Raw genomic sequence first — 57,671 nt, 5'->3', positions numbered from 1 at the left:
TATTATTTTCCCAATTAAAATAGTCTTTAGTTATTAGCTTATTTTTAATTAAACTATCTCGAAAACCGACGAGAACAATTCTTTCTCTATTTTGAGGTACACCGTATTCAATAGCATTAATTAAGCGTTCTGTTAATATATAGCCTGTTTGGATTAATTTTTGTTTTAGTGAATCAAAAAATAATCTGTGTTTTTTCGTTTGCCATAAACCTTTAACATTTTCAAATAAAAAGAAATCTGGCAAATTACAACAAATTAATTCAATATATGCAGCCGAAAGTTTGCCATTATCTCCTAAATGTCCTTTATTTTTTCCTCCAACAGAAAAGTCAGGACAGGGAGGCCCACCAATAAAACCCACAATATTGTGAGATTTACGGCAATCTTTGACTAATTCATGTAGACGTTTTGCTTCTAATCCCGCAATAAGTTTGCTAACGTCTGCTGTTTCCCCGTCATCATATCCATATTCTGGCTGAGGTAATTTCAGTACTTCCCGCGAATAACGGTATGCTGCTATGAATGGTTTAAATATTTCATTGACATAAACAATATTAAAGCCACTAGTTTCAAATCCTAAATCGAGGAAGCCTGAGCCAGCAAAAAATGAGAAAATAGCAGGGCGATCGCTCATTCACAAACTGAATAAATTAGCAGAATCATCTTAAATTATGGCAGATGCATTTAAAAATTATTCTCACACAAAGCCGCCAAGACGCTAAGAAAAAGTTTGCCCTTTGCTCGCTAGTTGCTACAAGTCAGGGAAGCCGGCTAACGCACTGGCTGGCCTTTGGGCGAGATTATCCCACAACTTCAGACTGCGCCTCTGGCAATAAACGCTTTACACCTTGGTTAACAAAACCTTGCAAAAAACCAATTTGCTGGTTTCGCTGAAAGACGTTTTGCAAGGTTTGCCGCAATTTTTCCAGATTTAAAGCATTTCCCGAATCTATCGCTACTTCCTGTTGCTCAAAATATTCAACTAAACTTAACCCTGCTACCCTGGTGAGATAAGCAGCACTTACACCTTGTACTACACCACCAGCAACGAAGGTGATGGCATTACTTTTGAGAACAGTACTAATAGCTTTTGTAGACAGTTCCACTAAACCCAACTTCAGCATTAAACTTCCCATTGTTCCTGCTATAGTTTGGGCCTGTTCTAGGGAAAACTTCTGCTGATAGATATTACCTAAATCCATAACCATCTGAGCATTAATGGCCGCAGTCGCCAGAATATCTAGTGCTGGTACTGGGTTTGCAAAGGCCGCAGCCGCAGTTATCCATTGATATTGTTCAATAATTGGGGTGCTGCGATCGCGTCTGGTTCCATTCAAGAAACTTTTTGCTTCGGCTTTCAACAGCTTGGCTTTTCTGGTGGTAGTTGTCCACACCAGTTGTTGTCCTTGCTGCGCTAAAACTGCATTCAATTGCTGTGTTAACTGCTGAATATCTGCTTCTGGTTGTTCCATCCACTCTTGTACAGCACCATCAGCTTCATGCTTGCGGACTTTGATGGGGATGGGAGAGGACGCAGTTGCAACTACATTTTCCTGCATTCGCTGTTTTAATGACAGCAAGACACTAGCACGTTCATCTGCTAAATACTGGTCTTGTTTGTTGAAAACTAAAATAGCAGGCTGACTGGCTGCTTTTAACTGCTGTAAAATTTGAAATTCTGAGTCTGTCAAATCACCGTTTGTCAGGAACAGCACAAAATCAGATTGTTGGACTTCTGCTAAAACAGTTACATCTGAGTTTTCACCCGCTTCTCTAAATAAAGGTGGTGTTTCCCATAAGCTGACTTTTCGCTGTGTTTCTTGCCAAGTGCTAGACTCTAGTACTTGAATTAAAGTGCTTTTACCTACAGATTTACCACCAGTTACAGCTACTTTAATTTCTTGCCTGTCTAACTCTAGCCGCAATTGGGCAACTTGTTCTCGCAGTATCTCTAAGGCTGTATGGTTTTCTGCTTCTTGTGCTAATTGGTTAATTACGGCTTCCGTTTTAGCGATCGCACTTTCCACCGTTTCTCGATCTACAACAATACCATCTAGCTGTTCTAAACTATTTTTCGGGCGATTTTTCTGAAATAACCACAAACCGCCGCCCACAGCCAAAGCACTAAATAAACCAAACTCACTCAGCTGCACTAAGGAATCATGCCAGCTTTGTAATATCCACAGGGAAAAGGATAGTCCCAATCCTCCCACTAAAATCGGTCGTCGCAACTTCACAACCATTTTTCTCCACGCTTTTTGTCAGGTTTCTCTTTCAGAATAGATCAAAATTCTGCTTCTCCATGTTTGATAGGCGAACAGACACACTTTTCTTCACCTATTTCTTCACCTAAAGGTGGCAATATTAACTCCCAAGCTTCACGATATTGTGCAGAACGAGGTTTGCGCTGTCGTTTGTTAGTTTCGACAAGGTGTATCTCGCTACCATAATCTATGAACACATTTACTGGGAAGATATAAAACAAGTCAAGTTTTTCTATATATACCAGAGCAAAATCAAAGTCTGATTGCTTGTATGCTGCTCGGATCATTATCCGCCGATTTGTTTTGGTGCGGCGGTTATCTACAACATAATTACCAGAAGGCTCATCCAACCAAGCGTACTTAACTTGAATTTTTACTAAATTCCCTTCTACATCAAATACTAAATCGTAAGGTAGCCGATCGCCTACAGGTTTTAAAACTCCCCAACCACGCTTTAGGGCATGAAAAACAGCAGCCTGTTCTGCTATGTCTCCTTTCAGCTTTGTGTCCATTTGCTCACAGCTAATCATCGGCATAAAACAAAACCCTGGAAACTTTTAATTTCACAGGGTTTTGTTTTGTCTTTTATTTGGTGGCGGGAAGTGGATTTGAACCACTGACCTTCGGGTTATGCTTACCAACTACAGTTTTCACTGCCCGGATATTCCGGTTTGTGGTCTGGACTGTCCCTTCACCCTCGTCTTGTTAATCACGTTAGGGTGCCTGCCTTCCAGTCTCTACACCTTCTCCATTTCTGGAGCTTGGTTCGGGATTACCGCGCTAGTGGTTTCCCCGAGTTTGACAGGTAATCATACGCAAGTTTCTTCGCGTACCGCCCACTTTAAGAACAACTAATAAGCGCTTAGTGCTTCTTAAACTTCGAGCCCGACGAGCTACCAGACTGCTCTATCCCGCGTCGTTTCTTGACCTCTATAGTATAACCACAAAGTCAGAAGTTTGGCAACTATAAAAGCGATAATTCTCCAACTACCTCTAAACGCTTGTATTTACCCAGTGTCATAAACTTTTCTGAGAGGCTTTCGGCGGCGCTGGGACTAATCCAACCCATCTGCTGAAGTAAGTGGATAGCCACGGCATATTTGGCCCGTTTGGCTCCATCAATGACTTTAATGGTCAATCCCATGCCTTCGCCCAATCTGCCAATACATTGCACTCCTTCGGCACCAGATTTACTTACCAGTTCTCCAGGAGCTAAACGCATCAGTTCTGTATCAAATTCTCCTTCTCCGGCTACCATTGCTGGATGATGAGTCATGGCACGGACAATGCGCTCCATATCCACATTGCTACTAGAAGCTAGCAGTGCATACAAAGAAGCCATTTGACTGATTTGCATGAGATAAGTGGGTGCGCCGCAGTCGTCGTGGGCGCTGAGAAATTCCTCGGCAGGCATCCGCAGTAATTCGGCTACTTTGCCCAAAATTAACTGCTGTATGGGGTGCTTGCGTTCCAGGTAGTTATTTAAAGGCCAATGGCGTTGCTGACATACGGCTAACATGCCCGCATGTTTACCAGAGCAATTGTATTCCAATGGGCTTTTTTTACCTTCAGGAATCGGACATTGGAGTGCGGAGGGGTCAAGGTCGGCGCGCCAAAGAATATTAAATGCCTGTCTTACCTGTTCTATTGTGCCTTTGTGGGAACTGGTAATGATGGCTAAGTCGCGATCGCTTAGATTGTAGCGCTCCAGTGTGCCTGTGGTGGTGACTGCGAGTGCCTGAAATGGTTTGAGTGCGGAACGGACAAATGCCGCTGTTTCCGAGTTCCCGGCCACGGATAGAACCCGCCCCCGTTCGTCGCAGACAACAGCTTGGACTATATGCCTGGATTCTATAATTCCTTCCCGCAACAACCGGACTTCCAGGGCTGTGGCTTGAGTGCGTTTTCCCATTGTCATGGGTTAATATTTATTACCTTTTTTGATTAATTAGCCCCTAGTCGTTGGCAATTAGCGATTCTAATCACCAATGACTAATGACGATTTACGACAAATGCCAAACTATAGTACCAATAAGAAACATTCCCGCCAAGCCAGCAAAGGTAAATTGTAACCGCTGGAGAATCGGCTTAATTTCGTATGTCACAATTAGGCGATCGCGTGTTATGACTTCTTGTGGCTTAGTCCAAGTTTGGCCGTCGTACCAGCCTGACTCTTCATAAAATACTGTCGGATTGTAGAGGCGATCGCGTACATAAAGCCAGCCCAAAAACAACCGCACTAGTACTAACACCACTCCTACACTCGCTCCGGCGGCACCACAGAGGATGAAATGGACAAGCTGTTTGTGTGGGTGAAAACTGGCTGCTGCTACTGGCCCTGCTATTAGCCACGATAAACTCCAAATCCAAATTATTTTTGTGATGTAATCTCGCCAATCTAAGATGCAATCACAAAATAGCCAGGACGTTTTTAACTCTTCGTATTCATTGAGCGGTTGTTGGTCTGTGGGAACTGGGCAATTGGAAACCGAAGACCTAATCATGTTGGCTTACCCTCACCGTCATCAACATTTGGTAGGGAAATACGTTCTGCATGAACCCAGAACGCTTCTAAATTATAAAACTCCCTTTCATTTGGCATCATGATATGAACGATGACTTCGCCATAATCTAGTAGTACCCAACTACCCTCGGCTTTTCCTTCTGTCCTTAAGGGACGCCGTTGCCAATCAGTCTCTAACTTATCTTCCACTGCTGTGGCGATCGCTCTAACTTGCACCCTAGAATAGCCAGTCATCATCACAAAATAGTCTGCCAGATAAGATACATCTGCTACCCTGAGCACTACGATCTCACCCGCTTTGCGGTCTAATGCAGCTTCGGCGATGCTTAGAGCTAAATTTCCACTCACGTCTTTAGCTTCAGCCTCTGGGCTTCTGAGTGTATTCGTGATCTCTGAAACAGATTGTAATGGGAAATTTCCTTGGAAATAATCAGACATTAAACCTCAGGTGCTGTATCCCTTTTGTGACAATTTTTTCCAATTCCATACACTTACAATCAAAAAATTGCCTAGCAAGTGTATGTGTTGGTTTTTTTGAATACTAACAAAAAAATAGATGTCTATGGGGTTAGTACAATCATTAGCTGATGAGACATTGATTTTATAAAACCGTGGTTTAGGCTATTGCGCTGACATCAGTCAAGTACCATAACATGAAGCAGAGAGTATGCTTGAAACTCCCTTGATATCTGGGTTTTCTGAGCAATTTATGTCCTCAGCTACCTGGCAACTGCTATAACTGTTCACCTTATATTTTAAGTATAATTACAGTTTAGTCAAACAGATTCGTCCTAAATCATAATAATATTTATTGATATACCAACCTGTTAGCCAAAATCTAACTAGCTATCAGGGCGGCCATATAAAAAATGGCTGCTAGAGCAGCCTGTAATAATTTTATCGTTAGGTTTTTGTCCTACGTTCAATCCGTGTGTTTTGTCTATGATATGGACGAAGGGTTTAGTTTGTCATGGCTTAGTAATTTCGATAATTTGCCATACATACTACGATTTTCACTGAGCAATTTTCTAGCTATACTTAGATTAAGCCTTTATTTTTTGTCACTTTAAACACTTAGTTCTTATCCTTCCTGCTTTGATATGACTGGAGATTCAACTATTTGCCTCTCTGTAGTCACTGAGTAAAATAACTCCTCATAATGATTTAAAGCTTGTTCAAAAGCGTAATGCTCAACAGCGTATTGACGACTGTGGTAACCTAAATTTTTGAGTTTTTCTGGGTGCTGATACAATTCTAAAATCGCATTTGCCAACGCTTGAGAATCTTCTGGAGGTACAATCACTCCCCCACCACTTTGTCTAACAGCTTTGGCCGCTGTGCCAGTTTCCGGTACAGATGCAACCAATGCTCGACCACTGGCAAGTAGTACCTGAATTTTAGATGGCATATTGAAGGAGATCACATTTTTCTTTTGCACTACCAAACCCACATCTGCTGCTGCCAACATTTGGGGTAAACGTTCTCGTGGTTGAAACGGTAGTAGCAAAACGTTATCTGCACCGCAGTCTAAACAATATTGCTGCAATCTTTGCAAGCCTTTTGCTTCACCCGCAATCACAATTACAATGTCTTGAATATGGCGCAACTGAGAAGCCGCTTTGACAACAGTTTCTAAGCCTTGGGTCAGAGCTATATTGCCCGAATATAGTACGATAAACTTGTCTTTAAGGTTATGCTCTGCACGAAAAAGGTTGTTTTCTTTGGGGTAAGGACGAATAAAATTTACATCAACCCAGTTAGGAATTTGCTTGATTTTTTGAGAATCGACACCTTTAGATAACAAATTTTCCACAAATCCATCAGCTATAACACTGATTTTCGTGGCTGTATGGTAAGCAAATTTTTCTAATGCAGCAAATACCTTGATGAGTAATTTATTTTTTAATAATCCAACATGAACTGCCGCTTCTGGCAATATATCTTGAAGATTTAACACCACAGGACAAGCACGCAACCACCCTAAAAGTGCAGCCGGGACACAAACAGGTAGTGATGGTGATGTTGAAAGAATAACATCGGGACGCCAACCCAGCAGGGCAGGAAAAAAGCTGGTGACAACAAAACTAGCATCTAAAACTAGCATCTAATAATACTCTATCTAATAGATTAGGTTGGGGACGAATCCAAACATAACTGCGTTGGATTTGCACCCCGTTTTTATATTCATTTAAATACCATTTACCTCGATAAGCCTCATAAATTTGACGTTCCGGATAGTTGGGCATAGCCGTGATGACGCGCACTTGATGTCCGCGCTTGACCAGTCCCTCTGCTAATTCCGTCATTAGTGGAGCTATACCAATAGGTTCTGGATAGTAGTTGTAGGAGTAAATTAGAATCCGCATAACAAATTAGTCAGAAGACCCCTGGTTAGTGTGGGTAAGGATAATATTGATCGAATATTGCTGTTTTTGACTCAGAAGCACCTGTATCTAATTGTCCCTATAAAATCTAGCTAATGGCAGGGTATTTCGTTGAAGATTCGGTAAATTTTATAATTTGCTACTTAAAAGTAGTTTGTATATTTTTTGACTATTTTTTATTTATATAGCATGTACAATATGGAATTTCATCTGGGTAGGATAACTATAGTACTTAGTTATATCTGAATTCAAAAACAGTAATTAACGAATTGGGTAAGTAGTATATAAACATAGATTATAGAAATAATCAATTTTTTTTACACTTAGGTTTTGAACCAGTAGAACTTATGTAAAGTCAATACAAGTATAAATATTTAGTTAAATTTGGCAACTATTCACGCTAGTTAAATTTGGAAGTAGTTTACACTACAGTATTTTGTCGTTGGTTATTTATATTACAGACTATCTTTGGCACAAATTAGTTTCGTCGCCTAGCAACAAAAAAAGCATGGTTAAGGGAGCATATGCTAATGGCGCTGGACTAAAAGTTTCTATTATCACGGAGTTATGAAAAATTTTATACGCCTCATCAAACGAAATTTATGAAGATATTGTAAAGAAAAAATGTGACGCCTACAAAATTGGCAGTGAACCTTAAAATATTGGGGGATTTGGTGAAATAAACAACTTAGAGAATTTGCGATAAAAACTTCTGCGTCCGTGCTTCTTTAGGGTTGGTAAAAAAGGTTTTAGGTGTAGCGGACTCGATGAGAGAACCACTATCCATGAGAATTAAGCGGTCAGCCACTTCACGGGCAAATCCAACTTCATGGGTAACTACTAAGTAGAACGACTTGAAAAAACTAAACTATGTAAACTAATGTAAATTTACCTAAAATCAGTTCGTAGTCAGGACTTTAGTCCTGATTTGAGAACTAAAGTTCTCACTACAAACCTTTAATTATTTACCCTGTTCTACTTACCATCGTCATCCCATCGTTAGCCAGTTGAAATAAAAGATAATTTTTATTTTTACTGACCATTAATCATTAACTTATTTTGTTGCCAAATTATCTGCTTAAAATATTTATGCTTTTCTGATATTTTAACGACAATAAATATTAAAAATTTGGGACTACACCACTATCCTGATTTCAGGAAATCTGGACAAATCCAGCAAATACGCTCAACTATGGCACAAAAAGTTATTGCATACTTCTAAATGAGGAGAAGTAGCTACACCAACCTAAACACCTGACGTTAGCAGGTTAGACTAGTTTTGGTAATAGCCGCTCCACCGTTCTTTATGAGGCTTTTATGGGAGCTAATCTCAAACAAATTGCCAATTACTTAGACAAACTAGGTTGGGACTACCGTTTTGATGATGAAGAAGACCGGATTATCACAGGCGTGGAAGCTGATAATCTAGAAGATTTTCTCATAGTTGTCCAACTGGATGAAGAAGGCAAATTTTTTCGGGTATTTGCGCCCCAAGTTTTAGCAGGAGTGCAAAATCATCCTTACAAGGGGATTATTCTCCAGACGATGCTGGCCATTTCTTGGGAAACCAAAATGCTGCAATGGGAGTATGACCCGGCTGATGGCGAAATTCGTGCCATTATTGAGTTCCCCTTAGAAGACTCGATTCTCACAGAAAGACAATTTCATCGTTGTCTGAGGGGATTAATTCAGATTGTTGATAACATAGCCATACCTAGGCTCAAAGAAGTCATGGTAACTGGACAAGATCCGGGTAATTTAGAACTTGGAGAAAGAATGCTACTGAGTATCCAAGAAGAAGCTCCTGGTTTACTAGAGATTCTCGAAAAAGCGATGGCAGCTAGAAAAAAGCGGGGAAGTTTTCCCAACGAGTGAGGCGAATCATCACTTAAATAGCTATACTCCAAAGTGATACCCTGACTGTATACTGAAGTTTTCTAGGGCTGGATTTTATGACATCCTACGCAACCTCCTTTGCCAAGGCGGAAATGAGTGAACTCCGGCGGTTAAAAGGCTTACTACCGCCAGAATTGCAGAGCTGGGTCACGGTTGAAAGTACCACCGAGGTCAATCCACCCCTGATCCGCTGCGAAGAAATTGGTAAAGACCAGGTAGAAGTTCAAATAGACCTGGTGAAATGGGATGCTTTGGCGATGGATCAGCGCAATCTGCTTTTTTGGCATGAAGTCGCCCGCATTCAAAATGATTCTATTCCCAAAGATGGTTGGGAAATGGCAGCATTGGCTATTGGTTTAGGCGGTGCTGTCGGCGAATTGTGGGTACAAGATGGATTGTTACTGGTGTTAGCCTTGGCCCTGTGTGGTGTCTCAGGCTGGCGATTGTATCAAAAGAATAATGGCGAAAAGCAAATCAGAGAATTGCTCGATGCTGACGAGAAAGCGATCGCTTTAGCAACTCGTTTTGGTTATAGTCTCGCTAATGCCTACAAGAGTCTTGGTAGCGCCTTAAAAACCCTAATTGATAGCACTCCTAGCAAGCGTCAACGGTCTCGATATGAAGCCAGACTTTCGGCTCTTAAACGCAGTGCTAACAAAGCAAAAGCTAAATCTAGGACTACAGATGAGACTGGACTGTAGAACACAGACAATTGCTTGGGTGGGCAATACCCACCCCAAAAAATATTTAATTAATCTTTAATCTGGGATTGCTGTTTGAGCCACAAGGCGCTTAATCCCAACAAAATTATTCCCGCACTTGTCGTTGGTTCTAAGTTTCTAACTGATAGATTTATTGCACGGTACTTTCACCTAAGAGGTAGGGGGGAGGGAGCAGGGAGAGCAAGCCCTTGCCCCCTTGCCTTTTTTGACTATCAGCTTTTGTAGGAAAAAGATTATCTGGAGTGGTAAACGTTCTGAGAAAAGCCCCAGTAGGATTGAACTCGTAGACAGGTGGCCCATATTCATCAGCAACCGAGAAATTGCCATTGGGAGCGATCGCAAATCCTTCTGGGTCAGTTATCTAAATAAATCGATACTTTCACCAGGAATGGTGAGGCTATTAACAAAGGAAACAGCATGGGCAGAGTTTAAAGTCCCCGTAAGACTAACTACGGTTGTCATGAGTGAAATACTTAATCCGGAAATCCAACGCCTGGCTAAAATCATGTACAATCCCTAAAATTACTGATTTTCCTCAGCTTCAGGCTTCTGAATTAACAAAAGGTTAATCAAAGATTAAAGTAATTAAGGTAAAAATTTGATGAAATTCAATTGTTACTTGATGACAACTTTCCTGCTTTTACAGTTGATGTAGCATTTTATGGGTTTGAGGTACTACTCGGACATTGGGGATCAACTGCTTCATTAAAGCTTGCCATATCAAAACTTGATCTGGTGTAGGTGCAAGAATAGGTGTAGCTGTAAGTTGTTCAGCAGCAGCCAGAGGTGTGACAGGTTGTAAAAATACCGGAATATCGGGACTCACATTGGCTACTACAGCCGCAGCACGTTGCAATTCCGCCGAGTCTGTATCTTGAGAAATAATAATTTTTACAAAAATATCTAAATGTGAATTGAGACATAATTGTAAAAATTGTCCATGTTCTGACCAATAACTTTCGCCACTGACACTGGGTAATTTTAAATCCATGCCTACAGAGTCCAGGTAGGGTAAAATCATGGTCAACTGTTCTGGGCGATGTCCACCAGTTTCTAAGTATATAGGTAGATTTGTCAGCGATCGCACCTGGGGCAGAAATTCCTTTAAGAAAGCTGCATGAAGAAGGGGTTCGCCACCAGTTAAGCTAATGCTATCGTGTAGACAAGGTAAATTTTGCCGTTCAACCCATTCAATCAAAATGGGTAGTGGGACAGGATTCGAGTGGATTTCAAAGTCGCGTAAACCAGGCGATCGCTCTATCCGACAAGTAGCGGGTGCATTCCAAGTGTGGGCACTATCGCAAAAGTGGCAGCGCAAATCGCAGAAGGCAAAGCGAATAAAAATTTGACGTGTCCCGACATTTAGTCCTTCCCCTTGAATAGCAGAAAAGACCTCTATCAGGCGTGCGGTAGGTTGAACCTTAGTTTTAGCAGTCATGGGATAATAGCAACGCGATCGCGCTGCGTCGGTACAAAAGCAGGGATGTTTTTTACTTCTTGTTTATATTGTGAATCGTCGCTGGCAATCTCTGCTCTTATCTTCATTAACTAACTATTTAGTCTTTATGCTTACTGATTTAAGATGAGGTTAGGTAAATTGCTAGGACAAAATCATTTTTGGCAGCTTAAATTTACATGGCAACGAAAGTGCAGAGCTTCATGACTAGCCAACCCACACAGGTAGACTTTCCAGTTACTTCCTTAACGGAAACAGTAATAGTGCAGGTGCCAGCGCGATTAAGCGTTCTTGAGGCAATAGTCTTTAAGCAGACCTGCCAAAATTTAACTCAAGAAAATACACCTCCCAAACAAATCATTATTGATTTTCACCACACTGCTTTTATGGATAGTAGTGGTTTAGGCGCCCTGGTTAGTAATTACAAAAATGCCCAGGAAAAAGGAATTGCCTTGACTTTGCGGAATGTCACACCTCCGGTCATGGCAGTGCTAAACCTCACAGGATTAGATCAAGTTTTTACCATTGAGTCTAGCAGTGAAACCCTGCCAATAGAATCTCAAGACCTCACAGAAACCCCAAAAACTAATGCTCGTAAAGCCGAGCAACTACCCACCACTCATCCTTCTGTGGCATCCTGGATGAAACGGTTGATAGACATTGTGGGCGCACTCGTCGGTTTGGTAATTACAGGATTTTTATTTATTCCCATTGTAGTTACTATTCAAATAGATGATCCCGGCCCCATTTTCTTTGGTCAAATCCGCTGTGGTTGGATGGGAAAACGTTTTAAGATTTGGAAATTCCGCTCCATGTGTGTGGATGCTGAAGCAAAGAAAGCTTCAGTCAAAAACCAAGTCCAAGGAGCATTTTTCAAGAACGAGAATGATCCTAGAGTAACGAGTGTAGGTCGATTTTTACGGCGCACTAGCTTGGATGAATTGCCGCAATTTTGGAATGTACTCAAAGGAGATATGAGCTTAGTGGGTACTAGACCACCCACGCCTGATGAAGTAGAACGCTATGAAGTACCAGAATGGCAGCGCTTGGATGTTAAACCGGGTATGACTGGTGAATGGCAAGTCAATGGGCGGTCTAAGGTACGCAGTTTTGAAGATGTCATTCGTCTAGATTTGGAGTATCAAAAAAATTGGAGTTTACTATACGATTTGAAATTAATTTTCAAAACTGTAACTATTTTGTTTCATAAAAATAGTGGTGCTGTTTAGCTAATTACCTTAGTTTCTAATTTGTTGGTAACTTACAATCTTATTTCATCTTTGGCGATACCCAGGCTTTTTGTGAGCTTGGATATCGCTTTTTAACAGGCTTTCTCTGATTAAATATTAGACTTTTTACATAAATATTGTCGCGTTGTTGAGGATGTTATGAAAAGCTCGCGCAAAGACGCAAAGAAGAACGCAAAAATTAGGAATTTTGCAAGAGGTGTATTAGTCATAATGATATTTACAAGACAAAATAATTAATAAATCTTCCTCTACTCTGTAAACTAATCTATGTTCATCTGAAATACGTCTTGACCAGTAACCTTGAAGTTCATATTTCAATGCTTCTGGTTTACCTATACCTGAAAAAGCATCTCTCTGTATATCTTTAATTAATGCCAATATTTTTTTGAAAATTTTTTTGTCTTCTGTCGCCCATTGAATAAATTCTTCAAAAGCTTCTGGTTCAAATGCAATCTTTTTCATATTCATCTAAATCAACATATATTAAATTTCCTTTTTCTACGTTTTCTAAAGCTTTGAGTAAATGTTGTTTGTTAGCTTCTGATTTTAGAAGATAGGTAGTTTCATCTTCTTCAGTAGGTGCTTCTACTAGCACAATCACTTCTACTACTGCACCTTCTGGTAATTCTGTTGTAGACAGTTCAATTTTGCCATCTTTACCTACAATCGTTTTTTGTTTAATTCCACTAAGCATAATTACTATTAGCTCTCATATTTTCTTTAATTTCACTATATCTGATTCGTTTGGTGTTTGAGCGATCGCTCTTTTTAACTAACCACAGAGTCACAGAGAACACAGAGAAAAAATACCAGTTGATGAGACATACTCAAATCGCCGATTTGAATCTTACCAGACAGAAATCCAAGCGATCGCACAACTAGGAATCAGTTTCCACGACTGGCTAAAACTTACTCCATCCACAGAAATGAAACCAGACGGCGCTGAATTAATGTATATAATGCCTTCTCAACCCCTAGATCTGACAACTTGAAACTTCTCTTGCTTGGCGTTCTACAGCCCTTACGGGCATCGCTGCGCGCGCGTGTCTTGGCGGTATGCACTGCGCGCACGCTACGCGAACGTAAAAAAAAGGCGAACACTTGTTCGCCCAATATTGCCGAAAAAAACCTAAAACTTAAATCTTCGCTTCTTCCCTGACCAACTTATCCCAACCCAAATCCTTCAAATTATTATTCCGACGTAGCGGACGAGTCACCAACTCTAGAATGTCACGCGCATTAGTAAAACCGTGAATTTGAGCAAAAGTGAACTCCACCGACCACTTAGTATTTATTCCTCGTGCTTCCAATGGATTAGCATGAGCCATACCAGTAATTACTAAATCTGGCTTCGATTCATAAATCCGTTGCAGTTGATTGTAATTATCCGGCTTCTCCACAATCTTCGGTAGGGGTACACCCATTTCGTGACAAGTCTTTTCTAACAGCGCCAACTCAGCAGCTTGATAGCGCTTATCCATGTAAGGAATGCCGATTTCTTGAACTATCATTCCACAGCGTACTAAGAACCGCGCTTGGGAGATTTCCAACAAGTTATCACCCATGAAAAACACAGACTTACCGCGAATCAGTTTCACATACTCTTCTAAACCTTCCCAAATTTGCGCCTCACGCTCATCCAATCCTTTGGGAGTAATACCAAACACAGAGCAGATTTTCTCAATCCAAGCGCGAGTACCATCAGGGCCAATGGGGAACGGTGCGCCAATGAGTTTACACTTGCGGCGACGCATTAAAGTAGTTGCAGTGCGGCTGAGGAAGGGATTCACACCAGCAACATAATATCCTTCTTCAATCACAGGCAGTTCGGTGAAGCGCTTCGCCGGTAACCAACCAGAAACTTTAACGCCGTGTTTTTTCAGTTCTAAGGTTAACTGCGTAACCACAGGATCAGGTAAAGAACCGAAGAGAACCAGGGGTGGATGATCTATATACTCAGATTCATCTTGCACAACTTCTTCTTTCTTTTTACCGAAGTTGAGCAGCTTTTGAATAGCATTGCGATCGCTCTTTTCTGTTTCTGTTTCCGCCGCAGGGGCATGAGTAGGACAGCGATTAGCCATTGCAGCCAAAACGGTATCTTCACCCTGGGTAAAGGCGTAATCTAGACCATTTGCGCGGGCAACAACGATGGGTATACCAATATCTGATTCCAGCTTTGGTGCTAAACCTTCCAAGTCAGTTTTAATAATTTCGGTGGTGCAGGTACCAATCCAGACGATAACGCTAGGGTTGCGATCGCGCTTAATTTGTAGACACAACCGCTTTAATTCATCATAATCATTCAGCTGTGCCGAAATATCTCCCTCTTCCAACTCTGCCATTGCATAGCGAGGTTCAGCAAAAATCATTACCCCCATCGCATTTTGCAGGAAGTACCCGCAAGTCTTGGTGCCAATCACCAAAAAGAAGCTATCTTCGATTTTTTGGTACAACCACGCCACGCAGCTAATGGGGCAAAAGGTGTGGTAATTACCAGTTTCACACTCAAAGTTTAAAGCTTCTGGTTGTTGAGCGATAGTCATTTTAATTTTTCTCCCCTTGTTATTTAACGGCAGGTGAATATAGGGCAGGCATCAGGGGGAGATCATTTACCCCCTGATTACCGTAGTTTGTGGCACATGTCACCGGTCAGCAATCCCTACATTCAACAGGAACGGCAATCATTAAGCATTGGGGAAGAGACGGGCAATCTCTGATTCATCAAAAACTCCAGACGGCAGTTCTTCCCCTAAAAAATCGTTATTTTCTTCACTCTTTTGCAATGCGGTTTCATCGCCCCAGACATCTGACAATACGTCACGAAACGCATTCTCGTCAGGTGTATTCAGATCATCAAGCATTTGCTCATTCAGCTTTTCCTCGGTTGCAATTGGTGCTTCAAAGGAAATATCACCAAAATCGTCTACTTCGGAACTAGGCTGTTGGTGCGACTCATCGTTGGCGTGACCATGAGATGAGGAAATGTCACCCAGGCCATTTTGGCTTTCCTGGGATGCGCCCAATACTAGGGTTTGCAGATCAGAATCCATCCCAAAGCCATTGGTGTGAGAAATCGCCAAAGTTTCATCTTCGGAGTTTTCATCCATGCCCACTTGTGACTCGTATTCATTAATCTCTTCTGTTACCACTGGAGGAATGAAACGGTTACCAAGAGCAATGTCTGGGTCAAAATGCAAATCCAGCACTTCAATCAAGGTATCGGCGTCAGGATTTAATCTGGAAAAAGGCATCATTAACTGCGCTAACTTAGGTTCCAGCGCGTTGACAACGCCCAGGATGAGGTATGAAGGTGGTCGCTTCCCGCCGTCCGGGGTGTACACTGATTCCGATTTCATATGCAGCGTAATCCATTCATGGTTGGCCTGGAAAAACTGCAACCACTTCTGTCTTATTGAATCTGTAAAGCTATTAAAGAAAGCCATATTGCTCCTCATCCCGAAAACTAGATGATGTTATACAATCATCAAGTCTAGTTCCTCTTCCGAATTAGGAACCTGGGGTTTACCCGGATTTAGATAAAAATCGGACAACAAAGAGAACAATTCACGATCTGGTGAGTCGTTTGGCACTACTCCTTCAGGACGTGCCAGAATTTGGTCAGCAATGTTGAGATAATAATCACAAACGTAGCTCAGAGATGGGTCAGACTCAGCCATCTCAAACAAAGTTTTACCCTTGACGCGGGAAACACGGATGTCTTCAATTAAAGGTAATACTTCCAAAACTGGCATGGGGACGGCTTCTATGTATTTGTCGATCAAGTCGCGCTTAGAAGTACGGTTGCCAATTAAACCAGCGAGACGCAGTGGGTGAGTCCGAGCTTTTTCCCGCACTGATGCAGCAATTCGATTGGCAGCAAACAAAGCATCAAAGCCATTGTCAGTAACAATCATGCAGTAATCTGCATAGTTGAGTGGTGCTGCAAAACCACCACAAACAACGTCACCAAGTACGTCAAACAAAATAACGTCGTACTCATCAAAGGCGTTAAGCTCTTTCAGTAATTTTACTGTTTCGCCAACTACGTAGCCGCCACATCCAGCACCCGCAGGTGGACCACCAGCTTCTACGCAATCTACACCACCAAAGCCTTTGTAAATTACGTCTTCTGGCCAAACGTCTTCGTAGTGGTAGTCCTTTTCTTGAAGAGTATCAATAATTGTCGGAATTAAAAACCCAGTGAGTGTGAAGGTGCTGTCATGTTTGGGGTCACAACCAATTTGCAAGACTTTTTTGCCGCGTTTGGCTAGGGCGACGGAGATATTACAGCTAGTTGTGGATTTACCAATACCACCTTTTCCGTAAACTGCTAGTTTCACTGTTGTTTGCCTCTTATAGTTCTTTGTCAAACTCGTGGATCAAGCTTTTGCCTTCACCTAACCTGCGATGGCGATGTGCGAAGTCTGTGATTGTCATTATTGTCGAAATTACATAGAAAAGAAAGGGGGTTTAAATATGAAAAATGTATAAATTAAGAAATTTAAAGATTATTTTTACAATTGAATATAAAAATATAGTCAAAAAGCATAAATATGAATAAATAAACCTTAAATAGTTTATTTATATACTTTTTATATAAAAAAAGTTACAAAAGACAAAAATGCCGTATGTACTTTTGTATATAGTTTTGATCAATGTAAATTACTTTGAGCCAGGCTAATCCCAAGGTAAATGGGCTACCTTGCAGATGCGAGACACAGAATAGTACTGCAATATGTCAATATAATGACCCTGATAAATAACTGAAAAGCATGTTATGTAAGCCTTTCGGCTTTTTAATTCCGCTGTGCAGTGATAGCCACCCAATACTGAATCTACTAATGTAAATTTCTACAACAGATGTATTGAAAGATGTAATTTAATGCAAAAACTATTTCAGGGTTTGAATTTCAGACTTTAGTAATTCGTTTGTAATAAATTATTAAATTTACACATCAGATGTTTGTGCTTCGATTTCTTGTAGTGATTGCCAGCCAGCTTGCCACTGGGAGTTATCTTGTAATAACTTGGCATTGAGCCAAAAGCGAACATTAGGGTCACAAGCAGCAACCATTTCGGCATAGACCCATTTACTCTGATTTTTGCGATTCACAACTTGGAAATGTCTCCAGCCGTCTACTTTTATTTGGGCTGTCCACTTAGAACCAACTAAATAAGGGAATTTCTGTTTTTTAGGCATAGGACATGAGGCATGGGGCATGATTGAACGCCCACATGATTAAATCTGACTTTCTCATTACAAATTAGTTCAGCCTGGGTTATAGCTGTGCTTACAGCCTTCATGCAGTCTTGGCCGAAGACGTATAGCTCATCTTGACGCGTAGCTTTACCAGAAAAGGCGTAATTAAGAATTAGTATAACTTAAGACTAAATCACCATTACGTGTATACTTATGGCAATACAATTTACCATCTTGCTCAATACATAAAGAAAACCATCGGATATGGCTCCAACAGGTGTTGATATTGTTGGTAATTTTACGTTTTTTTCTGTATAAACGTTGTTGTACAGATTCGTTGGGGCAAAGAATTTCTAATGTGCCTGTACCATCTTCATAATTTTCAATGCGAAATAGACAGTCTTGCAACATAGCACGACTGCTGCTATCAAAAAATCGCTTAAAGCGCTGCAACTTCTCTCCTTCGGTCATTTCGCTGATGCGCTTTACTTTTAAGACTTCTTCATCTTCAAAGTCCAAGTCATCATCAAAGTCATCGGGGTCAATCATTTTTAGTATTCGCTATCAGACTAGGGAGTAGGTAAATTAAATCTTGTCTGCATGTAGCGGTGGTTTTGACAACCAATCGTGATTCATTTCAATTCCTCGGCTGTGCATAGCTTGGATAAATAAATCTGTGGGTAGTACTTCCTCTACAGGTGCAACGCCTGGTTTTTTGAGTTTGCCTTCTAATAAAAGTTGGGCAATGCTACCTGTACCACAACCAGAAGCTACTGCTGTATTTTCATGTATTAAAGTTGAACAATAAACGGCTGTTGCACCATTTTTTTTCCCTGTAACTTCTGAACGGACTGCTACGCCAATCCCACTGAAATTGTTAGTAACATCTGTCATCGAATGACTAACACGAGACAAAAATTCAATCATGTAACGACGTTGCATTAACCATTTGGGAAAAACATGTGCGGCAATCCAAGTTAGGTGATTATAAAAATCGGGGATGGAACCAAACTTAGTAATTACACTTTGAACTGAAGGGAAGGTATGGGGCATGGTAAAAGTTTCTGGCATATCAAACCAGTAAACTCCACTTTGTTTATAGGGAGAAGGAAAATCAACGATTTCTCTTTCACTATAAGGCTTGACCATCTGCCATTTGCCATCTATCCAAGCTTCAAAAGGACGTTGCAATCCTAAAAAAGTTGTCCGCATGACTGTAACGCCAGCACCACCAGAACCTGATACTAAATAACTGAGATGGATTTTTTCTGGTTGATCGAATTGCTCGACGCACTGACGTACCATGCTGTTAGAAATTCCCGGAAAAATGCCAGTATTAATAATTGCTGTGACCCCAGCCGCCACTGCTTGTTCGTGATAATTTAGGGCTTTGCTGGTATAAGAACGGTGGTCACTGACATCTAGATAGTTAACACCTTGTTCTATGCAGATTTGGAGAACATTGGTATCTCGGTAGTGAAATGGTCCGGCACAGTGGATGACTAAATTAGAGTTAGCGATCGCCTCTCTTAATTTATCAATTTCTGCCAAGTCCAACATTAAAAACTCTACTTGCTCACCCAAAGAAGCGCTGACACTCCTACCTATCTCTGGGGAACGTCCAGTGATGGTAATTTGTGCCTGGGTATGGGTAGCTAGATCTTGGGCCACACTGCTACCAATGCGCCCTCTTCCACCAAGTATTAAAACGCGGTCTGTCATTACTCCAGTATAGGCAACACCATTTTTATTTCATCAGGTTTTTGTCCTAGTTGCCATCGGTTACAAGTATGACTTGCCTATCAATTCAAGTACGGCGGGAAAATTTGGGTAAGTTTTGGTTTGTTAATTCAGTCCATAGGAGGATGCCAAATGAATTTATCAAATAATTCTTTTGAATTTCCAAAAATTTTTGATTTTTCGACACCATGTTTTGATAAAAAATCCAGGTTTTGATCGGTATACCCGACTGGAGGTTGACGATGCTGAAGTTCTAATAGTTCTCCCGCCATGTTCTAACTCTTCAGCTTTTCTTAAATCAGAACTAGCTCGATATTCGTATCCTAATTGAGAACAGACAAAACCCCGATATTTGTAGGCTTCAATGTAGCGAGGATGGAGACGAATAGCTCTGGTAAAATCTGCGATCGCTTCTTCATATCTGCCACTAGAAGCATTCTCAACTCCCAAATTATAAAAAGTTTCTGCATCCCAACGATTAACGGATATATTGACTTGAGGTGGGGAAGCATGGCTTGGGGAAGTAGAACTAGGAGCAGATGAGTGTGTACTTTCAACAGTTGGCTGTTCAGACTTTAATTTGTTGTAAGCTACATTAATCTCTTTGATTTTTTCCTCGGCTTGCTGTTTTTGTTGCGGATCAGCAAAGCGATCAGGATGCCAAATTTTTACCAGCTTACGGTAAGCTTGCTTTACCTGTCCCTGGGATGCACCAGGTTTTAGTCCTAAAATTTCATAAGCATGATTGATATCGAGGTAATCGCGCATACTGTAAGCAATAGGCAACTATATACATCTATGTTAACTATTCCCGTAAATTTTCTTCAGTTTCAACAAACTCCACATAGTGGATACCATTGGGATGGCAGTAGTCGCCGCTTCTTTGAAGGTTGGTATTATCGTGTAACTTTGCCTGAATGTGGACAAACCTTCGCCTTTATGTACTCTATCGAAGACCCCATTGGTGGTCAATATTATAGCGGTGGTGCAGCCCAAGTTTTAGGGCCAAATGATGAATATATCTGCCGTACCTTTGGTGATGTCAACAAATTTTGGGGTAGTAGCGATCGCTTAGGGTTGGGTCATTGGGGTAAAACGGACCTCAACACCCAACCTTTGTATCTCCTTCCCGCAGAATTTGAACGCTATGTTCAAGAAGGTTATCAAGCTACAGCCACCTTAAATCAAGGCGAGATTCGTGACCCAGCCACGGGTAATTATTGCCGTTGGTTGTATGAAATTCAGCCAGTATACTACTGGGGTAATCAAAACAGCATTCAGCAATCAACCGCCGGTTGGTTATCTTTTTTGCAGATTTTTGAACCTGGATGGCAAATTTTGATGGCTCACGGCTGGGCCAGTGGCTGGATTGATTGGAATGGGAAAATTTATGAATTTACCAACGTTCCAGCTTACGGAGAGAAAAACTGGGGTGGTGCTTTTCCCCAAAAATGGTTTTGGATAAATTGTAATAGCTTTGATAACGAACCCGATTTGGCATTAACGGCTGGCGGTGGTAAGCGTGGTGTGTTGTGGTGGATGGAATCTGTGGCCATGATTGGCTTGCATTATCAAGGCAAGTTTTATGAGTTTGTTCCCTGGAACTCCAAAGTAGAGTGGGATATTCAGCCTTGGGGTAGATGGCAAATGCGCGCCAGAAACTTAAACTATGAGATTGAATTGACAGGAACTACACCTTTACCTGGGACGCCTCTACGGGCGCCTACAGCAAATGGTTTAGTCTTCTGTTGTCGGGATACGATGCAAGGCAGATTAGATTTAGAGTTACGAAAATTAAATGGCATAAGATCTCAAACAATCCTCAAAGCACACAGCGATCTTTGTGGCTTAGAAGTAGGCGGTGGTTCTTGGGATAATTCTTGGCACCATAGTTAAAACTGTTGCTATGATAGAATGTGCTTTATTGTTGGGGCTGTAGCTCAGTTGGATAGAGCGGTCGCCTCCTAAGCGACAGGCCGTGCGTTCGAGCCGCACCAGTCCCGTCTTCAGAAAAAAATTTAATTAAGAGCATTTCTATAAAAAATTTGTTCAAATTAAGGTAGATTTTGAATAAATCTGCTAACCTACATAGTTGTTTATCTTTTTTCATAGAAAATCTCGGACTCAGCAGACCTAACTATAGAGCCTTGAAGAATATATTGTTTACAGGTCACTCATTTCGGTTTATGGTTTTTGCCCTACCACTGCTGATGTGGTTGGGATATCAAGAATCGCAAAACGAGCATGTGCAACCCCAAGCAGTATTAGTCTTGGGTGGTTCTACGTCACATTTAGAAAGAGAGAAATTTACAGCCGATTTTGCGCGTGAGCATCCAAATTTACCAATTTGGATTTCTGGTGGTAGCCCACCTCAATCTACTCAAAATGTGTTTGCTAAGGCTGGAGTGGATACCAAACGCTTACATTTGGATTATGAAGCAGTTGATACTGTGACCAACTTCACTAGTTTGGTAGATGATTTGCAAGCTCGCGGTATTAAGAGTATTTATTTGGTGACGTCAGAGTTCCATATGCGCCGCGCTCGCGTGGTTGGTGAGATAGTTTTGGGTAGTCGGGGTATTTATTTTCAACCTGTACCAGTACCTTCAAACAACGCACATGAACCGGTGGAAAAGTCTATCCGTGATGGAGCGAGAGCTTTACTTTGGGTAGCTACTGGTTACACGGGTGCAGATCAGAGTAAAAACAGATAAGAGACTGGTACTGCGGCGGGGAAAGTAAAATTCACAAGTCAAAATTGCCTAACAGAGACGACCCCTTGGCCGTCTCTCATATATCTTAAGCTGCCATTTCTTGCACTAAGACATAGGGTTGGAGGATGAGTGTGTGAAATTTTTTAGTGCGATCGCTATTCCAGTTTCCCACTTGTGTGTTTGAAGGTTTAGCCATTAATTGCTGATCTATCCATTGTTGCACAGATGAAATATTATCACTAGCGATCGCTACTCCTACATCAAGCAAGTCTAGGTCTGATGCTACTACAATCACTGCGTCCCTTTGCACATGAGGAATTAGCCACTCCCACGCAGCTTCATCTAGATTGGTGCTTAGTTCTGTTCTTAAATCCGACATGATTACTCATCTTGATTCGTCTAGGGCCGATTTTACCACTTAGATAAATTTCTTTGGACTATTTTTTACCGCGGTTGTGTATTGAGATTTGCATAGCGAATAAGGGCATACAGAAAGAAATAGATATGCTAAACTTCGGCTTTCATTTCATCAATCTCAAACAAAGAAACAATTACTCCAGTAATGGGAATAGAGATAAAAATTCCTAGTAAGCCTGCTACTCTCGCACCAATTAATAAAGCAAAAAATACTACCACAGGATTAAGATTGAGCGCACCTTGCATAATTCGCGGTGCTAACAAGTTATCTTGAATTTGTTGGAGTATGATACATGCTGCTAATACTTTTAAGGCTAACCAGACATTTTGCGATAACACAATCAATGTAACTGCACCGACGCCTAATGTAGCTCCTATACCTGGAATGATATCTAGGATTCCTACTATTAAAGACAATAGTAATGTAAAAGGGACTCTTAATATTGAGAAAACGAGGAAAGTAGAACTTGTGAGAAATAATGTTAATAATAGCTGTCCTCTAAAAAATCCTAAAAAGTTGCGTCTAATTATATTAGTAAATTTATTACGTCGTTGTTGGGGAACTATTTTAATAAGCAGATGCCAAAGTTTTTCGCCATCCAAAAGCATAAAAAATGCTACGACTGCAATTAATATAAAAGTCACAAAATTAGTTAATATTTGTTGTAATATAGCTAAAATAGTCACTAAAGTTGAAATAGCTTGATTTCGCAATTGTTCTTCAATTATAGTTAAATCTATCTGCAAATTTCGATTACGTAGCAAGTGTTCAATTCTTTCTAATATAGGAATTAAAGAGCTTAAAAATACGGAAATACTATCGATTAATTGTTGTCCTTGAGATATCACCGCTAAACTTATGGTGATGATTAAACTACCAATAATAACTATACTAATTAAGAAAACTACAATCACTGCTATGCTGTGAGGGACAAAATGCCGCAGCCATTCTACAGGATAGCTGAGTAAAAAAGCTAAAATAGCAGCGAATGTGAAAATAACTATCACTGCTTCAAAGTAAGCTAAAAGCTGTGTAATTGCCCAACCAGAAGCTACCAATAGTAGAAAGCGGACTAATGCGGAATTATTCAATCTATCCCAAACATTTTTAGCTTTAAAGCCGCTCATATTAATTTTTAATTATTAATTAGAAGAATCAAAAAAAACCTGACGACATCAGGTTTTTGTACTTTACTCTGAGTAATAAAACAAAGTATTATTTACTAATTTGCGATCTTATACTTTTGAGGGACAGGGACAGTAGGCTTGAACTATACCTAGCAGTTGATGTAAACATCAAGTCTAACTCTCAGCATATAAAAACCAAGTGGCGATCGCTACCCTCCTAAAGTATATTTTTTAGCGGCCTAAATCATGCAGTTGATTAATTGCTGTCGCACATTGTTGTGTCACAGCCTGCAATTTTTCCTTATTTGTAGAACTAGGAGGGTCAATTAATTGACCGATTCTCACAGTTAAGGGAACTGCATGAGGTATAGCCGAGCCTTTTTGTAATATTTTCTCAGAACCCCATACACTCACTGGCAATAATGGCACTTTTGCCTTGGCTGCTAACAGTGCTGCGCCCCTTTTAGGATCTCTTATCCTACCATCTGGGGTGCGCGTACCTTCTAAGAACACACCTACAGCCCAACCATTTTCCATATACTCCAGGGCTGAACGAATAGTATTGCGATCGGCACTACCCCGACTTACTGGGTAAGCACCATATAATTTAATTGCTTGTGCCAAAACTGGGACTTCAAATAACTCTTCTTTCGCCATGTATGCCACAGGACGACGTACACAACTAGAGACTATCGGCGGATCAAAGTAACTTGCATGATTACTCACTACCACCAAAGGCTGTGATTGCGGGACATTTTCGACCCCATAAATTCGCCCCCGAAAGTATGTATGAAACATAGGGCTGACAATCGACCACTTAAAAGCGCGGTAGAGTGTCAGACTAATTATAGGTTCGCGGCTTTTATTCATAGGGGGATAGGAGATGGGGAACTGGGGTTCCTCTGGGGATCAGGGCAAATGGAGAAATCGGGGACACCTCTGGGGATCAGGGGCAATGGGCATTGGGAGTCCCTATTCTCTATTCTGGCAATTCAGCAGCATTACGGATGTTTTTTAAGGTTAAGTCTGGACTGGTACGTTTAATTAAATTAGTTAGCACATTACCAGGGCCAATTTCTACTACTTGTTCAATGCCATGTGTGGGTAATTGCAGAGAAATTTCTCGCCAGCGGACGGAACCTGTCATTTGTTGGCTGAGGCGCTGTTTGATAATTTTGGCATCAGTAGATGGCAACGGATCTACATTGGATAATACTGGTATCACAGCTGGCTGAAATTCTATTGATTCGAGAATGTCTTGGAATTCCGCAGAAGCCGCCGCCATCAAGGGGGAATGAAATGCACCAGAGGTTTTTAAGGGTATAGCACGTTTGGCCTTAACTTGAGACATAACAGATCTTACAGCTTCAGGAGTACCAGAGATAACCACCTGAGCCGGACTGTTATCATTTGCCAACACTGCATCTGGTGTCTGGGTAAGAACTGTTTCTAACTGTTCACGATCAAAGTTCATCAAAGCCGCCATCATTCCGCCTGCTGCACTATCCATCAGTTCAGCACGACGCTTGACTAGATGTAACCCAGCCGACCATTCAAAGACACCTGCAATGTAAAGGGCAATATATTCACCCAAGCTGTGACCAGCAACTATATCTGGTTTGTGTCCCCGTTCCCGGCACAAGTCTGCTAAAATGCTTTCTACCACATACAGACTGGGCTGTGTATACAGCGTCTGTGATAATTTTTCTTCTGCGCTTTGACATAATTCTGTTACCGACCAGCCTAAAATTGCTTCGGCTTGGGCAAATTTGTCTTTAGCGGTAGGTATATCTAATAAATCTATTCCCATTCCTATGGCTTGAGAACCTTGTCCGGGAAACACCCATGCAGTTTTAGTCATTGATCATTTGTCATTGTGAAAGACGGGATTGGGGAACTCGGGGCCCCCTCTGGGGATAAGGGGTAATGGGGAGTGGGGAGTAAAGTCACAATGAATTGTTTTTGACTTTTGATTTTTGATTTCCCCAAAAGGGGTTTCCCAGTCCCTAACGGCCCCATTGAAAGATGGCTGCGCCCCAAGTCAAACCAGCACCAAAGCCAGATGCGGCGATAATTTCGTGAGGTTTGATTTTGCCTTGTCTCACGGCTTCATCTAACGCTAGGGGAATGGAGGCGGCGGAGGTATTACCGTAATTGGCAAGATTACTGATAACTTTGTGGTCTGGAATATTTAAGCGTTGGGCAACGGCATCGAGAATCCGTTGATTGGCTTGATGCAATAGTAACCAATCTACTTGATCAACGCTGAGATTAGCTTGAAATAAGGCTTTATCAATAATTTCTGGGACTTTTTGCACGGCGAAGCGGTATACTTCTTGACCGTTCATGGTGATGGGCTGGTATGTACCTTTGGTAATTTCTACGCCGGGGATGATTTCTTGGGCTGCACCCGTATAAGACAAATTCAGGGAATTATTTTGTGTGCCGTCACTTTTGATGGCAAATCCTAACAAGCGATCGCTTTTATTTGCTTGTAAAACTACCGCCCCAGCGCCATCACCAAACAATATGCAAGTACGTCGGTCTTGCCAATCTACCCAGCGAGAGAGGATATCCGCTCCTATCAGCAGTACATTTTGAAAAACTCCTGTTCTAATGTATTGGGCTGCGGTTACTAACCCAAACACAAAACCAGAGCAGGCTGCTGTTAAATCAAACGCTACAGCTTTCGTTGCTCCTAGCTCGGCTTGAACTTGACAAGCACTACCAAATAAATCATCAGGGGTGGATGTCGCTAATAAAATTAAATCCAGGTCAGTTGCTTTAATGCCAGCAGCTGCGATCGCCTGACTACCAGCATCAGATGCCAATGTTTTTAAAGACTCTGATGGCAGTGCTAAACACCGTTGACGAATACCCGTTCTTGTGGTAATCCACTCATCTGAAGTTTCCACTAATTCAGTGAGTGCCTGGTTATCGAGATAAGTTTTTGGTACTGCCGAGCCGCTGCCGGTAAATGCTATGCCTAAATTCTCCACTCCTAGTCTCCCAAGCTATCAGCTTTTAGTCATTGGTCATTAGTCATCAGCCATTAGTCATTTTCCCATTGACCAATGACTTTTCTCCAGCTATTGATCGCTAGTTTTGTGGCTAATTGCTAACCGCTTTCTTGCTGTAGGACTTCATATTGGGACTGGAGTCTTTGCAGTACCTGATTATCTACAGCTTCTTTAGCCATGCGAATTGCATTAAAAATAGAGGGAGCTTGAGAGCTACCGTGACCAATAAAACAAACTCCGGCAACGCCTAAAAGCAATGCACCACCATGTTCTGCGTGATCCATGCGTTGCTTAACGCGTTTGAGGTTAGGTTTTAAAATTGCCGTACCAATTTGACCGTGCAATCCTTGGGGTAATTCTTCCCGTAAGATTTGCAGAATCACTTCGCCGACTGCTTCGGCAAATTTTAATAACACATTGCCCACAAAACCATCGCAGACAATCACATCAAATTCACCAGAAAGGACATCACGCCCTTCAGCATTACCAATAAAATTAATATGGGAATTTTCCCGTAGCAGTTGATGGGCGCGCAGAGCTATTTCATTACCTTTCGTGTCTTCTTCGCCAATATTCAACAAACCTACTTTGGGTTTGCTTGTACCCAAAACATACTGGCTATAAGTTGACCCCATCACAGCAAACTGCTCTAAAAACTTAGGACGGCAGTCTACATTTGCGCCGACATCAAGTATTAATACTGGTTTGCCAGCCTTGATGGTGGGAAAAACCGTGCCAATGGCTGGGCGGTCAATTCCTGATAATCTTCCTAAGCGGAGCAACGCTGATGCCATAGCTGCCCCTGAGTGCCCCGCAGAAAACACAGCGTCTGCTTGCTGCTGCTTCACCAAATCCATCGCCACATTGATCGAAGCCTTGCGTTTGCGTCTAACTGCATTCAAAGGCTCCTCATCCATTGCGATCGCTTCCTCAGCAGGAACGATCTCCACCTGCGCCAAGTTAGTTTTTGGCGGCAAGGCAGCTGCAATTTGTTGGGGATCACCAACCAATAAGACTTTTACACCCAATTCTTCACTTGCGCGCAGTGCGCCAGCAACTATTTCACCGGGTGCATGATCCCCTCCCATTGCGTCAATTGCTATCCGTACGCAAGTCGATCCCATTGCTTAGAGCTACTAGAAACCTTACAAATTTTACCAGATGGCTTTGCTTAAAAACCGGAAGTTTTTCACTACCGTATTACTCTTGTCACTATTGCAACAAGTTTTAGTAGCAAGCTCAAGATAGCACGAATTATCAAGGAATGGGGGGAAGAAGCAGGGGAGCAGGGGGAAAGAATTGAGGCTAGTAACTAAACTTTCTCTTTCCCCTAGCCTTTAGCCTTTAGCCTCTAGCCTCTACTCTCCTAACACCCAATGAACGAGTGTTCGCACACCGTAACCTGTGGCGCCTGGGCTGTTGTAACCGTTTTCTTTATCTGTCCACACTGGGCCAGCTATGTCTAGGTGCGCCCAAGGAGTTTCTTTGACGAACTGTTTGAGAAATAAAGCCGCAGTAATGGAACCACCAGCACGTGGCCCGGTGTTTTTCATGTCGGCAATGCCAGATTTTAAGCCTTCAAAATATTTTTCTTCCATTGGCATCCGCCAGACTTTTTCCCCAGCATTTTCGGCGGCTTTCTCTAATTGGGTAGCTACGGTGTCGTCTTGTGTAAACAAACCGCCAATATCATCTCCCAAGGCAATGATGCACGCACCTGTGAGGGTGGCTAAATCAACGATCGCATCTACTTGTAATTTTTCGGCAAAGACTAAGGCATCAGCTAAGGTTAAACGCCCTTCAGCATCGGTGTTGTTGACTTCGATAGTTTTGCCATTTGATGCTTTTAAGATGTCACCTGGGTGCATAGCGTGACCGCTAATCATGTTTTCGGTAGCGGCTGAGATAAAGTGAACTTCTACATCTGGCTTGATTTGGGCAATGGCTTTGGCTGCACCTAAGGTGGTAGCTGCGCCTCCCATATCCATTTTCATGGTTTCGATGCCACTGCCAGCACCTTTAATGTTCAAGCCACCGGAATCGAAGGTTAATCCTTTCCCAATTATTGCTAATTTGCGTTTGGGTGTTCCTTCTGGTTTATAGGTGAGATGAATGAATTTTGGCGGTAAATCGGAAGCTTGGGCAACTCCTAAAAATGCACCCATGCCTAGTTTTTCACAGTCTTCGCGTTCTAAAATTGCTACTTGAATATTGTGTTCAGAGGCGATCGCCTGGGCTGTTTCTGCCAAGGTAATGGGTGTGACTTCGTTGGCTGGTGCGGCTACCAATTGCCTAGCTAAAATTACTCCAGAAACAATTTGATTGGCGCGGGTAATGGCTGCTTCTTGGCCACTAAATCCCAGTAAATCTATAGTTTCCAGTTTTGCCCCTTTATCTTCTGGTTCCGATTTAAAGCGTGTGTCTTGATAAAGGGCTAGTTGTGTACCTTCGGCGATGGCTTGGGCTGTGGCGGCGGGATCATTATTCCACAGTGGGAAACTAAAGCCTAAACTTTTACTTTTTTGCTTTTTGGCCGCTCTTGCTACAGCAGCAGCAGCACGTCGTAGAGTTTCTAATTTTAAAGCATCGGGTTTCCCCAAACCTACCAAAATTATTTTCCGAATTGGGCCGCCTGCACTAACACGGGTGAAGATTGTGCTGTAGGCTTTTCCTGTAAATTCTTCTTCGGCAATCAGATCTTTTAAGAGTCCAGACAACTTCTCATTTAAAGTTGTTAATTCACCTGTTAACTCTACGGCATCTTCAAATAATCCAATAGCCAAACTATCGCCTGCCCACTCTAGCAAAGGCGTATCACTAGGTTGAATTTTCATTTTGGGAACTTTAATTTAAATTTTCCTACTTGTACCAGTATTGCTTAAAATTTTTTCTTTGCTTATACATCCTTAATTAGCAAGACCCTAACCTCTGTAGGTGAAAGGGTCAAAATTTTAACTACGGTCGTCAAGTTGGGCAATTTTTTCGCACTGCGCTAATAACGGCTTGACAACATCGGGATTGAGTTGTTTGAGTTGGACAATTTTTTCACACCGCGCTCGTAAAGGAACTTTAAAATCAGGATTGAGTTGATTTATCAGCTTTTCTAAAGGCTGGGGTGATTTGATATTTTGGGCGATCGCTTCTAATGATGTCTCGCTCATGTTGGCTGCTTGCAACTCTGGTAAAAGGTCTTCCCAGGTTTTCTCTGGATGGCTATCAAGGATTAACTGCACTAAAATTTGATCCATGATGGCTTCTTGGGCAATGGCAGTTTCTAGATACTTGTCACTTTGTGCTTGTAACTTGGCTAATGTCTCTGGAGAATCCAGGGAAATCGAGTCATCTAGTTTGGCTTCATAAAAGCGACAAGCTGCATATCCCAAGGAATAAATCATAGTGGCATTGGAACTAGTGGCGATAGCCGCACCGGCAAAAGGCACATTTCGCAACAAGCCTAATCCTGCCACACGTAATAACCGTCCACCACCTAAACCCAAACCAAAAATTGCCAACACTTCACCTTTACGGCTAGAGTCTTTTAAATCTAGTCCATAAGCGGCGGCAATTTGGTAGAGCATTTCTGACTGAATTTTCGTCGTCGCTGCTAAATCAATAGCCAACAACGCCGCTGCTACTCCCGGTAAGATACTACTTGCCAGTCCAATCCCACCTGCTTTAGTAGCTTTGTCTACCATAATCCGGTGGGCAATTTGACTAGGCGATTCATGAGGATATTTTTGTTTGAGCTTGTTTACTGAAGCTGCTGCTTTTTCTAAATCAACACTTTCGCTGGGGCCAATCAGCCAATTGAGATTTAACACCCCGGTTAGTTTTCTAATAAACCAATTTTCGCTAATGTGGTTGATGACATCGCCTGTGGTTTGGGTTGCTTGCTCAATTAATTTATGTGTTTGTTTAGCAGCGACAACTCCCGCATCAATAGATGTAGCTAAAACTATCTTGCCCGTTGCGGCTGCGGTATGAGTAATTGCTCCGCCCACATCACCTACAGTTTTAGCTAAAGACTCGATAACAGATTGATTGTCTTTTTCTGTGGGTGAATTATCTGCTTGTTTCACCTCTATTTTTTTGGGAATTTTATCTGCCATTTGTGGCACCATCTTAAAAACCTATGCTTTAGGTTTTAGCGAAAATGAGGGTAGCTACACATCTTCCAAAAAGGGCAAATTATGAAAATGGTGGGTAGATTTAGCAATGGTTTTCCTGTATTTCCCACTTCCTCATCCCCTGGTTTCCAACTCCTTAACTGCTGGCAATTGGCTTTCTAAGAACTGATGCTCCCGTAAGATTTTATAGAGATTAATATCTTTTTCTAATAAGCAGGCATGTCCACAGTCGGGTAGCACTACTACCTTGGCATTGGGTAAAATATTTACTAAACGTCTAGCTTCATTTACAGAAGGTAAGAGGCGATCGCTTGCACCAGCAATCAGCAAAACTGATTGAGCCAATCGATGTAACTGTTCTTCAGCTACATAAAATTCCTTTAACAGTGATAACCTCCAGGTAACAGTGGCTGGGGGTACAGAACGCATGGTTTTTAGCAGTTCATAGCGAATGTTACGGGGAATGCGTGCTAAGGATGCAAGAAAGGGCAATAACCCCAAAGCACCAATATCATATAGGCATTCCGGCACAAAGTAAGTCAGTTGTGATGTCCAAACTAACCCAGGACGGAGATGAAAGGCAGAAGCTGGATTAATAAGAATAATCCTCTTAAATAACTGTGGTGCTTTGGTAGCGACTTTCATCGCCAAACAACCTCCAAATGACTCACCACACAAGTAGATTGGTCTTTGGGAGCTTTTTTCTAATTCGGCATGAATCAAGTTCAAAACATTGTTAGTCAATACATCCCAGGTAGTGAGGTCTTGCCTGGGGATCGCTAAACAGCGAACATCAAAACCAAGTTCTAAGCCGGCAGTTTGCGATCGCAACAGTTGACCAGTTCCATCCAAGCCTGGTAGATACACAAACAGTGGATAATCTGGTTGTACTCGGTTGGGAGTAAGAAAACACGGATTTAGCTCAACGTCTGACATTGTTAAATTTAAATTTAGTTTCCTGGTTTTATCAAGTGGCTTGTAGGAAAATCGCATATTGGGCAACAGCGATCGCATAATGGCTTAATCGCTACATTGCTGTCAAAATTCTGATAAAATCATAACGTGAGTGCTAAAAACCGCGTCATATATCGCTGAAAGAGTTAAATATAGCTCTAGTTAAGATCAACCAAGACACTAATTTAGGTTGTCCGGGGGTTAAGACGAATACATTTAATAACACTCACTGGTAAAAAAATTTTATCTTCATCAATATTACTTGATTGTCAACACAACAATCAGCTTACATCTACCTTTATAGCTAGTGTAGTTGGCATTTAAACAATATCCAATTATCTAATAACAACCTTCAAGCAGTAAACTAGCAATTTCGTCGTAACAATGTTGAGTTAGTTCAGCCGCAACATTTTTCGCTAATTTACCGTGATATTTCTGATGATGTTGTGGTGTTATCCAATAAGGGCGACCAACTAACACAGCTACCCGACGATATATCACCAAGGGATGCCAACCAGATTGGTTGAATAAAGGTTCTGAGGGGTCAAATAAACTTAACAATCGCAGTGGAAAACCATTAGTATTCACCTCTTCTAGAGAGGCTATGGCAACTGGTAAAACTGCCAAGTTTGGCACAGAGGCTCGCAACGCTAAATGGGCAAATCCTCGTTGAAATGCACCTACTTCATCTGGCTGGGTAAATTTCACCATTGGTGCAGTTCCTTCCGGAAACACTCCTACCATCTGCTGGGACTGCAATAGTAATTGTGACTGCTCAAAAAAGCTTTGTTGGCGGTTTTGAGTTTTCTCTAAAGGAAAACATCCCAATTGTCCTGTGACAATTTCTCGCATGACTGGCACTTGTCCCATGTAGTGATGGCAAGCAAAGCGAATCGGACTCGATAACGCCGCCATTAAAACCAGTGCATCCATAAAGCTGCGGTGATTGCTCACAACCAAAATACTAGTATCTCGGGGAATCCGATCCTCGTAATAGCGGAACATTTGGGTGGAACAAGCTGCCAAAAAATAGCGGGAAATATCTAGAGGACTAGTAAGAATCATACCTAATGAATATATTTTTCCACAAAAATCGCTGTGTATCTTGACTTAATTTTTACATTTCTTTATTAATACCATGACCGTCTTAAGGTAGAAATACTTTAGCCACAAATACACCTTAGTTTGAGGCTTTTTGAGTTATGTATTCTCTATCACAATTAATGTCATAACAATCATTAGAAAAAATGACTAGGGGCTATTTTTGTCTTATGAGGAAAAATGACTGCAATTTATACACATCACAAAAGAATTATTATCCAGAGAAATTTGCTAATATTAAACTGTAATTTGAAAAAACCACGAGTATTATTATATAATTGCTTGGTTTTGCTAATAAAAGTAAGATAGAAAACGTTTTTATAATTTGATTTTTTATTCTATATGAATCTTGTGGATAAAACGGAAAAGACATTTTCTCTGACAACACCGTTATATTACGTAAACGATGTTCCTCACCTTGGTAGTGCTTATACAACAATAGCTGCGGACGTGGTGGCGAGGTTTCAGCGATTGTTAGGACATCAGGTACTGCTAATTACAGGCACAGATGAACACGGACAAAAAATTCAACGTTCAGCAGAGAGTTTAGGAAAAGCACCCCAAGAGTTTTGCGATGAAATTGTACCCAGCTTTATCAGCTTATGGAAGCTATTAAATATTCAGTACGATCGCTTTAGTCGGACTACAGCTTCCCGACATGCAGTCATCGTCCAAGAATTTTTTCAGAGATTATGGGACGCTGGTGACATCTACATGGGACAACAGCAAGGCTGGTACTGCGTCTCTTGTGAAGAATTTAAGGAAGAACGAGAACTATTAGAGGGAAATCGCTGTCCTATTCATACTAACAAGGAAGTGGAGTGGCGAGACGAAAAAAACTACTTCTTTCGGTTGTCGAAATATCAAGCTCAACTAGAAGAGTTATACCAATCTCAACCAAATTTTATTCAGCCAGAAAGTAGGCGTAATGAAGTTCTCAGCTTTATTGGGCAAGGGTTACAAGATTTTTCAATTTCGCGGGTGAATTTAGAGTGGGGTTTTCCCGTACCAGTTGATCCCCAACATACTCTTTATGTGTGGTTTGATGCACTACTTGGGTACGTAACAGCATTACTAGAACCGGATGCTGAGGCGACTTTAGCCAATGCGCTAGAAACTTGGTGGCCCATCAACTTACATCTGATTGGTAAAGATATTCTTCGCTTCCATGCAATTTCCTGGCCAGCAATGTTATTTTCAGCTGGTTTACCGTTACCAGAAAGGTTATTTGTGCATGGCTTTTTGACCAAAGATGGTCAAAAAATGGGTAAATCACTGGGTAACACCCTCGATCCCATAACCCTAGTAGAGCGCTATGGTAGTGATGCCGTTCGTTATTACTTCCTTAAGGAAATCGAATTTGGCAAAGATGGCGATTTTAATGAAGTTAGGTTCATTAATGTTTTGAATGCAGATTTGGCTAATGACTTAGGTAATTTGCTAAACCGCACCTTAAACATGGTGAAGAAATACTGTGCTGACGGATTGCCAATTGCCAATGAAGCCATTAATGATGAAAATCCCTTAAAAGCCATTGGTTCAAGTCTTGGGGAACAGGTAAAACAAGCATATGAGAAGCTAGCTTTCAATGAAGCCTGCGAAGCGGTTCTGTTGGTGGTACGGGCCAGCAATAAGTTTATTGATGACCAAGCACCTTGGACACTATATAAACAAGGACAGCAGCAGGAAGTAGAAAAAGTACTGTACGCAGTTCTAGAATCTGTTAGACTAGCAGCTTATCTTCTGTCCCCAGTGATTCCCAATATCAGTAGTGCCATTTATCAGCAGATAGGCTGGGAAATCGACTTTAATGATCAAATAAAAACTGCAATGGTTACCCCTTTTGCTGCTCATGCAAAATGGGGAGTACTAACCAATCAACAATCGTTGGGTACACCCCAACCTGTTTTTAAGCGCATAGAAACCCCAAAAAACAATTAGTTCTTTTAATTTTCCATCAATTTCTATTTCTTCAAAAAATTTATCGGGGTCTAGTACCTATTAGCCCCGAAACACTATCATAAGCCGTTCTAAATTGCATGTAAATTCGGAAATTTGTATCAAAAATAACAAGAATAAAAATGAGGTATGACAACAATGTTGAATAATTTGGAAAGCGATTCGATATTTACGCCGGAACAAGTTTTAGAGAATCGGGGTCGTGTAGCTATATTCATTGATGGTTCAAATCTATTTTATGCGGCGTTGCAACTAGGAATAGAGATTGACTACACCAAGCTACTTTGTAGGCTGACTGGTGGTTCTAGACTACTGCGGGCTTTCTTTTACACTGGAGTAGACAGAACCAACGAAAAGCAACAAGGTTTTCTGTTGTGGATGCGGCGTAATGGCTATCGAGTCATTGCTAAGGATTTAGTGCAGTTACCTGATGGTTCCAAAAAAGCCAACCTCGATGTCGAAATAGCCGTAGATATGATGGCTTTAGTAGATTCTTATGATACCGCAGTTTTGGTCAGTGGTGATGGAGATTTGGCATATGCTGTCAATTCCGTCAGCTATCGCGGTGTGCGCGTAGAGGTAGTGAGTTTGCGTTCCATGACTAGTGACAGCTTAATTAATGTTAGCGATCGCTATATTGATTTAGAAGCCATCAAAGAAGATATTCAAAAAACCCCCCGCCAAAGTTATCCATACAGACCGCTATCCAGTATGGGTTTTTTGGATGATCCCAGAGAAACTGATGAACAATTAGAAATCCAAGATTAATGAATTATCAAAAAGGCAGGAAGAAGTTAAGAGGAAATGAGACAAAACCAAGTGGGATCAAACAAAGTCTTCCTCAGTTCTGTTCATTGTTATCTTTTAATTCCTTAAAACTGAAAGCAAATTGGTATTACCTGCCTTTAATTTTTCTGTTAATAATTGGGTTAGTTGCTTGTGGGAGTAGATCTCCCACAGCTTCTCAATCAAATGATGCTGATTCATCTCCCCAAGAAAGTAATTTAACTTTTTTTGATGTCACCTTAGAACAAGCAGACGAAGTAGGGCGACCACTTTGGAGAGTGCAATCTAAAAAGGCTACATACACTCAAGAAAAACAAATTGGTCAGGCGGAGAATCCTTATGGTGAACTATATCAAGATGGCAAAGCTATTTACCAAATAAAAGCAGCACAAGCAGAAATTAAACAAGATGCTAAACAGTTATTTCTCCAAGGTAATATAGTCGCTACAGATCCGAGTAATGGTATTGTATTGCGGGGTAACGAATTAGAATGGCGCCCCGAAGAAGATTTATTGATTGTCCGTAACCAATTAAACGGGACTCATAAACAACTACAAGCCGTGGCGCAAGAAGCACGAGTCAAAACTCGTGAACAGCGCATGGAATTTTCTGGTGGGGTAGTAGCAACTTCTGCTGATCCCCAAATGCAACTACGAACTGAGCATTTAATTTGGCAGATTCAAGAAGAAAAATTAATTGGCGATCGCCCCATCCAAATAGACCGCTACAAGAACAATCAAATTACCGACCGGGGACGAGGAGACGCAGCCGAAGTCAACTTAAAAACTAAAATTGCCACAATTAAAAAAAATGGCCAATTAGATATAGCTGACCCCCCAACACAAATCACCAGTGACGTGATGACTTGGGACATGAACGCAGAAACTGTCGCTACAAATTCGCCTGTGCGTATTGTTCAGAGTGCCGAAAATGTTACTGTCACCGCCAACCAAGGCGAAATGAAAATACCCCAAAAAATTGTTAATGTCACAGGTAATGTTAACGCTATAGGGCAGCGTCAGCAAACCCTGAAATCTAATAGACTAACTTGGTATTTAGACAAGAAATTATTAGAAGCCCAAGGCAATATTGTTTATCGTCAAATTGACCCGCCATTAAATTTTACAGGTGACACAGCAGTTGGTAATCTGGAAACAGAAAATATTGTTGTTAGAGGCGGCAAATCTGGCGATAGGGTGGTGACGGAAATTATTCCTCAAAATACGTTGATTAGGAATTAGGAACAAAATTCTAAATTAAACTAATTTTCAAGTTTGAGGCCGTCTGTTCTACGCAACTCCAGTTTCTCAGTCGCAACGAGAAAAGGTTAAACGGTAAATGAGTTCATCGGCAAGTTTATCCTTGACCAACTCTGCATTTTTATTAATATTGTATAACTTAAAACCAAGCTTCTCCAGTACCTGACGGGAGGCATAGTTTTGCTCATTCACTGAAGCGTGCAGCGCAGTCAAGTTAAAGCGTTCTTGTGCTTGGGCGATGGCGTTTGAACAGTAAATCGGCGCATATCCTTGTTTCTGGAAGTTGGCAAAAGTCATGAAGCCTATTTCTGCGTATGCGTCAGCAAAAATACCTATTTCGACTATTCCCACATACTGGTGTGGTGGTAGTATTGCCACCCACTTTAGCCAAATCATACTATCGTTATCTGGCGATTTTTCCAGTGCAGCAAATTTAAACTGGTGCTTTATTTCCTCAAGAGTCGGGATTTCATCTTCTAGATATTCATATAAGATTGGGTCACTCAGATGAGTATACAGTAGTTCAACGTGGTCTGGTGTGACTTTCTCTAGATGTAAACTCACCGGAGCTTTGCCCATATTCCCTATTAGACAAATTATAATTTCTAAGAACCTAATAAAATTTCATTACGACTAGTAGCACCCAATTCAGGTGAGAAATATTTAGGAGAGTGGGGAGTAATGGATGGGGGAAGATTGGGAGCTACTTCTAACTGTTGTACAAGATTTTGTAACAGCTTATCTTGACTAGTACGGAAAGCGGGGATTTGGGGGCCACGGTTAATGATAGCAAACCAAACCAAACCGCGATCGCGTGTGGGGATCACTCCGGCTAAAGCACTAACATCACGCAGAGTACCAGTTTTCATCACAGTAGCATAAGGCATTTTTCTCGCTTGCATTGTTCCCCGACGATCAAATCCAGCAGTAGGAAACAAGTCAGCAACGTTGATTTTATAAGCAGCAGCTTCTCGTTGAATTGCCATCAACATGGCGCAAGCAGCTCTTGGAGAAATGCGATTGTCTACCCCCAGTCCGGAACCATTAATTAACTGAATTTCTGCCTCCGGTACTCCAGCAAGTTGAGCGGCTTTTAATCGCATGACCGCTGCGCCTCCCACTGATTCTGCCAGCATCTCTGCCATTGAGTTATTACTGAAGACGTTCATTTCTTTAATCAATTGTTGCATGGGTAAAGAACGACGACGCAACAATAAAGTTTCTTGGGGATTGGGTTGGGTTACTAATTTCACGTTACCCGCAATCACAACTTGAGGCTTGGCCGTACCCTTGGGCATAATGGAGTAGATATAATTCGCCGGACGCGTCCAAGTGGTGTGGTTCATTGCTTGCTTGAGCATTTGACCAGAGACCATTGGATAAAGTTCAAAATTCATGGCAAAATTATTGGTCACTAACAAATTGCCAGTGACCTGCTTGATACCCATTTTATTGAGAGTATTACCCAGAGCGATCGCATCTTCCCAAACAAACATGGGATCACCGCCACCTGTAATCACCAAATCACCTTGCAATACTCCGTTAACTATTGGCCCTGTAGCGCTGACCAAAGTTTCAAATTGGTGGTCTGGACCCCAAGTTTGCAAAGCAACAAGTGAAGTGGCAATCTTAGTTAAAGAAGCAGCAGGTAGAGGAGTAGTACCCTGATGATTAGCCATCAGCATCGGCCCCGACTGCATCCAAATACCCTGACTCTCGGTTAAATTTTCCGGTACCAATTTTGCGGCAATTAGTTCCTTTAAATATTGTTGTACTGTAGTAGACCCAGCTGGATTGGGATCAGGGGCTAGAACTAAACCAGGGTTATTGTACAAAGCCAGGGTCTCTAAGGCATCTGCTGGCTTGATTTGGACTCCAGCCATTTCCAACCAAAGAGAAACTAATCCTGAACCTAATAATTCCAGCATATTTTATTCCCCTATATTGTTTCCTGTGCTAATATACAAGCTTTTTGACCATGATCAGCATTGAGTTATCATAACTGCTGTTTTTTTGTTCATGGTTGTGAAATTGCTTGCTTACAGTCTACGATATGGGAAAAATGCTGAAAAATAGCCCTGGCGAATAACGATAAGGAATATGATCAAATTCTCCATGCTTGTCGTCAACAAGATACCAAAGCAGCAGTCCGGCTACTAAAACGACACATTGACACAGCAGGAGAACAGCTAGTTACATACTTGCAGCAAAAAGCCCTAACCCACAAATGAACTACCAGAACAGATTAGATCAGAAATATCCGCCATGCTGTCAGATATAGCTCAACACAGCTGTCAATGAAAAAACTGATCAAATGTATCAAGGCGCTGATTCGCAACATTTCCCAACAGTTATCATCTGAACCACCTTCCCCCGTAAATTCTCGTCCTTCAGTTGTTGATATTCCTAGTGTTTCGCCCCAAGCTAGTTTAGTTTTTGTCTGTTCCCAGTGCGCCCCAGAGTTACCCCATAGAGGCTTAACAGCTTCAGAAGAATTACAAAATTGGCTAAAATCTCGCCTCAAATTTGACGGCTTATGGGGAGAATTTCGGGTTGTTAGTACCAGTTGTTTGGGAGTTTGTCCCCAGAGACGGGTTGCTGTGGTGCTGGGAAGTAATGCAGGTGGTGACAAGATACGCTGTTTAATCATAGATCCGCAGAGCGATCGCCAACTTCTCTACTCACGCATCAAGCAGAAAAATGGATAAACAAAAACCCCACCTGTGAAGTGGGGTTAATTTTTAGGGTTTCTCTTGTTAGTTCAAATGTACTATAAATGATTGAGAATGGCAAGTGTCATCACTGATTAACTTTGTGCCAGTTGTTTTATCAGTTGCAGGACATTGTTTTCAATTTGTGCCAGGGCGTCAATAGCCAAGGTTTTATCGATATCGTGAATCAGCCAATATTCAATCGCATCTACCCATTTTGGAAAGCGCTCATTCATCAATGGACGGTGTTCTAATTCATCGAGGGCAATAACTCTAGATGCTGCTTGAAAATCTTGCTCAGTGGCTGGTTGAGGAAACCGTTCATCATCAGGTAAGTTCACCAAGCGCGCTGCTAAAGCCTCAGATGCATGTCGGGAAATTGCCCCTACATTATTGATACCCCGTTCTAGTGCTAACCCTCTAGAATCAGCCTGCCAATCTAATCCTTGCTTAATCGCCAACCAGTTAAACAGGTGTTCAGCAAAGCGGCTGCGGTAGTAATTACCTGTACACAAAAATAAAATCTTATTCATTTAATCAAATCAGAGTAAGCCTACGGGCTTTGTACTGGTAAATGGGATGATTTGCAAGATATACAGGCTACTTACAGGAATTTGTTTTAAGTAATTAATTGCAAGCATGGACACTTAGACATAAACCCCAATGCTTTATTCTGGGCATCAGGGTTATTGATATGTGTTGGCGTAGGCCGAATAATGCCATTAAATAAATCATCTAAGCCGTAGGGAGTGAAAAACTGCCATTGTCCTTGTGCATTTACTCGCACTCCTACAGCCGTAGCCGTGTGCAGCCAATCTTTAATTCCATCTTCTGCACTAGTGTAGGGTCTAAGTCCAGAACGCCAACGAGCAAAACTAGCTTGATTTTTTACATCAAATTGCTCATTGGGAAATTGTGCCGTTAATTGTGCCTTTGCAGCTAATTCTTGAGAACGGTTTCCCGATTCATCAAAAAAGGCAATATCAAAGTCTTTAATAATTAACCCGCATTGTTCACCAAATATGGCACGCCAAACGGTATTTCGCACTGCACCCCCTGCTAACCACCAGTTAGGCAGATTGAGTTGAGCTATTAGAGGTAATATATTACCCACAGGTGTAGCAGCTAAAATCATCTGTAACCGAGCTTGAGTATTCATAGCCAGTTCCCATAATTATTGACCAATGACTAATGAGGATTTCCCCCCTCAGGAAAAGTTCAGACCAGGATAAAATAGTACCCTAAACTAAAAATTATGCTCCCATAGCGATACATAGTATGACTGCTGCTACGACTGTCAAAACTGAGTACGAAGCGATTATTGGTCTAGAAACCCATTGTCAACTGAGTACCAACACCAAAATTTTCTCTAATAGCTCTACAGCGTTCGGTGCTGACCCCAACACTAATATTGACCCTGTGTGTATGGGGCTACCTGGTGTCTTGCCAGTACTGAATGAAAAAGTCCTGGAATATGCTGTTAAAGCAGGGTTAGCATTAAATTGCCAAATCGCTAAGTATAGCAAATTTGACCGTAAACAATATTTTTATCCTGATCTACCCAAAAATTACCAAATTTCTCAATATGACCTACCTATTGCCGAGCATGGTTGGTTAGAAATCGAATTGGTAGATGCGGAAGGAAACCCCGTGCGTAAACGCATTGGTGTGACTCGTTTGCACATGGAGGAAGATGCCGGAAAACTGGTACACGCGGGAAGCGATCGCCTGTCTGGTTCTAGCTATTCTTTGGTAGACTACAATCGCGCAGGTGTGCCATTGGTGGAAATTGTCTCCGAACCAGATTTGCGTTCTGGTGAAGAAGCTGCCGAATATGCCCAAGAATTACGCCGCATCATGCGTTACCTCGGTGTCAGTGATGGCAATATGCAAGAAGGTTCTCTGCGTTGTGATGTCAACATCTCTGTGCGTCCTGTGGGGCGAGAAGAGTTTGGCGTCAAGGTAGAAATTAAAAATATGAACTCGTTCAACGCCATCCAACGGGCCATTGATTACGAAATTGAACGCCAAATTGCTGCCATTGAAGCAGGCGATCGCATTATCCAAGAAACGCGTCTATGGGAAGAAGGCGCTCAAAGAACAATTAGTATGCGGGTGAAGGAAGGTTCTAGTGATTACCGCTACTTCCCCGAACCAGATTTAGCTCCTATTGAAGTTTCCGAGGCTCAACTAGAACAATGGCGCAGTGAACTCCCAGAACTACCCGCCCACAAACGCCATCATTACGAAAACGAGTTGGGGCTTTCGGCTTACGATGCGCGAGTGTTGACAGAAGACAGCACCGTCGCCGATTATTTTGAAGCTGCGATTGCATCGGGTGCAAATGCCAAAGCTGCTGCTAACTGGATTACTCAAGATATCGCCGCCTACCTCAACAAGCAAAAGCTGAGTATTACAGAAATTGCCCTGACTCCGCAAAATCTCGCGGAAGTCATCACCTTGATTGATTCTGGTAAAATTAGTAACGCTCAAGCTAAACAAAAACTACCAGATTTACTTACAGGTGTTGCTCCGGAAAAAGCTTTCGCCGGACAAGAGTTAATTACCGATCCCGCCGTATTAGAACCCATCGTTGATGAAGCGATCGCCTCTAATCCTAAGGAACTAGAAAAGTATCGCAACGGTAACACCAAGCTGAAAGGCTTCTTTGTGGGGCAAGTGTTGAAAATGACTGATAAACGCGCTGATCCGAAGCTGACTAATGAATTGGTAGAGAAAAAACTCAATTCTTAGGTGTTTTTCCGGTGTATTTATCAATTTTCACCATATCTTTACAAAATACACAGAAAATTAGGTGACACCCCTCATACCTTAAAGGCTATTGTGTGTTTAGTAGAAAAACCCTAATGATCTGGAGAGTTGCCCATGTAGCTCTCCTTATTTTTTTGCTAAGAAATATGTACTTGTTGGTGTTTCCCATCAGGAGAAGCATCTAACGCCATCTGCTTGAGTCGCACCTTCAACCCATGTTCTGGGCGTAAAGTAATGGAAGGCTGTGGCACAATTGGGTATTCTGGTACTAAATCGACTTGGAAACTTTGAGCGATCGTTGCCAATAGCAAAGCCGCTTCCATCTGAGCAAAACCTTTACCAATACAAATCCTGGGCCCAGACCCAAAGGGGAAATATACTCCTTTAGGCAGTTGCTTTTCTAACTCCTGTGTCCAACGTTCTGGTTGAAAGGTTTCGGGATCGGCAAAATACTTGGGATGACGATGCATTACCCACTGACTGATCATGATTGACATACCTTGGGGAATTTCGTAACCGCCAATGTGGGTATCTACTGCTGCTTCCCGTCCCATAATCGATACTGGAGGATATAGCCGCATTGATTCTTTGATCACTTGCTGTGTATAAACTAATTGCCCCAAATCTTCGAGTGTTGGTAGCCTTCCTTGAAGAACTTGACTTAACTCTGATGCTAATTTTTTCCGCACGTCGGGATTTTGTGCCAACAGCATCCACGTCCAAGATAAGGTATTTGCAGTGGTTTCATGCCCAGCTAACATCAGAGTTGCCACTTCATCCCGCAGTAGTTTATCATCCATCTGCTGACCTGTTTCTTCGTCTTTTGCTTCCATGAGCATTGTCAACAAATCATTGGGTTTTTCCTCACTATTGCGGCGTTCTTGAATCAGTTTATAGATAGCCTCATCCATTTGGGCGATCGCACGCCGATAACGAAGATTTTCCGGTCTAGGAAACCACTCCCACACCAAAAAATTTTGCCGTCGCTTACTTTCAAACCACTGCATGGCCACATCTAGCGCATTGGCAACAACTTTTGCCTCTCCTACATCCACTTCAGCGCTAAATATACACTTCATGACGATTTGCAGTGTCAGGTGCATCATATCTGCATGAATATCATGAGTTTCACCATCATGCCAAGTTTGCAGCATTCGGTTGGTGTACTCCACCATGATTTCGCCATATTTATTAATCCGTTTTTGGTGAAATACTGGTTGGATCAGGCGACGTTGCCAAAACCAGGATTCTCCTTCTGCGGTTAATAACCCTTCTCCTAGTAATGTTTTTAAGGCGCGGGAACCCCGGCTTTTAATAAAATCGTGGCGATTTTTGAGGACTTCTTCTATGTATTCAGGATTAGTTACTAAACAAGCAGGTGTTAAACCCAACTGTAAGGGAACAAGATCACCATAATCACGACAACGAGTGAGAAATCCCAACGGGTCTTGTCCAAGTTCTAGTAAATGTCCAACAATAGAGTTAACTGGTGGTGCTGATAACTCGAATACATTAGGAGCCATACCAAAAGGCCTCTAGGTTTGTGTATATTCGAGAATATTAAGCACCACTAATATGAAATTCTTCATCAGATAGAGAGATTTTTTGGTTAAAATCTGCTTTGTTGCTCTTGCTAGCCGTGGGTTGACACAGGTATATTTGCCAGACAGAGGTACGGTGATTTTCAGAATTACAGCTATAAGTAAGTTGTTATTTATCTATGTATTTAAACAATTGCATTGCAACAATCAATGGTTAACTCTACCTTATATGTCAACCCTGTCCAGGGAAATGATGCCAATGCTGGTTCTCGGTCGAGTCCGTTTAAAAGTCTCACCCGTGCGTTAAAAGCTGCGAAAACACCCGCAGTGATTCAGTTGGCACCGGGAAACTACAACACCGCCAATAATGAAGTGTTTCCCCTAGTCATCCCTGGGGGGGTAAAAGTAGTAGGTAATGAAGCCAACAAAGGTGCAGGAATCGTTATTTCTGGCAATGGTGTGTATCAAAGTCCCAGCTTTGCTGCCCAAAATGTGACATTACTGTTGCAAGGTGATGCCAGTCTCTTGGGTGTAACGGTAACTAACCCCATAGCTAAAGGAACTGGTGTTTGGATTGAATCGGCAACGGCAAATGTTGGTAATAATACTTTAATTAACTGTGGTCGAGAAGGCATATTTATTAGTGGTAATGCCAAACCCGCCATTGTCGATAACGTTTTTCGGCAAAATGCTGCCAGCGGTTTAATGATGGTGCGTCATAGTAAAGCAGAAGTACTGCGGAATGTCTTTCAAAAAAATCCTTTAGGCATAGCCATCAGTGATTTTTCTGCCCCTTTAGTAGCTAACAACACCATATCAGACAACCGTTCGGCGATCGCTCTTTCTCGCAATGCTCGACCTGTGCTGCGTCATAATCTGATTACTAACAATACCCAAGGTGGGATGTTGGTAAATGGTGACGCCATACCGGATATGGGTAACAACCAAGATGCGGCTGGTAATATTTTTCGTGATAATGGCGAATTTGATGTCCAAAATACCACATCACAGCAGCTAGTTTCTGTAGGCAATCAATTGAACCCCACCCAAGTTAAGGGAAAAGTAGACTTTATCGCTGTCTTAGAAGATCACCACCGGATAATTTCTGGTAGCGGCAGTATTTTTTCTGACTTAGCTGGACATTGGGCAGCCGATTTTGTGGAAGCGTTGGTGAGTCGAGGAGCCATTAGTGGCTTTCCTGATGGCACGTTTGCCCCAGATGCCCCCATCAATCGCGCTCAGTATGCAGCTATTATTGCCCAGACCTTTCAATTACCGACAATAAATTCTGGTGTGAAATTCACAGATGTGAACCCCAAATTTTGGGCAGCAGCGGCTATTAATAAAGCTGCGGCCATGGGTTTTATTAGTGGCTTTCCTGATGGCACATTTCGACCAGGGCAAAACTTGACCAAGGTACAAGCCATAGTATCTATAGTCAATGGGTTAAAACTAACTGGCGGTAATTCTCATGTGTTAAACCTATACCGCGATCGCGCGCAAATTCCCAGTTACGCCACCAATGCTGTGGCCATTGCTACCCAAAAACTATTAATAGTTAACTATCCCCAAAACGAACAACTAGAACCGATGCGGGACATTACTCGCGCCGAAGTAGCAGCATTAATTTATCAGGCATTGGTAGCCAGCAGTCAAGAACAAGCGATCGCCTCCCCTTACCTAGTAAGTCCCGATGTCGAAATGCCCTCATTTACCGACATCACAGGACATTGGGCAGAATTATTTATTCGGGGGTTGGCCAGCATGAATTTAACTCATGGTTTTGCTGATGGCACCTACCAGCCAGATAAACCCATGACTCGCGCCCAATATGCGGCTTTAGTGGCGGTGGCGTTTAATCCTACTCCCAAACGTCCAGCATCTGAATTTACGGATGTCGCCCGGAATTTTTGGGCTTATCCAGCCTTACAAGTTGCTGCTAGCGGCGGCTTTGTCAGTGGATTTGGCGATGGTACCTTCCGTCCCGATCAAAATGTCCAAAGGTTACAGGTGATTGTCTCCCTAGTAAATGGACTGGCTTTATCAACATCTGATAACAATGCTTTACTTACTTATACTGATAGTCAGACAATTCCTGAGTATGCCCGCAAAGCCGTGGCCACGGCCACAAAACAAAGAATAATTGTTAGTTATCCTGATCCCAAACAACTTGTGCCGACGCGAGAAGCCACACGAGCCGAAGTAGCCGCAATGGTTTATCAGGCATTAGTAGCTATTCAGCGGACTTCAAGTATTAATTCACCCTATATTGTTTCGACAGTCAGCAATTGACCAAGTAAAATGAATAACACTGTTTATCAGCCTGGAAACTCTTGGTAATCAATCCTATAGCTAAAAACACGATAGGCTATAAGCGATGGGCAGAAACTTTCCCTTCGTCTGAAGCCAATAGTCCCATGTCAACAACAGACTCACAAACCTCTGCCGAACTGGCGATCGCCCTATTAACTCATTATAGTTTTGACCTCAGTGGGTATACTGCCAGTGAGCTAGTTTACCGTTGGCAAAGCCAATACCCAGGTAATTGGATGCACCTAGCAGTAGTGGAAGCCCTCTATCAAGGACGCTATAAAGGCATTTCTGTACAGCAAATATTAGCATTTTGGCAGCGTCGGGGTCAGGTGATTTATCATTTCAACATGGAATTTGAACGCCTGATTTGTAGCAAATTTCCCGAAAGCTTAACTGCTCTGGCTGCACCAGTTTTGCCGCCCATCAAGCAAGAAGTAAGAACTGATTCAGTAACTCAGCCTCAATTATCACCAGTTACAGCTAATCCCTTACCTGCTCAAGTAGGCAATGGTTATGAGCCAAGTCAAGCAGCGACGCTACAACTAATTAATGCCGAAGCCGATTTGCTCAATCACGAAGTAGAAGCCAAACTATTAGAAAGACAAAGCATTCTGGCCGCGTCTACGCTTCATGCAACCTCCTCTGGAACTAAAACTAAGCAAAACTCACAAGGACATTTGCCGAGAAATTCCCCATTACCAAAACCTCAGCAGCAGACAAATCTGCTACCCTCATCTGTTAATCACCCACCAATTGGGCAATTTACCCCAGACACAAGCGATCGCTCTGAGTCTTTTACATCAAAACTCAAAGCCATGTCTGACGACCAACCATAATATGTCTTTTGATATTTACTAATAATAAATGTATGGTAATTATCAATAAGTTGTGGATTTACTCACGCCTACAAAAATTAAATAAGAATCCTATTTATTAAACAAAAAAACCACCCAAGCTGATGCCTGGATGGATAAAAATATTAAATCTGGAACTATTTAAAATTACTTGCTTTCAGTGAAATCAGCGTCAATTACATCATCACCGCCACTGGGAGGAGTAGGGCCACCGTCTTGAGGTGCAGCACCAGCAGCAGCATCACCACCAGCTTGCTGATAGATGTTGCTACCAACGGCAAAGAGTGCTTGTTGTAATTCTGGTGTCAGTTTCTTGATTTGCTCATCATCTTCTTGAGCAACGGCTTCTCTCAAGTCTTTCACTAAACCTTCAACCTTGGTTTTATCAGCTTCAGGAACTTTATCACCTAATTCTTGCAACTGCTTCTCAGCTTGGTATGCCAAAGAATCGGCTTGGTTCTTGCGCTCGATTTTCTCACGACGGTCTTTGTCAGCAGAAGCGTTTTGTTCAGCTTCTTTCACCATGCGGTCAACGTCGGATTTATCCAAAGTAGACGCGCCAGTAATGCTGATGGACTGTTCTTTACCAGTGCCTTTGTCTTTCGCTGTGACGTTGAGGATACCGTTAGCGTCAATGTCAAAGGTCACTTCAATTTGTGGTACACCTCGTGGTGCAGGAGGAATACCATCAAGGCGGAAGGTTCCTAAACTCTTATTATCGTTAGAGAATTCCCGTTCACCTTGAAGGACGTGAATTTCCACGTTGGTTTGACCATCCACGGCGGTGGAGAAGACTTCAGATTTTTTGGTAGGAATTGTGGTGTTACGGGGGATGATTTTAGTCATGACACCACCCAAGGTTTCTACACCCAAGGACAATGGTGATACGTCTAAGAGTAAGATACCTGTGACATCACCAGCCAGCACACCTGCTTGAATAGCAGCACCAACTGCCACAACTTCATCCGGGTTAACGCTTTGGTTGGGGTCTTTACCTAAAACCTGCTTCACCACCTGTTGGACTGCGGGAATCCGGGTAGAACCACCAACTAGTACAACTTCATCAATATCACCCTTATTCAATTTCGCATCCCGAAGTGCATTCTCTACGGGGATACGGCAACGGTCAATCAAGTCAGAACAGAGTTCTTCAAACTTGGCGCGAGTAAGGGTTGTATCCAGGTGCTTGGGCCCGTCCTGGGTAGCGGTGATAAATGGCAGGTTAATTTCCGCTTGAGTAACGCTAGAAAGCTCAATTTTGGCTTTTTCTGCGGCTTCAGTTAAACGTTGTAAGGCTTGTTTGTCTTTGCGGAGATCAATGCCTTCTACTGTTCTGAATTGTTCGGCTAAGAAGTCAACTATTTTTTTATCAAAGTCGTCACCACCAAGGTGGGTATCACCAGATGTCGCTAGTACTTCAAATACGCCATCACCCACTTCGAGGATGGATACGTCGAAGGTACCACCACCCAAGTCAAATACCAGAATGGTTTCGTTGCTCTTTTTATCAAAGCCATAAGCCAGAGATGCGGCTGTAGGTTCGTTGATAATCCGTAGTACTTCAATTCCCGCAATTTTGCCGGCGTCTTTTGTCGCTTGTCGCTGAGAATCGTTAAAATATGCTGGAACCGTGATTACAGCTTGGGTAACAGTTTCACCAAGATATTTGCTGGCATCTTCAACCAGTTTGCGGAGAACTTTTGCAGAAATTTCTTCTGGAGCAAACGGTTTACCCGCGATGGGGCAATCTAGTTTAACGTTGCCGTTGCTGCTGAGGACTTTGTAAGAAACTTCTGTGGCTTCATTACCAACTTCGTCGTAGCGCCGTCCGATAAAACGTTTGACTGAGTAGAACGTATTTTCGGGGTTCATCACCGCTTGGCGTTTGGCGATTTGACCAACTAAGTTATCGCCATTTTTCGCAAATGCCACCACTGATGGTGTTGTCCGAAAACCTTCTGCGTTAGCAATAACAGTGGGTTTACCACCTTCCATCACTGCTACACAGGAGTTAGTTGTACCTAAATCAATTCCTACTACTTTTGCCATTTTAAGTGCTGGCTCCGTATAACTACAAATGAATGAATGGGAATATAAGAGACTAAATCACGAACCAACCGGTTGAAAACAGCAGTCAGTTCAGCATCAACAACCTTGGTTCGGCTTCCTTGGGGTTAAAACCTCAAGTCATGCTGATATATATACTGAAACTCAGTGATAGCCAGTCCATGAAGGGGGGTTTCCCGAACCTTGGACAGGACGGTTAATTTTAAAGGATGTATTTAGCTGGTTCATTGAGCAATTTGCTTTCACTTTGTCTAATGTATGAGAATTAATACTTTCAGTAATTAGGGTGAACCGTAATCTCAAAGTGGTGTTTGCCGTCTTTGAAGCAATTACGGAGAACTTATAGTTAAGTAGAGACAGGGAAAAGGCAATTATTATAGTTAATTCTCTCCTGATTCCACTACAAGTACCAAAAATATCTGTTTACTAGCAGTGTGTATATGGAAAAAGCCAATAAAAATAAAAAGCCTAACATCATACCATGAACAATACCATTATTTTGAAATATTAATTTTTTAAATTTAAATTTTTTATTTAGTATCTATTAAGTAAATTAAAAATATATTTGAAATGCTAAAAAAAGGCACTATTAGCGGCAGACCCTTCGATCCATCAAAAGCGGGGGGCAAAATTCTTGGTCTCTCCTATACAAAAGTTAAGATTACAGGCAAAGGCACTGATATTGTTGAAGCTCATATTTGTAGATTTAATCCGGTTGGTCATGAAGAGATGAAAATGGTAGAGAGATTAAGAAAAATTGCAGCAGATGAACTTGTAGCTGAAGCCGTAGACCTCCGTTTCTATACTCATGAACTACGGGAATACTTGAGGTATAAAAAACTTAAATATCCAAGTGGACAACCAGATGATCCAGATGCAGCTTACGAACTCTGGAATAATGGAATAATGCTCACACAGCAACACTAGAGGATTATGGGCTAAAAGAAGGGCCAGGTGTTTTATTTAGAAAAATTTTGTAAATGATTCTTTTCTAGGGTGTAAGCATTTAGCCCAAGATTTTAACAGTTGTCTAAAACCTTGATCTAAATGCTAAAAGCCCACTATTTTTAAACTTAATCAAATCCTCTTACAATTGTATATGGGAGGAATATTTATGAAAAACTCAATCCAATTAACTCAACTGGAGTTAGTACTTCTAAAATTAGTTGCCAAAGGACAGGGTAATTTTAGTTGGTATGAACTAGCCAATTCTCTTTCTCGCTTAGACGTACCAAGAGAACCTGACATGATGGTTGTACTGAAAAATTTGGTGGCTAAGGGTTTACTAACAAGACACATACAGCCTGGTTCACCACGAGATAGCTGGGATTTGACACCAATAGGTACTAATATTCTGATGGAATATGAATAATTTTAACCTGATTACACATCAAAATATTTATCTATTAGGTGATAAAATAGCTACAACATAAATCTCGGCACTGCATCGAGAGTGAAAACCGACACCATCTTTTATCGCCTTTTTCAAGAGATGCCCAGCATCTTTTTTGAATTAATTGGCAACGCTCCCCAGGTTGCTGAGACTTACACCTTTTCTTCTATAGAAATTAAGCAAACAGCATTCCGTATAGATGGTGTTTTTCTGCCAATACAAGGAAAACAAAACCCCATCTACTTTGTGGAAGTGCAGTTTCAAAATGACACGGAGATTTATTCTCGTTTGTTTTCTGAGATTTTTTTATACTTACGACAAAATCAACCTAAAAACTCTTGGAAAGGAGTAGTTATTTATCCTACCCGTAGTCTTGATACTTCAGATATTGACAATTACAGTGAACTATTTACTAGCCAGCGTGTTAGTCGTGTTTATCTTGATGAATTAGGTGCATCAGTGTCGTTACCAATTGGTATTGCTACCATTAAATTAGTAGTAGAAAATGAAGATACGGCAATTGTAACTGCCAAAGAATTAATAGACCGAACCCAGGAAGAAATTAATCTCGAACCACAACGGCGGCAGTTACTACAATTAATAGAGACAATATTGGTTTATAAATTTCCCACGATGAGTCGCAAGGAGATTGAGGAGATGTTTGGGTTAAGTGATTTGAAACAGACACGAGTTTATCAAGAAGCTAAACAAGAAGGAAAGCAAGAAGGGAAACAAGAAGGGAAACAAGAAGGTAAGCAAGAAGGGCGCTTGGAAGCAAAATTAGAAGCTGTATCTCGATTAGTTTCTTTGGGGTTAACTGTTGAACAAATTGCCCAGGCGTTAGATTTAGATATTGCCCAAGTTAGGCAAGTTGCACAAGACAATGGAAAGAACAAAGAAACGTAAAAACTTTCTCAAACACTCTTGACTTGGTGTCCTACCCTGCGGGAAGCTGCTAGCGCGTCTATACGTCCTTTGCGTCAGACCTATCATTTTTGATTTCTGCAATTTTAAATTCTATGGTTACACTATCTCCTACTTTAAAAGCTAGACTTTCCCAACCCCTCAAAATCGGTTCTTTTGAGGTGAAAAGCCGGGTTCTTCAATCGCCTTTATCTGGGGTCACAGATATGGTTTTTCGCCGCTTAGTACGTCGCTATGCACCAGATTCAATGTTGTATACCGAAATGGTGAATGCTACCGGGTTGCACTATGTCAAAGAGTTACCAAAAATCATGGAGGTAGACCCCGGGGAACGACCAATTAGCATTCAATTATTTGACTGTCGGCCAGATTTTTTGGCGGAAGCGGCAATTAAGGCCGTTGCAGAAGGTGCTGATACTGTAGATATTAATATGGGTTGCCCGGTAAATAAAATTACTAAAAATGGGGGTGGTTCCTCTTTATTACGACAGCCAGAAGTTGCTGAAGCTATTGTGCGGGAAGTTGTGAAAGCCGTTAATGTACCAGTTACAGTCAAAACCCGTATTGGCTGGAATGATAAAGAAATCACGATTCTTGACTTTGCCAAGCGGATGGAAGATGCTGGGGCGCAAATGATTACAGTACATGGACGTACCCGCGCCCAAGGTTATAATGGCAATGCCCGTTGGGAATGGATAGCCCGTGTTAAGGAAGTTTTGGCGATTCCGGTAATTGGTAATGGTGATATCTTTTCAGTGGAAGCGGCGGTGAAATGTTTGGAACAAACTAACGCCGATGGCGTGATGTGTTCTCGCGGAACTTTAGGTTATCCCTTTTTGGTAGGAGAAATTGATCACTTCTTGAAAACAGGGGAAATATTATTACCACCAACTCCAATTCAGCGCTTGGAATGTGCCAGAGATCATTTACAAGCGTTGTGGGAATATAAAGGCGATCGCGGTGTGCGTCAAGCCCGTAAACATATGACTTGGTACGCTAAAGGTTTCGTTGGTGCTGCTGAGTTGCGGGGACAGTTAAGTTTGATTGAAACAGTGCAGCAAGGGTTAGATTTAATTGATCAGGGAATTGAGAAATTAAATCATAGTTATGAACCACTGGAGGAAGCAACAAATTTTCAAGTTGCTTAATAAAAAAAATTTGGAAGTTTTTTAACTTTATTTTCCTGCTATTTGATAGGACGAATTTTATTCTGTAAGTGCAGCTAAATTTTGATGACAAAATCAGCAGATATCAGTACCAAAAAATTAATTAGCCTGGCACCTAATAATTGGGTAAGATGGGTAACAAAAATATCTGATGTGGTTGCAGGCGAAATTCTCAATTCAGAATTTCAATGGATAGGTAGAGAAAGTGACGTTTTAATTCGTGTCGCTAGTGTAGAATATGGAGAATTTTTAGTTCTCAATGAATTACAACTACGGTATAGCGCTAATATGCCACGTCGAATGCGCGCTTATGCTGCACTTGCAGAAGAAAAGTATAATTTACCAACTTATCCGGTACTGATAAATATTCTGCCTACAAGTAATACAATCATCTCGTCAAATTTTACATCAAATATCGCAGGATTACGTGCGCTGCAAGATTACCGGGTAATTAACTTATGGGAAGTCGACGTAAATATTGTTTTTCAACAGCCATTACCTGCATTACTTCCCTTTGTACCTATTCTCAAAGGTGGTGAAAATGAATCTACAATTAGAGAAGCATTAAAAATTTTACGTGCTGACGAAAAGTTAAGTCAATTAGAGACTGTTTTAGCCTTTTTTGCTACGTTTGTAGTAGAGAGTGCCTTAGTTCAAGAAATTATGAGGTGGGATATGGCTGTATTGCGTGAGTCACCTTGGTATCAAGAAATATTAAGAGAAGGAGAAGCACGTGGAGAAGCACGTGGAGAAGCACGCGGAGAAACACGCGGAATAATTACTAGTATTGAAACTAGCTTACAGGCTAAATTTGGTAATGAGGGTTTAGAATTAATGCCCCAAATCACTCAAGTTTCTGATTTAGAAAGGTTGAAGCAGATTTTGCGTAATATTGTTGTGGCTAATTCAATCACAGAATTGCAGAATATTTTGTAATTGAAGTTTGGCTATAGTTATACCCATCTGATTTCAGGAACAGAGGACTAAAACGGGTTTGTTAGTCGCTCATGGAAACCACGCCAGTTCCTACAAGTTGGCATAGCTAACCCACGGACTAGCTCCTCAAGACTGAGCTAACTCACTACATACAAAATTTTAATCATTGACGCTAGCATAGTGAGTCTGCTTAGTTTCAAACTGCCATTCTGATAAATAATCAGCTGTTTTACCTTTAAAATTATCCACACTAGCCAACATTAATTCATCTCGTTGGTGCCAAACTGCAAATATTTTTTCCCTACCATCATCAAAGGTTTCTGGGTCTATTTGATAAACTTCATTTACTCGGTGCAATTTCAAACCCAATAAATTTAGCAATCGTCCCAGTATTTTCATGGACGAAATGTTTTCTTTGCCTTTAATTAAATCAATACCAAGTAATCTTTTAATATGTTTACTATGTTGCAATACGACATCTTTTAGCCAAATTAAGTCAGGATGGTGTTCTGTAAATTTTCTTTCTGGCTCTAGGAATTGTAGCATTCCCAATGCTCTCATGGCTTCAACTTTACAAGTGTAAGTTTTTAAATCTGGTAAAAAAACTTGACCATCACCCCAAAATAATTGTTGATGCCATTCTTGCTGGTCTCGGATGTGAAAATATTCGCTTTCATTGATGAGATAATAATGAATTAGCAATTGAAAATAATATCCTTTATCATCTTGCAACTTGAGTAAGGGTGTAACTGAAATACCATACCTTTGTCTCAGGTGATATTTATCAATTTGGTTACGTTCTACTTCCGATAGAGAATGTTTATTTGATAGGTGTTCATATTCTACATAATCAATATCTTTGGCATTAGCTACAGCCGTCGCTGCCGATAGTTGATGTTGCTGCTTAATATCTCTAATTTGGTATTTAATTTCTTTGGCTTTTTGGCGCTTTTCTGTCCAATCTTTTTGCACTTTAACAATTTCTAAAACCAATCTTTTGCGGTTGGCTAAATCATTAGAGTCTGTTGCTAAAAATGCTAGGCGTAAATCTCGAATAATATTATTATGAACAGCATTACTTCGTAGCCAAATTTGATGTCCATCCGCTATTAAACCATCTTGCATCGATTGTCGATAAAGACGAATAGAGGCATTAACTCTAGACGATAGTTTTGCCCAAGTACGTAAATGAATTGGGTCATAAACTAGGGGTAAGTCTACATCTATTTTATGTAAGGGACTGAGTAAGGCTAAGTTTTCTTTTTGATTTTCTTGATACCAATCAGATAGTAATCGATAATTTGTACTGCCACTACCAATTAAGCCAATTCCTCGTTTAGCACACCAGACGATACGTGGTACATCATCTCGTACTCTGGCTAGTGCTTGTCGCGCTTCTGAGTCTGGTATTACTCCTTGGAAAATACCATAAACTCGGTCGAAATGTTGGACATCAATACTAATTCCTGTACCCAAACTGGGTGTAACGAAAATAGTATTATATTCGGTAATTTTTTGATTAATCGTTCCTACAAAATCAACCGCTGGATGACCAGGTGTATTGGTAGTGCGACTACTAATTACTAGGGATGTAGGAAATTGTTGGCGTAATTTTTCTAAGCGTTCTTTAAGATAGCCTTCAATTGTTTCACAACTATAACGCCCTGAGCGACTATCGGTAGTAACGTAACATTTACGTCCGGCGATTAAATCTAATTCTAGTTGATGAATTAAGGGTGTAGGGTTAGGAGAATCATAAAAAGTTATATCCCAACCTCGTTTTGGTTTCCACTGATTGATAACTACCCAAGGTGTTACTTTAATTCCTGCTAGTCCTTGTAAATATTCTAAAGATACATCTGACAAATCAGCATCCTGAGCAATTATTAATCCTCCGGTGGTTAAAACTGTGGAAATTAGTTGCTGAAATAGCTTGAGGATTTTAACCCGTTTATGTTTACAAGTATTACTGTTGAGTAGATGCCATAAAGACTGTTCTACTTCATCTAAAATTATGATGCCACCTTGCCAGTTTTGAGGGTTGAGTTTCCAAATGGAATCAACACATAAACCGAAAGATTGATGATTCTTTAAAGGATTGTTGATAATAGGTAAATTTTTATCTGCTATGATTGTGCGATCGCCTGTATTTAAACCCCAACGGATGCCAATTTTTTCGCAGAGGAATCGCCCTAGTTGAATGCGGTGCGTAATTAATAGTACAGGTCGATTTAATTCTTTTGCTTGGTTAACAATAGATTGCAATGCTGTGGTTTTTCCTGTACCTTTAGCTGATTTAATTCCCACTAATCCTGACGTGGGATAAGCTAGGTTTTCTAAGTAAGGACAGTTGAGAGTCAGTGCAGCCGGAATAGTTAACTCGGTATGGGGTTTACTTTGAGCCAGATAAATTTCTAAATCAGCACTTTGACGATAAATTTTGTCAAAATTACTTGCACCTTTAGCCACGATTAACTCATCAACACCTTTTTCTATTCCTGGGAGTTCAATAACTTTCACAGGACATTTTTGCTTTTGAAATAAACAACCAAGTTGGGCTATGGCGTTATTGACAGCCGCAATTTTTTTAGGTTGAGTTTCAAAATCAAAACAAATATAAAAGGTGCGTTTTGTCAGAGTAAAGACCGTTAAGTCGGGTATTAGTTGACGACTTGTAACTTTACCAAATTTATCTTTAACAACTCGATAACCACTAGTAATTCCCGGAATGGCGATCGCAGCGTATCCTTGTGTTAATAATGCGGCTGCTTTCTTGACTCCTTCGCAGATAATTATGGGTAGATTTTGTACCATTACCCATTGCCAAAAGCCCTCAGCTTCTCCATGACTATTAACTGTAATATTGCTGGGCATGGCTAGATTATACCGTTGGGAGACTTGCAGCCAAATTTGCAATGTTACCCGCAGGCAAAATACCCTTGTGGGGGTACTGGGAGGATGTTCGTACTTGATAGACTTACCTTTATTATTGATGCGGGGTTGATTTGGTTTAAAACACCCCCATTCCATTGATTGCCAATTATTCAGAGGATCTAAACCAGAACACCACCAACCGCCTGCGGTTACATGAGTGTAGCGTTGTAACCACCCAGTTTTCACCATTCCGGTGTTTGTGCGCGGCAGATGCTCAGAAATTAATAAATATTCATAAGCTGATGCATCTTGGAGAGATTGAAAATTTAGTTGTGCTAGGTGTAAATCGATACTACTATTCTTGACTAATTCCTCAAGGTGTTGGGTTTGTAAAGATGGCAGATGCATGGGGCGACCCTTGAACGGAATACGATGGATTTAAAACTTATCATGCATTCGCCGGTTTTTTGTAGATGAAATCATGAGGGTTTTGTGATATTTTTTTTACTTCGTTCTCGGAAATACATCGGTGAGTCAGCAAGTGGATGATTCTGTGAGAGTGTGTTGTTGAACTAATAAGCCTGTATTGTAGTATTTATTACTTTTTTATTTTCATATTTCAGTAATTTTTCTTGAGGATAAAGTTGATTGTGATATAAGTGATTCTTATGTAATAGTTTTGAAACGTAGAGGGGAGACAGCGCATTGATAACAAGTGAAGCTTCTTGTGAGCCAACTTTCGGCATTCTTGATGGATGTAGCGATAAATCCCGTAACTAGGAATGGAGTAATCGCTAGAAAAATACTGTAAATAAAATTTGTCTAATAAATTTTATACATTTGTAATTTTGTTTAAGCGTAACTAACTATAAAATCATTAAAAAGATACAAAAACCTCCCTAGCTATGCATATTAGTCCACCTCAAGAAACGATTCAATGCAACTTGCGCCTTACGGGGGCTAAAGATGAGCCAAGTTGTGGCAGAGCTAATCCAGCAACGGTTAAAAGTTAACGAAGTTTTGTCATCTCAAAGTTCAAAGGGGAAGGAGAAGTGAAAGTAATCGGAAACGGTGCAAAAGCTCGTGGGAAAGGGGCTATAAAACTGAAATTCAATGTGTAGTATCTAATGAAACAAACGAAATTTCCGGTCAAAACTAATCCAAAATATAAAATGGCATAAGATGGCGAAAAACTGGGCACTGGTAATTGGTATTA

At 41.4% G+C, this 57,671-nt stretch carries 52 protein-coding genes, 1 tRNA gene and 2 pseudogenes (2 of these 55 running past the window's edge); 19 read left to right on the top strand and 36 right to left on the bottom strand.

Annotation, left to right across the window (positions count from 1 at the left end):
• The 8 genes and pseudogenes from ACM0OT_RS07940 to ACM0OT_RS07905 form a co-directional block, all read right to left on the bottom strand.
• Positions 1 to 634, bottom strand: the 5' portion of a protein-coding gene (locus ACM0OT_RS07940; RefSeq protein ID WP_414563849.1) for a DNA cytosine methyltransferase. It extends 485 nt beyond the left edge of the window; only the first 634 of its 1,119 coding nucleotides appear in the window; its start codon is at positions 632 to 634; its stop codon lies off the left edge, out of view.
• Between the two features lie 166 nt (positions 635 to 800).
• Positions 801 to 2,243, bottom strand: coding sequence for a YcjF family protein (locus ACM0OT_RS07935; protein WP_414563848.1), 1,443 nt, complete (start codon positions 2,241 to 2,243; stop codon positions 801 to 803).
• A 41-nt stretch (positions 2,244 to 2,284) separates the two neighbouring features.
• Positions 2,285 to 2,776 (bottom strand): group I intron-associated PD-(D/E)XK endonuclease, encoded by a 492-nt coding sequence (locus ACM0OT_RS07930; protein ID WP_414563847.1) that lies wholly within the window; start codon positions 2,774 to 2,776, stop codon positions 2,285 to 2,287.
• 452 nt (positions 2,777 to 3,228) lie between these two features.
• A complete protein-coding gene (locus tag ACM0OT_RS07925; RefSeq protein WP_414563846.1) occupies positions 3,229 to 4,182 on the bottom strand; it encodes an asparaginase in 954 nt (317 codons plus the stop codon).
• 85 nt (positions 4,183 to 4,267) lie between these two features.
• Positions 4,268 to 4,768, bottom strand: coding sequence for a CGLD27 family protein (locus ACM0OT_RS07920; protein WP_414563845.1), 501 nt, complete (start codon positions 4,766 to 4,768; stop codon positions 4,268 to 4,270).
• Positions 4,765 to 5,226 (bottom strand): ribosome silencing factor, encoded by a 462-nt coding sequence (gene rsfS / locus ACM0OT_RS07915; RefSeq protein ID WP_414563844.1) that lies wholly within the window; start codon positions 5,224 to 5,226, stop codon positions 4,765 to 4,767. The genes ACM0OT_RS07920 and rsfS overlap by 4 nt, the downstream gene beginning before the upstream one ends.
• A 643-nt stretch (positions 5,227 to 5,869) precedes the next feature.
• Positions 5,870 to 7,154: pseudogene (locus ACM0OT_RS07910) on the bottom strand (WcaI family glycosyltransferase).
• Between the two features lie 706 nt (positions 7,155 to 7,860).
• A pseudogene (locus tag ACM0OT_RS07905) lies at positions 7,861 to 8,016 on the bottom strand (amino acid ABC transporter ATP-binding protein); the annotation flags it as partial.
• 473 nt (positions 8,017 to 8,489) lie between these two features.
• Here ACM0OT_RS07905 and ACM0OT_RS07900 point away from each other — a divergent pair.
• Together ACM0OT_RS07900 and ACM0OT_RS07895 are read left to right on the top strand one after the other, a co-directional pair.
• Positions 8,490 to 9,047, top strand: coding sequence for a hypothetical protein (locus ACM0OT_RS07900; RefSeq protein WP_414563843.1), 558 nt, complete (start codon positions 8,490 to 8,492; stop codon positions 9,045 to 9,047).
• Between the two features lie 77 nt (positions 9,048 to 9,124).
• A complete protein-coding gene (locus tag ACM0OT_RS07895; RefSeq protein ID WP_414563842.1) occupies positions 9,125 to 9,769 on the top strand; it encodes a DUF3318 domain-containing protein in 645 nt (214 codons plus the stop codon).
• Positions 9,770 to 9,920: 151 nt separating this feature from the next.
• Here the strand turns inward: ACM0OT_RS07895 and ACM0OT_RS07890 are convergent, their stop codons facing one another.
• On the bottom strand, positions 9,921 to 10,127 hold the full coding sequence (locus ACM0OT_RS07890) for an esterase-like activity of phytase family protein (RefSeq protein ID WP_414563960.1): 207 nt from the start codon (positions 10,125 to 10,127) through the stop codon (positions 9,921 to 9,923).
• A 303-nt stretch (positions 10,128 to 10,430) separates the two neighbouring features.
• A complete protein-coding gene (locus tag ACM0OT_RS07885) occupies positions 10,431 to 11,228 on the bottom strand; it encodes a 7-carboxy-7-deazaguanine synthase QueE (protein ID WP_414563841.1) in 798 nt (265 codons plus the stop codon).
• Between the two features lie 197 nt (positions 11,229 to 11,425).
• Between ACM0OT_RS07885 and ACM0OT_RS07880 the strand changes: the two genes are divergently transcribed.
• Positions 11,426 to 12,475: an anti-sigma factor antagonist gene (locus ACM0OT_RS07880; RefSeq protein ID WP_414563840.1), complete on the top strand. Its 1,050-nt coding sequence runs from the start codon at positions 11,426 to 11,428 to the stop codon at positions 12,473 to 12,475.
• 222 nt (positions 12,476 to 12,697) lie between these two features.
• Here the strand turns inward: ACM0OT_RS07880 and ACM0OT_RS07875 are convergent, their stop codons facing one another.
• The 9 genes from ACM0OT_RS07875 to ACM0OT_RS07835 form a co-directional block, all read right to left on the bottom strand.
• Entirely contained in the window at positions 12,698 to 12,958 is a 261-nt protein-coding gene (locus tag ACM0OT_RS07875; RefSeq protein WP_414563839.1) for a Txe/YoeB family addiction module toxin, read from the bottom strand.
• Positions 12,939 to 13,190, bottom strand: coding sequence for a hypothetical protein (locus ACM0OT_RS07870; RefSeq protein ID WP_414563838.1), 252 nt, complete (start codon positions 13,188 to 13,190; stop codon positions 12,939 to 12,941). The genes ACM0OT_RS07875 and ACM0OT_RS07870 overlap by 20 nt, the downstream gene beginning before the upstream one ends.
• A 442-nt stretch (positions 13,191 to 13,632) precedes the next feature.
• On the bottom strand, positions 13,633 to 15,042 hold the full coding sequence (locus ACM0OT_RS07865; RefSeq protein ID WP_414542523.1) for a ferredoxin:protochlorophyllide reductase (ATP-dependent) subunit N: 1,410 nt from the start codon (positions 15,040 to 15,042) through the stop codon (positions 13,633 to 13,635).
• 141 nt (positions 15,043 to 15,183) lie between these two features.
• Entirely contained in the window at positions 15,184 to 15,942 is a 759-nt protein-coding gene (locus tag ACM0OT_RS07860; RefSeq protein WP_414563837.1) for a DUF5331 domain-containing protein, read from the bottom strand.
• A 30-nt stretch (positions 15,943 to 15,972) separates the two neighbouring features.
• On the bottom strand, positions 15,973 to 16,839 hold the full coding sequence (gene bchL, locus ACM0OT_RS07855; protein ID WP_414542525.1) for a ferredoxin:protochlorophyllide reductase (ATP-dependent) iron-sulfur ATP-binding protein: 867 nt from the start codon (positions 16,837 to 16,839) through the stop codon (positions 15,973 to 15,975).
• A gap of 608 nt (positions 16,840 to 17,447) precedes the next feature.
• Positions 17,448 to 17,699 (bottom strand): TIGR02450 family Trp-rich protein, encoded by a 252-nt coding sequence (locus ACM0OT_RS07850; RefSeq protein WP_414563836.1) that lies wholly within the window; start codon positions 17,697 to 17,699, stop codon positions 17,448 to 17,450.
• 165 nt (positions 17,700 to 17,864) lie between these two features.
• On the bottom strand, positions 17,865 to 18,248 hold the full coding sequence (locus tag ACM0OT_RS07845) for a hypothetical protein (RefSeq protein WP_414563835.1): 384 nt from the start codon (positions 18,246 to 18,248) through the stop codon (positions 17,865 to 17,867).
• Positions 18,249 to 18,284: 36 nt separating this feature from the next.
• Positions 18,285 to 19,421 (bottom strand): saccharopine dehydrogenase family protein, encoded by a 1,137-nt coding sequence (locus ACM0OT_RS07840; RefSeq protein WP_414563834.1) that lies wholly within the window; start codon positions 19,419 to 19,421, stop codon positions 18,285 to 18,287.
• A 159-nt stretch (positions 19,422 to 19,580) separates the two neighbouring features.
• Positions 19,581 to 20,207, bottom strand: a complete 627-nt coding sequence (locus ACM0OT_RS07835; protein ID WP_414563959.1) for a J domain-containing protein — start codon at positions 20,205 to 20,207, stop codon at positions 19,581 to 19,583.
• 30 nt (positions 20,208 to 20,237) lie between these two features.
• On the opposite strand from ACM0OT_RS07835, the gene ACM0OT_RS07830 reads away from it, so the two are divergent.
• From ACM0OT_RS07830 to ACM0OT_RS07820, 3 genes are all read left to right on the top strand, one after another.
• Positions 20,238 to 21,335: a tocopherol cyclase family protein gene (locus ACM0OT_RS07830; protein WP_414563833.1), complete on the top strand. Its 1,098-nt coding sequence runs from the start codon at positions 20,238 to 20,240 to the stop codon at positions 21,333 to 21,335.
• A 33-nt stretch (positions 21,336 to 21,368) separates the two neighbouring features.
• A tRNA-Arg gene (locus ACM0OT_RS07825) sits at positions 21,369 to 21,442 on the top strand.
• Between the two features lie 183 nt (positions 21,443 to 21,625).
• Entirely contained in the window at positions 21,626 to 22,153 is a 528-nt protein-coding gene (locus ACM0OT_RS07820) for a YdcF family protein (RefSeq protein ID WP_414563832.1), read from the top strand.
• A gap of 85 nt (positions 22,154 to 22,238) precedes the next feature.
• On the opposite strand, the gene ACM0OT_RS07815 is transcribed toward ACM0OT_RS07820, so the two are convergent.
• From ACM0OT_RS07815 to ACM0OT_RS07770, 10 genes are all read right to left on the bottom strand, one after another.
• Positions 22,239 to 22,532, bottom strand: coding sequence for a DUF2288 domain-containing protein (locus tag ACM0OT_RS07815; RefSeq protein WP_414563831.1), 294 nt, complete (start codon positions 22,530 to 22,532; stop codon positions 22,239 to 22,241).
• A gap of 128 nt (positions 22,533 to 22,660) precedes the next feature.
• The gene (locus ACM0OT_RS07810; protein WP_414563830.1) at positions 22,661 to 23,698 is read right to left on the bottom strand and encodes an AI-2E family transporter; all 1,038 of its coding nucleotides are present in this window, start codon (positions 23,696 to 23,698) and stop codon (positions 22,661 to 22,663) included.
• Between the two features lie 231 nt (positions 23,699 to 23,929).
• Positions 23,930 to 24,568: a lysophospholipid acyltransferase family protein gene (locus ACM0OT_RS07805; RefSeq protein WP_414563829.1), complete on the bottom strand. Its 639-nt coding sequence runs from the start codon at positions 24,566 to 24,568 to the stop codon at positions 23,930 to 23,932.
• 109 nt (positions 24,569 to 24,677) lie between these two features.
• The gene (fabD, locus tag ACM0OT_RS07800; RefSeq protein ID WP_414563828.1) at positions 24,678 to 25,559 is read right to left on the bottom strand and encodes an ACP S-malonyltransferase; all 882 of its coding nucleotides are present in this window, start codon (positions 25,557 to 25,559) and stop codon (positions 24,678 to 24,680) included.
• 145 nt (positions 25,560 to 25,704) lie between these two features.
• Positions 25,705 to 26,697 carry a beta-ketoacyl-ACP synthase 3 gene (locus ACM0OT_RS07795; protein ID WP_414542535.1) on the bottom strand — a complete coding sequence of 331 codons (993 nt, stop codon included), beginning with the start codon at positions 26,695 to 26,697 and terminating at the stop codon, positions 25,705 to 25,707.
• A 119-nt stretch (positions 26,698 to 26,816) separates the two neighbouring features.
• Positions 26,817 to 27,842 (bottom strand): phosphate acyltransferase PlsX, encoded by a 1,026-nt coding sequence (gene plsX, locus ACM0OT_RS07790; RefSeq protein WP_414563827.1) that lies wholly within the window; start codon positions 27,840 to 27,842, stop codon positions 26,817 to 26,819.
• Positions 27,843 to 28,076: 234 nt separating this feature from the next.
• Positions 28,077 to 29,552 carry a leucyl aminopeptidase gene (locus tag ACM0OT_RS07785; RefSeq protein WP_414563826.1) on the bottom strand — a complete coding sequence of 492 codons (1,476 nt, stop codon included), beginning with the start codon at positions 29,550 to 29,552 and terminating at the stop codon, positions 28,077 to 28,079.
• A 117-nt stretch (positions 29,553 to 29,669) separates the two neighbouring features.
• A complete protein-coding gene (locus ACM0OT_RS07780; protein WP_414563825.1) occupies positions 29,670 to 30,827 on the bottom strand; it encodes a hypothetical protein in 1,158 nt (385 codons plus the stop codon).
• Positions 30,828 to 30,959: 132 nt separating this feature from the next.
• A complete protein-coding gene (locus tag ACM0OT_RS07775) occupies positions 30,960 to 31,781 on the bottom strand; it encodes an alpha/beta fold hydrolase (RefSeq protein ID WP_414563824.1) in 822 nt (273 codons plus the stop codon).
• 357 nt (positions 31,782 to 32,138) lie between these two features.
• Entirely contained in the window at positions 32,139 to 32,864 is a 726-nt protein-coding gene (locus tag ACM0OT_RS07770) for a lysophospholipid acyltransferase family protein (protein WP_414563823.1), read from the bottom strand.
• 378 nt (positions 32,865 to 33,242) lie between these two features.
• Between ACM0OT_RS07770 and metG the strand changes: the two genes are divergently transcribed.
• The 3 genes from metG to lptC all read left to right on the top strand — a co-directional run bounded on the left by metG (position 33,243) and on the right by lptC (position 36,886).
• On the top strand, positions 33,243 to 34,841 hold the full coding sequence (metG, locus tag ACM0OT_RS07765) for a methionine--tRNA ligase (RefSeq protein WP_414563822.1): 1,599 nt from the start codon (positions 33,243 to 33,245) through the stop codon (positions 34,839 to 34,841).
• A 156-nt stretch (positions 34,842 to 34,997) separates the two neighbouring features.
• A complete protein-coding gene (locus tag ACM0OT_RS07760) occupies positions 34,998 to 35,627 on the top strand; it encodes an NYN domain-containing protein (RefSeq protein WP_414546322.1) in 630 nt (209 codons plus the stop codon).
• The gene (gene lptC / locus ACM0OT_RS07755; RefSeq protein WP_414563821.1) at positions 35,627 to 36,886 is read left to right on the top strand and encodes an LPS export ABC transporter periplasmic protein LptC; all 1,260 of its coding nucleotides are present in this window, start codon (positions 35,627 to 35,629) and stop codon (positions 36,884 to 36,886) included. Before ACM0OT_RS07760 ends, lptC begins: the two co-directional genes overlap by 1 nt.
• Positions 36,887 to 36,952: 66 nt before the next feature.
• Here the strand turns inward: lptC and ACM0OT_RS07750 are convergent, their stop codons facing one another.
• A complete protein-coding gene (locus ACM0OT_RS07750) occupies positions 36,953 to 37,483 on the bottom strand; it encodes a GNAT family N-acetyltransferase (protein ID WP_414563820.1) in 531 nt (176 codons plus the stop codon).
• Positions 37,484 to 37,509: 26 nt separating this feature from the next.
• Positions 37,510 to 38,832: a D-alanyl-D-alanine carboxypeptidase gene (locus ACM0OT_RS07745; RefSeq protein ID WP_414563819.1), complete on the bottom strand. Its 1,323-nt coding sequence runs from the start codon at positions 38,830 to 38,832 to the stop codon at positions 37,510 to 37,512.
• Positions 38,833 to 39,201: 369 nt separating this feature from the next.
• Between ACM0OT_RS07745 and ACM0OT_RS07740 the strand changes: the two genes are divergently transcribed.
• On the top strand, positions 39,202 to 39,612 hold the full coding sequence (locus ACM0OT_RS07740; protein ID WP_414563818.1) for a hypothetical protein: 411 nt from the start codon (positions 39,202 to 39,204) through the stop codon (positions 39,610 to 39,612).
• Between the two features lie 98 nt (positions 39,613 to 39,710).
• On the opposite strand, the gene ACM0OT_RS07735 is transcribed toward ACM0OT_RS07740, so the two are convergent.
• Together ACM0OT_RS07735 and ACM0OT_RS07730 are read right to left on the bottom strand one after the other, a co-directional pair.
• Positions 39,711 to 40,148 (bottom strand): low molecular weight phosphatase family protein, encoded by a 438-nt coding sequence (locus tag ACM0OT_RS07735; protein WP_414563817.1) that lies wholly within the window; start codon positions 40,146 to 40,148, stop codon positions 39,711 to 39,713.
• 86 nt (positions 40,149 to 40,234) lie between these two features.
• On the bottom strand, positions 40,235 to 40,774 hold the full coding sequence (locus ACM0OT_RS07730) for a nucleotidyltransferase family protein (protein ID WP_414563816.1): 540 nt from the start codon (positions 40,772 to 40,774) through the stop codon (positions 40,235 to 40,237).
• Between the two features lie 119 nt (positions 40,775 to 40,893).
• On the opposite strand from ACM0OT_RS07730, the gene gatB reads away from it, so the two are divergent.
• Positions 40,894 to 42,369: an Asp-tRNA(Asn)/Glu-tRNA(Gln) amidotransferase subunit GatB gene (gatB, locus tag ACM0OT_RS07725; protein WP_414563815.1), complete on the top strand. Its 1,476-nt coding sequence runs from the start codon at positions 40,894 to 40,896 to the stop codon at positions 42,367 to 42,369.
• 155 nt (positions 42,370 to 42,524) lie between these two features.
• On the opposite strand, the gene ACM0OT_RS07720 is transcribed toward gatB, so the two are convergent.
• Positions 42,525 to 43,910 (bottom strand): cytochrome P450, encoded by a 1,386-nt coding sequence (locus tag ACM0OT_RS07720; protein WP_414563814.1) that lies wholly within the window; start codon positions 43,908 to 43,910, stop codon positions 42,525 to 42,527.
• 228 nt (positions 43,911 to 44,138) lie between these two features.
• On the opposite strand from ACM0OT_RS07720, the gene ACM0OT_RS07715 reads away from it, so the two are divergent.
• Entirely contained in the window at positions 44,139 to 46,220 is a 2,082-nt protein-coding gene (locus tag ACM0OT_RS07715) for an S-layer homology domain-containing protein (RefSeq protein ID WP_414563813.1), read from the top strand.
• Between the two features lie 125 nt (positions 46,221 to 46,345).
• Positions 46,346 to 47,077 carry a hypothetical protein gene (locus tag ACM0OT_RS07710; protein ID WP_414563812.1) on the top strand — a complete coding sequence of 244 codons (732 nt, stop codon included), beginning with the start codon at positions 46,346 to 46,348 and terminating at the stop codon, positions 47,075 to 47,077.
• Between the two features lie 165 nt (positions 47,078 to 47,242).
• On the opposite strand, the gene dnaK is transcribed toward ACM0OT_RS07710, so the two are convergent.
• Positions 47,243 to 49,144, bottom strand: a complete 1,902-nt coding sequence (gene dnaK, locus ACM0OT_RS07705; protein ID WP_414563811.1) for a molecular chaperone DnaK — start codon at positions 49,142 to 49,144, stop codon at positions 47,243 to 47,245.
• 588 nt (positions 49,145 to 49,732) lie between these two features.
• Between dnaK and ACM0OT_RS07700 the strand changes: the two genes are divergently transcribed.
• The 5 genes from ACM0OT_RS07700 (at position 49,733) to ACM0OT_RS07680 (ending at position 53,581) form a co-directional block, all read left to right on the top strand.
• Positions 49,733 to 50,089 (top strand): hypothetical protein, encoded by a 357-nt coding sequence (locus ACM0OT_RS07700; RefSeq protein ID WP_414563810.1) that lies wholly within the window; start codon positions 49,733 to 49,735, stop codon positions 50,087 to 50,089.
• 187 nt (positions 50,090 to 50,276) lie between these two features.
• Positions 50,277 to 50,534: a hypothetical protein gene (locus ACM0OT_RS07695; RefSeq protein ID WP_414563809.1), complete on the top strand. Its 258-nt coding sequence runs from the start codon at positions 50,277 to 50,279 to the stop codon at positions 50,532 to 50,534.
• A gap of 81 nt (positions 50,535 to 50,615) precedes the next feature.
• Positions 50,616 to 51,461 carry an Rpn family recombination-promoting nuclease/putative transposase gene (locus ACM0OT_RS07690; RefSeq protein ID WP_414563808.1) on the top strand — a complete coding sequence of 282 codons (846 nt, stop codon included), beginning with the start codon at positions 50,616 to 50,618 and terminating at the stop codon, positions 51,459 to 51,461.
• A 113-nt stretch (positions 51,462 to 51,574) separates the two neighbouring features.
• Positions 51,575 to 52,627: a tRNA dihydrouridine synthase DusB gene (dusB, locus tag ACM0OT_RS07685; protein WP_414563807.1), complete on the top strand. Its 1,053-nt coding sequence runs from the start codon at positions 51,575 to 51,577 to the stop codon at positions 52,625 to 52,627.
• An 84-nt stretch (positions 52,628 to 52,711) separates the two neighbouring features.
• Positions 52,712 to 53,581 carry an Rpn family recombination-promoting nuclease/putative transposase gene (locus ACM0OT_RS07680; RefSeq protein WP_414563806.1) on the top strand — a complete coding sequence of 290 codons (870 nt, stop codon included), beginning with the start codon at positions 52,712 to 52,714 and terminating at the stop codon, positions 53,579 to 53,581.
• Between the two features lie 159 nt (positions 53,582 to 53,740).
• Here ACM0OT_RS07680 and ACM0OT_RS07675 read toward each other — a convergent pair whose 3' ends face one another.
• On the bottom strand, positions 53,741 to 56,863 hold the full coding sequence (locus tag ACM0OT_RS07675) for a plasmid replication protein, CyRepA1 family (RefSeq protein WP_414563805.1): 3,123 nt from the start codon (positions 56,861 to 56,863) through the stop codon (positions 53,741 to 53,743).
• 774 nt (positions 56,864 to 57,637) lie between these two features.
• Here ACM0OT_RS07675 and ACM0OT_RS07670 point away from each other — a divergent pair.
• Positions 57,638 to 57,671: the start of a caspase family protein gene (locus ACM0OT_RS07670; RefSeq protein WP_414563804.1), read on the top strand. 1,802 nt of this gene lie beyond the right edge of the window; only the first 34 of its 1,836 coding nucleotides appear in the window; it begins with the start codon at positions 57,638 to 57,640; its stop codon lies off the right edge, out of view.

The organism is Anabaena sp. CCY 9613, assembly GCF_963920895.1.
Classification (GTDB): Bacteria; Cyanobacteriota; Cyanobacteriia; order Cyanobacteriales; family Nostocaceae; genus Cyanocohniella.
Note: the sequence above shows the minus strand (reverse complement) of the source record. Positions and strands in the feature narration are given on the sequence as shown.

Excerpts from the sequence above, each read along its gene's own strand:
- ACM0OT_RS07930 (WP_414563847.1), bottom strand. The coding sequence starts at position 2,776 with ATGGACACAAAGCTGAAAGGAGACATAGCAGAACAGGCTGCTGTTTTT.
- gatB (WP_414563815.1), top strand. The coding sequence starts at position 40,894 with ATGACTGCTGCTACGACTGTCAAAACTGAGTACGAAGCGATTATTGGT.
- dnaK (WP_414563811.1), bottom strand. The coding sequence starts at position 49,144 with ATGGCAAAAGTAGTAGGAATTGATTTAGGTACAACTAACTCCTGTGTA.
- ACM0OT_RS07770 (WP_414563823.1), bottom strand. The coding sequence starts at position 32,864 with ATGATTCTTACTAGTCCTCTAGATATTTCCCGCTATTTTTTGGCAGCT.
- metG (WP_414563822.1), top strand. The coding sequence starts at position 33,243 with ATGAATCTTGTGGATAAAACGGAAAAGACATTTTCTCTGACAACACCG.
- ACM0OT_RS07920 (WP_414563845.1), bottom strand. The coding sequence starts at position 4,768 with ATGATTAGGTCTTCGGTTTCCAATTGCCCAGTTCCCACAGACCAACAA.
- ACM0OT_RS07740 (WP_414563818.1), top strand. The coding sequence starts at position 39,202 with ATGAAAAAACTGATCAAATGTATCAAGGCGCTGATTCGCAACATTTCC.
- ACM0OT_RS07730 (WP_414563816.1), bottom strand. The coding sequence starts at position 40,774 with ATGAATACTCAAGCTCGGTTACAGATGATTTTAGCTGCTACACCTGTG.
- ACM0OT_RS07860 (WP_414563837.1), bottom strand. The coding sequence starts at position 15,942 with ATGGCTTTCTTTAATAGCTTTACAGATTCAATAAGACAGAAGTGGTTG.
- ACM0OT_RS07715 (WP_414563813.1), top strand. The coding sequence starts at position 44,139 with ATGGTTAACTCTACCTTATATGTCAACCCTGTCCAGGGAAATGATGCC.
- ACM0OT_RS07830 (WP_414563833.1), top strand. The coding sequence starts at position 20,238 with ATGTTAACTATTCCCGTAAATTTTCTTCAGTTTCAACAAACTCCACAT.
- ACM0OT_RS07695 (WP_414563809.1), top strand. The coding sequence starts at position 50,277 with ATGAAAAACTCAATCCAATTAACTCAACTGGAGTTAGTACTTCTAAAA.
- ACM0OT_RS07815 (WP_414563831.1), bottom strand. The coding sequence starts at position 22,532 with ATGTCGGATTTAAGAACAGAACTAAGCACCAATCTAGATGAAGCTGCG.
- ACM0OT_RS07780 (WP_414563825.1), bottom strand. The coding sequence starts at position 30,827 with ATGGCAGATAAAATTCCCAAAAAAATAGAGGTGAAACAAGCAGATAAT.
- ACM0OT_RS07785 (WP_414563826.1), bottom strand. The coding sequence starts at position 29,552 with ATGAAAATTCAACCTAGTGATACGCCTTTGCTAGAGTGGGCAGGCGAT.
- ACM0OT_RS07745 (WP_414563819.1), bottom strand. The coding sequence starts at position 38,832 with ATGCTGGAATTATTAGGTTCAGGATTAGTTTCTCTTTGGTTGGAAATG.
- ACM0OT_RS07720 (WP_414563814.1), bottom strand. The coding sequence starts at position 43,910 with ATGGCTCCTAATGTATTCGAGTTATCAGCACCACCAGTTAACTCTATT.
- ACM0OT_RS07870 (WP_414563838.1), bottom strand. The coding sequence starts at position 13,190 with ATGCTTAGTGGAATTAAACAAAAAACGATTGTAGGTAAAGATGGCAAA.
- ACM0OT_RS07710 (WP_414563812.1), top strand. The coding sequence starts at position 46,346 with ATGTCAACAACAGACTCACAAACCTCTGCCGAACTGGCGATCGCCCTA.
- ACM0OT_RS07835 (WP_414563959.1), bottom strand. The coding sequence starts at position 20,207 with ATGCGCGATTACCTCGATATCAATCATGCTTATGAAATTTTAGGACTA.
- ACM0OT_RS07900 (WP_414563843.1), top strand. The coding sequence starts at position 8,490 with ATGGGAGCTAATCTCAAACAAATTGCCAATTACTTAGACAAACTAGGT.
- ACM0OT_RS07840 (WP_414563834.1), bottom strand. The coding sequence starts at position 19,421 with ATGACAGACCGCGTTTTAATACTTGGTGGAAGAGGGCGCATTGGTAGC.
- dusB (WP_414563807.1), top strand. The coding sequence starts at position 51,575 with ATGGTTACACTATCTCCTACTTTAAAAGCTAGACTTTCCCAACCCCTC.
- lptC (WP_414563821.1), top strand. The coding sequence starts at position 35,627 with ATGAATTATCAAAAAGGCAGGAAGAAGTTAAGAGGAAATGAGACAAAA.
- rsfS (WP_414563844.1), bottom strand. The coding sequence starts at position 5,226 with ATGTCTGATTATTTCCAAGGAAATTTCCCATTACAATCTGTTTCAGAG.
- ACM0OT_RS07880 (WP_414563840.1), top strand. The coding sequence starts at position 11,426 with ATGGCAACGAAAGTGCAGAGCTTCATGACTAGCCAACCCACACAGGTA.
- ACM0OT_RS07735 (WP_414563817.1), bottom strand. The coding sequence starts at position 40,148 with ATGAATAAGATTTTATTTTTGTGTACAGGTAATTACTACCGCAGCCGC.
- ACM0OT_RS07820 (WP_414563832.1), top strand. The coding sequence starts at position 21,626 with ATGGTTTTTGCCCTACCACTGCTGATGTGGTTGGGATATCAAGAATCG.
- ACM0OT_RS07925 (WP_414563846.1), bottom strand. The coding sequence starts at position 4,182 with ATGACAATGGGAAAACGCACTCAAGCCACAGCCCTGGAAGTCCGGTTG.
- ACM0OT_RS07875 (WP_414563839.1), bottom strand. The coding sequence starts at position 12,958 with ATGAAAAAGATTGCATTTGAACCAGAAGCTTTTGAAGAATTTATTCAA.
- ACM0OT_RS07845 (WP_414563835.1), bottom strand. The coding sequence starts at position 18,248 with ATGATTGACCCCGATGACTTTGATGATGACTTGGACTTTGAAGATGAA.
- ACM0OT_RS07885 (WP_414563841.1), bottom strand. The coding sequence starts at position 11,228 with ATGACTGCTAAAACTAAGGTTCAACCTACCGCACGCCTGATAGAGGTC.
- ACM0OT_RS07865 (WP_414542523.1), bottom strand. The coding sequence starts at position 15,042 with ATGACTATCGCTCAACAACCAGAAGCTTTAAACTTTGAGTGTGAAACT.
- ACM0OT_RS07810 (WP_414563830.1), bottom strand. The coding sequence starts at position 23,698 with ATGAGCGGCTTTAAAGCTAAAAATGTTTGGGATAGATTGAATAATTCC.
- fabD (WP_414563828.1), bottom strand. The coding sequence starts at position 25,559 with ATGACTAAAACTGCATGGGTGTTTCCCGGACAAGGTTCTCAAGCCATA.
- plsX (WP_414563827.1), bottom strand. The coding sequence starts at position 27,842 with ATGGGATCGACTTGCGTACGGATAGCAATTGACGCAATGGGAGGGGAT.
- ACM0OT_RS07805 (WP_414563829.1), bottom strand. The coding sequence starts at position 24,568 with ATGAATAAAAGCCGCGAACCTATAATTAGTCTGACACTCTACCGCGCT.
- ACM0OT_RS07935 (WP_414563848.1), bottom strand. The coding sequence starts at position 2,243 with ATGGTTGTGAAGTTGCGACGACCGATTTTAGTGGGAGGATTGGGACTA.
- ACM0OT_RS07700 (WP_414563810.1), top strand. The coding sequence starts at position 49,733 with ATGCTAAAAAAAGGCACTATTAGCGGCAGACCCTTCGATCCATCAAAA.
- ACM0OT_RS07850 (WP_414563836.1), bottom strand. The coding sequence starts at position 17,699 with ATGCCTAAAAAACAGAAATTCCCTTATTTAGTTGGTTCTAAGTGGACA.
- ACM0OT_RS07775 (WP_414563824.1), bottom strand. The coding sequence starts at position 31,781 with ATGTCAGACGTTGAGCTAAATCCGTGTTTTCTTACTCCCAACCGAGTA.
- ACM0OT_RS07750 (WP_414563820.1), bottom strand. The coding sequence starts at position 37,483 with ATGGGCAAAGCTCCGGTGAGTTTACATCTAGAGAAAGTCACACCAGAC.
- ACM0OT_RS07895 (WP_414563842.1), top strand. The coding sequence starts at position 9,125 with ATGACATCCTACGCAACCTCCTTTGCCAAGGCGGAAATGAGTGAACTC.
- ACM0OT_RS07760 (WP_414546322.1), top strand. The coding sequence starts at position 34,998 with ATGTTGAATAATTTGGAAAGCGATTCGATATTTACGCCGGAACAAGTT.
- ACM0OT_RS07675 (WP_414563805.1), bottom strand. The coding sequence starts at position 56,863 with ATGCATCTGCCATCTTTACAAACCCAACACCTTGAGGAATTAGTCAAG.
- ACM0OT_RS07680 (WP_414563806.1), top strand. The coding sequence starts at position 52,712 with ATGACAAAATCAGCAGATATCAGTACCAAAAAATTAATTAGCCTGGCA.